This is a genomic window from Pseudofrankia coriaricola, assembly GCF_032027725.1.
Classification (GTDB): domain Bacteria; phylum Actinomycetota; class Actinomycetes; order Frankiales; family Frankiaceae; genus Pseudofrankia.
In genome coordinates this window covers 1-53336 of the sequence record NZ_JASNFO010000103.1, presented here as the reverse complement: position 1 = coordinate 53336, position 53336 = coordinate 1, and the positions used below count along the sequence as shown (strand labels likewise).

Genomic DNA, 53336 nt, shown 5'->3' with positions numbered 1-53336 from the left:
ACGGGGGCCTCCGGAGGTGCGAAGGAGGAGCATTTTCGCACCTCCTTTGGCCCTCCAGTGCTTCTGGGACGGGGGCCTCCGGAGGTGCGAAGGAGGAGCATTTTCGCACCTCCTTTGGCCCTCTAGCGACGCCCGGAGCGGCCTGGGCGGCCGGTTCCCCCCGGCCGCCCAGGCCCGCCGGCGCGTCCGGAAGACCTGCCGGAACCGCCAGCGCCGCCTGGACGGCCGGGACCAGCCGGGCGGCGCGCGGCCGTCGGGCGGCGGCCGTCACCGCGCTGGCCGGGGCCGGCGGGCCCGCCCGTGCCCTCGGACCGACGGGAGCCGTTGACGGCGGCGCCGACCATCACCGCGCAGGCGAGCGCGCCCGCGACATAGCCCCAGACGCGGTGGTCGAACAACGCGAACAGGGCTCCCATGCCAAAGATCACCAGGCCGAACAGCCCGACGGTGAGCAGGACGGCCAATGCCCGCTGCGCCTTCACCGGCGGCCGGCCGCCGCGGCGCCCAGGGCACCGCCGCCAGAAACGACACCGTCAGAAACGACACCGTCAGGGACGGTGCCAGCCGAGATCGCGCCGACGGAGGCGCGGCCGGCCCGGCGGAGTCCCGTCACCGGGCGTCCCGCCATGCGGCCCTCAGCCACGGCGGCGGGCGTGCGTGAGCACCACGCTGCCGCCGTCGTCGGAGGTGCGCCGGTCGTCCCACGCGACCAGCGGGGACAGCGGAGCCGCGGCGTTCCAGCCGGCCCGGCCGCCCTTGCTCGACAGCGTCAGGTAGAACCGCTCGGCGCGCTCGGAGCGGAACATGTGCGTCTGGCTGACGACGTCCAGGCCGGCGGCGTCCAGCAGCTTGGACAGCACGTCCGCCGGATAGGTGTGCTTGACGTGGTAGCGCTCCCGGTGACGCGCGAGCATCGCCGGCCAGCGTTCGGCCCTGGTCAGCGCGTCAGCGGACATCACGAGATCGCCGCCGGGGCGCAGCACTCGCGCCATCTCGGCGAGCGCGGCCGCGCCGTCGTCGAAGTGCTCGATCGCGCAGACGGACATGACGACGTCGAAGGAGCCGTCGGCGAACGGCAGCGCGAGCGCGTCGCCCTCGATCAGCCCCGGGTGGCGGCGTAGCCGTCCGCCGAAGTCCAGCTTGTGCCGCGCGAGGTCCAGGCAGACTGCGCGTGCGCCGCGGCGGATGGCCTGGCCGGCCCAGTAGCCATCCCCGCCGGCGACGTCGAGCAGGGTGCGCCCGCGCAGGTCGCCGGCCCAGCGCAGGAGGGTGGAGACCTCCCGGCGGCGCATCACGTGCACCTGGTGCCCGAAGTACGCCAAGGCGTCGTCGCGCAGCGAACTCATGCCTCCAGTCTGCCCTTCGCCCCCACCGGCGCACGTGCCGGGTCATTCCGGCGAGTCGGCGACCAGCCCCGCCCCTGCCTGTGGTGGTGCTTGTCGCGAGGCCGCGCGGCAGCCCGCGGCGGATCTCATCTTCCGCGCCAGCCTGTCCCCGGGGTCTCCACAGACTGGCGGTCGGTCGCCGCGGCGCCGAACGTCCAGATGGGCTTCAGGTCCCTGAACAGCCAGTCGGTCGAGAAGGCGGCGCCGACCGGGCTCGGCGGGATGGGCAGCGGCTCGCCGGCGGGGTGGCGCGAGCCCGGCGTGGCGACCCACAGGAAGGTCGGGGCGAGCGGCAGCGCGGCGCGCGCGAGCCACGCCCGCGCGGCCACCGGCAGCTGGCCCACCACCGTGCCCGGCAGGGGCAGGCCGCGCAGCGGGCCCGGCAGCGGCGGTAGGCGTGGCACGTCGGCCTCGGCGTGGAACGCCTCGGGCGCGAGCAGGACCGGCACCGTGTAGTCCCAGGCCCGCAGCCCGGCGGCCGCGAGCATCCGGCGCAGGCCGGCGCGCGTGCGGTAGCGCTCGTAGTAGTGCTCGCCGCGGCCGGTGGCCCGCAGGTACCTGTCGGCCAGCGCAGGGGGCAGCCAGGACAGCAGCGGCAGCCGGTGGTGTGGCTCCATGACGCCGAGCCGGTTGCCGAGGCCGAGGTACGCGACGCCGTCCGGCGCGAGGACGCGGCGCACCTCGGCGGCGAGCGCGTCGGCGTCGGCGACGTGCTCGTAGATGTGGTTCGCGACGACCACGTCGACGGCGCCGTCCGCCAGCGGCAGGGAGAGCCCGTCGGCCTGGACGAACCGGGCACGCCTGGCGAACCGCGCCCTGGCGCGGCGCAGGCCGGCGATGTCGATGTCGACGCCGGTCACCTCGGCACCGGCGGCGGCGAGCTCGTCGCAGATGAAGCCGGCGGAGCATCCCACGTCGAGCACGCGCAGCCCGGCGAACGCCCGCGGCGCGGCCTGGTCGCGACCGAGGAAGTGGGCAAGCACCGCGATCAGCTTGCGGGCCTTGCGGCGGCGGGTGAACTCGTCGAGCGAACGGGGCTCGATCTCGGAGTAGCGCAGCTGGCGCCCGCGCGCCTCGGTGCGACGTGCCCTGGTTCGGCGGGATCTCGTCTGACGTATCGGCGCAGTGCGTGTCGTCGCTCTCACAGTGCGTGAGAGTACGGACAGCTCTCTAACGCTTACCTATTGTGCTCAATGGCCTCGCCTGGTCCAGGCTCACCTGGCCCAGGCTCATCCGGTTCGGCCTCCCCCAGGCCGGCATCCTCCAGCCCGGCCTCGACCCGGGCCTCGCTCTCCGGGAACGTCTCGTCCAGGACGGCGCCGGCAAGCACGTCGAGGTACCGCTCCCAGCCACCGGCGGTGTCCGGCGGGCGCACCTTGGCCGCCAGCGCCGCGAGCACCCCGGGCTCGTAGAGGCGGCGCAGCGCCGCGGCCAGCGCCGCCGGGTCCTCCGGCGGGACCAGCAGGCCGTCCACCCCGTCGGCGACGGCCGCGGGCAGGGTGCCGACCGATGTCGCGACGACCGGCAGGCCATGCAGGTGCGCGAGGTCGACGTTCTGCGACGCGGTACCGGCGCGATAGGGCAGCACCAGCGCATCCGCGGCGTCGAACAGCGCGGGCACGTCGGCCGCGTCGACGTAGCCGGGACGCAGCTCGACCCGGTCGGCGAGCCCGAGCTCGGCGATGAGCGCCCTGGTCTCCTCCGTCCCGCCCCAGAACTCGCCCGCGACCGTGAGCGCGACGTCCGGTGGCCCCCCCGCCGCGAGGGCCCGCAGCAGCACATCCAGCCCCTTGTAGGGACGCACCAGCCCGAAGAACAGCACCCGCCGCCGCGGCGCCCGGCCACCGGCGGCCAGCGCGGCACCCGCGGCCCCGGCCGCGGCTTCGCTCCCGGCGGCATCCGCGGCCCCGGCGGCGCCCGGGCGCACCCGGCGGGTTGGCGCGGCCCACAGGTGGGGAGCCATCGCGGCGACGTGCACGGGTGCCCTGGTCAGCGCCGCGGCCCGGGTCGCCTCGGCGTCGGTATGGACCAGGACGGCGTCGGTTCGGCGCAGCACGGCCCTGACCAGCGGCTCGTCGACCGGCCGGCGCTCGTGCGGAAGCACGTTGTGGCAGAGCGCGAGCACGAACGGCCCGGCCGGGCCGGCCGGCTTGCCCGGCGGGCGCCCGGCTGAGCTGACACGGGTACCGGCGCGGTCGCCGGCCCGCGGCCGGGAGCGGCCCAGGCCGGCGAGGATGCCCAGATAGGCGGGAGCCTGGATAGGGGTGACCACGACGACGATGACCACGTCGGCGGTGGCCCGCAGCCGGCGGCCGAGCCGCACCCAGCCATCCGGCCGGCGCCACGACAACGGGTAGCCCGTGGCCGGGAACGGCTCCATCTCGGGCACGTCGACGCGCTGCTGACCAGGGTAGAGCCGAGCTGGGTACTGCTCGCTCCACGACTCGATCCACACATTGTGTCCGCGCACGGCCAGCCGGTGGGCGAGCTCCGTGGTGTGCTGCGCGATCCCGCCCTTGTACGGGTGGGTCGGCCCGACGATCGCGACGCGCGGCCGGCCGCTGGCGGCCGCGCCGCCCTCGGTCCCGGTGGCCGTCGACGGCTCAGGAGCTGCCACGGGAGCGGGCGACCAGGTCGCCGATCAGCGCGAGGACCGCGATCTGGAAGCCGACCAGGATCGCCAGCATCGTCGACGTCGTGACGTGGAAGTTGTACCGGATGACGTCGTAGATCAGCTTCACGAAGCCAAGACCCATGATCCACAGCGCCACCGGCATGAGGACCTTGATCGGGTCGAAGTACATGACCATCCGCAGGACCTGCAGGATGTAACGCCGCGCGTCCCGGAACGGGTGGAACTTCGACTTCCCGGACCGCTTCGCGTAGTCGATCGGGATGTAGTCCACCGGGTGCTGGTTGGACAGGAATGCCATCGTGATGGTGGTGACGCAGGAGAACCCGGGCGGCAGCAGCCGCAGGTAGGGCAGCGACACCTCACGGCGGAACGCGCGCAGGCCCGAGTTCAGGTCGGGAATCCTCATCCCGGACAGCCGCTGCGCGACCATGCGGATGAACCACTTCGCCGGCACCCGGGCCCACTTGTGGGTGCCCTCCTCGGTGAGCCGGGCTCCGACGACCTGGTCGACGTCCTGGTGGTCGTCGAGGTACTTGATGAACTCGGGGATCCGCTCGTTCGGGTAGGTCATGTCGGCGTCGGTCCACACGACGATCTGGCCGCGGGCATCCCGCGTGCCGATCCGGCGGGCGGTGCCGGAGCCGCCATTACGCCGGAACGGCATCAGCCGCATCCTCGGGTATTGGGACGCCACCTCGTAGAGCACCGCGAGCGTGTTGTCGGTCGACTTGTCGTCGATCACCAGCAGCTCGTAGCTGTAGCGGCTGGCGTCCATCGCTCTCGTGATCCGCTCGAGCTCCATGACGACGTGGTCCTGCTCGTTGTAACAGGGCAGCACGATCGTCACGTACGGCGCGTCTCGCTGGACCGAGAACTGTTCGTCGTCGCCGGGCGCGGTGAGCATGGACGCGTCCGATGGGTGGGGCTGGCGGATGGCGCTGACACTCACGTCGGTCTGACTCCCGGTCGCGTGCGGAACTGAGCGGCCTCGGCCACCGGACGCGAGCGGGCACTGTGACGCCGCCGGCGGCTTCTGCGCCCCCCAGGGTGACACGGTGTGGCGCACGCCCAGACAGTGGGCAGGCCGTGGACACGCTATGCGACGGGCGCCGTGTGCCCGCCATCGGGCGCTTAGTGCCCTCCCACGTGGTTTTGGGCCAAGGCACTTGGCGGTGGTACGGCTGGATCCAGGTCACCGAGGTGGCCGAGTTGGCACAGCGCTGACGCGCCGTCACCATGAGCGACCAGGCTGCGCTGGCGGCTCACCAGAACGACCACCCACTGCGCGGCGAGACACCCAAGGCCATGGGATGCGGCGGGCGCTGGGCGTCTACGCGGCTTCGGCCCCGGTGCGGGTGGCCATCGCGGCGGCGCCTAGTCTGGTTTGCCGTGGGTGCGTTCAGGAGCGATCTCCGCGAGTACGTCCAGCATGTCCGTGCCCTGCATACGGGCCGGGAGACGTCGGCGCTGGCGTTCGTCGCCGGGCTGCGCTACCCGCTGGCCTATGGCAAGCCGATCTGGACGGGCTCGCGCACGATCATCGAGGGCCACGAGCGTTTCGAGTTCAGCCCCGGCGGGGTGATGCGGGTCGGCCTGGGCTCGTTCGGCCTGTCCACCAAGCACGACTCGTCCGTTGTCCGGGTGCATCCGGAAGGACGGCTGCGCTGCGAGGGTGTCGTCTCGCTGCAGCGCGGCGTGCGGGTGGTCGTCGACTCCGGGCTGCTGCAGCTGGGCCACGGGGTGAACATCAACGGCTTCGCGAAGATCCTGGTCCGCGAGCGGGTGTCCATCGGCGAGCACTGCACGATCTCGTGGAACACCCAGATCATGGACAACGATTTCCACCCGATCATCATCGACGGCGTACAGCAGCCACAGAGCGCGCCGGTCGTGATCGAGGACCACGTCTGGATCGGCACCGGGGCGATCGTGCTGAAGGGCGTGACAATCGGCGAGGGCGCCGTCGTCGCCGCCGGAGCCGTGGTGACCCGGGACGTCCCGGCCAAGGCGATCGTCGCCGGCTCGCCCGCGAAGGTCATCGGCACCGCCGACACCTGGTCCTGAGGCCGTCCCGCGGCCGGACGCTCCGCGCCCGCGGACCTCCCAGCAGACCTCCCAGATCGCTCCGCGATCCGGCAGGGACCCCGGCTTCGCCGATCTGGGAGGTCGTGATCTGGGAGGTCCGCGGGCGCTGGGCGCCCTCCCATGTGGTTCCGGACCCTGGCATATGGCGGTGGTAAGCCTTTGAGCCCGAGCTAACGAGGTGGCTGAGTTGGTACTGCGCTGATGCGCAGTCACTCGTCGTGGCTGGGCTGCGTGCGTTGCTCGCCGGAACGAGATCGTGACCACCCAGTGGCTCGACGTCGAAGCTCATGGGATGTCTGAGAACGCCGCCGCGCGCCCATCGGTTCAGGTTCACCATGAGCGGTGCCGGCCGGCGTCCGTGACGGCCAGATCCTGGTCGATATCCTGGTCGATCGGGGCGAATTGGGCCGATCAGGTATATCCGTTGCTGGCGGTGCGCTGGTGAACCCCTACGATGACAGGCGTCCATCGCCCGGGGGGTCTTTCACTGTGCCCACTGTTGTGGAAGGCCGGCATCCGGCCGTCGCCGACGCCCGCCAGCTGCTGCCGCCTGAGGTGCGGTTCCGCCCGTGGCGGGTGCTGCGGTCCGTGCCGGCACCCGTCTGGCTGATCACGGCCGCGTTCGCCCTGCTGCTGGGCACCTGGTCGATGCTGGTGCCGCAGTACCACGCACCGGACGAGCCGCACCACGTCGATGCCGTGATGCGCCTGGCCGAGGGCAAGGGCTGGCCGCCCACCGGGCATGCCCTTGTCTCGCCCGAGACGGTCGGCTCGATCGCCGCCGCGCCCTACGGCACCCGGGACAAGCCACGCGAGCTCGCCGTCGGGCCGTTCACGGAGGCGGACGCCCCCGCGCGCACGGACCGGCCCGAGTGGGGCGAGCTGGCCAGGCCCGGCCAGCCGGCACCCGACGTGCAGCAGATGCTGCAGCACCCGCCGCTCTACTACCTGGCCGGCGCGGCGCTGGTGAAGCTGCCGCCGGGTGCGCCGCAGGACCTGCGGTTCGACCTCGTCATCGGCCTGCTGCGGCTGATGAGTGTGCTGATGGTCGCGCCGCTGCCGCTGCTGGCCTGGGCGGCCGCGGACCGGCTCACCGAAAGCCGCGTCGCCGGCCGGATCGCCGCGCTGGTGCCGCTGGCGGTTCCGATGCTCACCCACATCGGGTCGAGCGTGAACAACGACGCGCTGCTGGTGCTCACCGGGGCGCTTACGACCCTGGCGCTGTGTTACGTGCTGCGCGGCGACACCTCGTTGCGCACAGCCTGCTGGCTGGGCGCGTTCATCGGCGTCACGATGCTGTCGAAGTCGCTGGGCGTCGTGTTCGTCCCGATGGCGATCGTGGCCTACCTGCTGGCCTGGCTGCGCGCCCGCAAGGCCCTGGCCCGGGCCGGTACCCAGGCACCCGATGCCGGCGCGGCCGGACTCGGCGCCGCCACGGGCGGCCGGCGCGAGGGCGGCGACTCCGCCCCGTTCCTGCTCGCCGAGGCGGCGGCCGGGCCGGCGGTACCGGCCGGCGCCGCCCGCTTCCCCTGGCGGCCGCTGCTGGTCGGGTCGGCCGCGGCGCTCGCCTTCGGCGCCTGGTGGTTCGTCGTCAACGTCGTCCGCTACCACTCCTTCCAGCCGTCGACGCCCGGGTTCACACCCGGCAGCAAGCTGTCCGGCTGGGGCGAGTACGCCGACGTGCTGGTCAACGGCACGATCCTGCGCTGGTGGGGCGACTTCGGCTGGTTCGAGGCGCACGTACCGGAGCTGGCGGCCCGGATCGGCACCGCGGTGATCGCGGTGCTCGTCGCCGTCGGGATCGCCCAGGCACGCGGGGCGACCCGGCGGGTCGATCTGCTGCTGATGGTGTGGCCGACGGCGGGCCTGTTCGCCCTGATGACGCTGCAGTCCGGGCTGCACTTCCACCGGACCTACCACGTCAGCGGCATCTCCGGCCGGTACCTGTTCGCCGGGATCGCGGCGCTGGCCGTCGCGGTCGGCGCGGGCGCCGCCTCGACCGGCCGGTTCTCCCGGTTCGCCCCGCCACTGGTGCTCGCCGCGGCGCTCGCGATGCAGGGCATTGCCGGCCAGCTGCTGTTCCGCCGCTGGTGGGAAGGCCCGGGTGGCGGGCCCCGCACCGGCTTCTCCAACCTGCTGGCCTGGTCGCCGTGGCCGGAGCTCGCGGTCGAGATCGTGATCGGTCTGTGCGCGCTGACGCTGCTGGCGATCATCGTCTGGTCGGTGGTCTTCGCGATCCGCCCGGTACCGCGCGACCCGGGCGAGCGCGACGACCACGCGGGCCGAGGCGGCGCGCCCGCGCCGGCGCTCGCGGCGACCGGCGGCGTGGACGGCGCGACGGGCGGCTACGACTGGTTCGCCGACGGCCCGGGCGGTCGCACCGGTGCGCACCCAACCACTCCCGCCGGCTCGGCCGGCCCTGCTGGCTCTGCTGGCTCTGGCGGCTCCACCGGCCCGTTCGGCCTCGGTCCCGAACCGTCGAACGAGGCGGAGCAGACGATGTCCATCCCCCGCCGTCCCGGCGCCCATCGCCACCGTCGCCCCTGATCCCCGGGCAGGGCCGCAAACAGGAACTACTTACGGCAACTGGATTGTGGCGCCACGGCGTCGCGGGTGGGACCGCAGACTGAAGACCTGTCGGGGGAGGGCGACCGGCTCGGTCGGGGGTGGTCTGTGCGGCGCAACCAGCACCAGACGCTCGCCTTCCCGCCCATGGCCGCGAGCCTGCCCGCCCAGCAGGCGCTGACGGTCTCGCCCCACCAGGGACTCACTCTCCCTACGCATCCGACGCACCCGCTGGGCGCCGTCGCCGCCGACCCGCTTTCCGCCGACGATCCCGAGGAGCTGGGCAGTTACCAGCTGATCGGCCGGCTCGGCGAGGGCGGGATGGGCACCGTCTACCTCGGCGTCGGCCCGCTTCGCGACGGCCAGTCGATCCCCGGCGGCGCCTCCCCCGGCGGCGAGCCACCCGGTGGCGCCGCTCCTGGTGGCGGTCCGGCCGACGACGCGGCGACCGGCGGGGCGGCGAAGATCGGGCCGAACGGCATCGAGGGCGATCTGCGCCTGGTCGCGATCAAGATGATTCGGGCGGACCTGGCCCGGCTGCCCGAGTTCCGGGAGAGGTTCCTGCGTGAGGCGGACGTGGCGCGCCGGGTCGCCCGGTTCTGCACCGCGGAGGTGCTCGAGGTCGTCGACCCGCCGGACGGCCCGCCCTACCTGGTCACCGAGTACATCGACGGGCTGACGCTCACCCACGCCGTGCTCGCCGGCGGCCCGCTGCGCACCGGCGACCTGGAACGGCTGGCCGTCAGCGTCGCCGCCGCGCTGACCGCGATCCACGGGGCCGGGCTGGTACACCGCGACCTCAAACCGTCGAACGTGATCCTCTCCTCGCTCGGCCCGCGCGTCATCGACTTCGGCATCGCCAGGGCCACCGACGCGCACGGCGTGCTGAGCCACGACATCCAGCGGATCGGCACACCCGCGTTCATGGCCCCCGAACAGGCCAACGGCCGGCTGGTGACGGCCGCGGCGGACATCTTCGCCTGGGGCGGGCTGGTCACCTACGCCAGCACCGGCGTGCTGCCCTTCGGCGACGGGCCAACGCCGGTCCAGCTCTACCGGGTCGTCCACCTGGAGCCGAATCTGGAAGGCCTCGGCCCGGCGCTGCGCCCGATCGTCGAGCACGCGATGCGCAAGGACCCCGCGCAGCGCCCGACCGCCCAGGAGCTCTTCCTGCGCCTGGTCGGCATGGGCCCACCGACCCACCCCGACCCGGCGGTGAGCCGGGCGATCCGCTCAGGCGCGATCCCCGGCCAGCCGCCGGCCGCGGGCGCGGGCGCGGACACCGACGGGCCCACGGACACCGACCCGCCCCTGGCCGCAGGCGAGGCCGGTGCCACCGGCGCGCGTGGGCCCGCCGGGGACGCGGCGGGCGGGCCGGGTGGCGTCGGCGCACCCTCGGGCGGCGACGGCCCGGCCGGCGGCGAAGCCCTCGGCGGGTACGCCGGCCCGCCGGACCGGACCTGGCGAGACCGGCTGCGCCACGGCTCCCTGATGATCACCCCGTTGCTCGCGCTGATGCTGATCGCGGTCCTGATCCCGGTGGTGCTCGGACGGGCACCCGCGCCAAGCCCGACGCCGGCCGCGCTCGCCGCCGAGGTCGCCGCGTCCGCCGATGAGATCCGTTCCACCGACGCGGGCCTGGCCGACGCGCTGAGCCTCGCCGCCTTCCGGATCAACCCGGCCCCGACCGCCCGGGCGAGCCTGCGCACCTCGTTCGCCGGCGCCGCGGCGAGCCCGCTTTCCGGGCATACCGCGTCGGTGCTCGGCGTCGCCGTGAGCCTCGACGGCCGGCTCGCCGCCACCGCGTCCGCCGACGGCACCACCCGCCTCTGGGACCTCGCGGCCCTGACCGGCCAGGCTGGGGGGATGGCATCTCGGGGAACGCCGTCGAGGGAGGCGCCGTCGCCGGCGCGGCCCCCCGCGCCGCTCGCGGTGCTGAGCGGGCACGACGGCTGGGTCACCGCCGCCGCCTTCAGCCCGGACGGGACCCTCCTGGCCACCGCGGGCTACGACCGCACCGTGCTCCTGTGGGACGTGAGCAACCCGGCCAGCCCGGTGAAGATCGCGACGCTGACCGGCCACGAGGGCTATGTTCTGTCCGTCGCGTTCAGCGCGGACGGCGGGCTGCTGGCGACGTCCGGCCACGACGACACGGCCCGGATCTGGGACGTCCATGACCCGAGGCGCCCGACGGAGCTGAGCGTCCTGACCGGCCACACCGGCTGGGTGCGCCACGTTTCATTCAGCCCCGACGGCCGGCTGCTGGCGACGGCGAGCACCGATCACACGGCCCGCCTCTGGGAGCTCAGCGACCCCCGCCATCCCCGCGAGCTGGCCACCCTGTCCGGTCACACCGACTACGTCTGGGCTGTGGCCTTCAGCCCAGACGGCCGCCAGCTCGCCACCGGCGGCTATGACGGCACCGCGCGCCTGTGGGACGTCACCGACCCGAACCACCCGCGCCTCCTCGAGACGATCAAGGCGGATTCCCGCTGGGTGCTCGCGCTGGCCTTCAGCCCCGACGGCCGCATGCTCGCCACCGCCGGCCGCGACGACACGGTCCATCTCTGGGACCTCACCACAAGTGGCCCGCCCGCCGCCGTCGGCAGGCTTTCCGGCCACACCGACTGGATCCAGGATCTCGCCTTCACCCCTGACGGCCAGTCAGTCCTCACCGCGGCCTCGGACCACACGGCGCGGCTGACTCCGATCGACGACACCACGCTTCTGGCGACCGCCTGCCGCACCGGGTCCAACCGGCTGGATCCCGTCCAGTGGCAGCACTACATCCCCGCGGCCCCCTACCGCCCCGTCTGCTGACAACCACCCCACGGCCCAGCCGCGGCCAAACAGGTCAGGAGGGCCGGTCGGGCTTCTGGTTGCGTTCGGGGTTGTGGTTGCGGCCGGAGGCTCGGTGGCGGGGCTCGTGCCGATCGGCCGCGAATGTGCCGGCCATGCGGCGTCGTCGAGGGACGCCAGAGCGGTCGAACAGGGGCGGCTGGCCGGGTGCGCCGAGCTCGGCCGGTCGGCCCGGGTCTGACGGGTGGACCGCCGAGCCGGGTGGGATGGGCTGGCCGGCGGGGATCGGCCGGCCAGACTGGATCGGCGTCACCGGCGGGGCCGGGCTCGGCGGTGCCCCGCCGGCCAACGGGGGGAGAAGCGGCGACGGCACCCGCGGCGGGCCTGACACGCCGCCGGTCGAGGACGGGTCGGGCAAGGACAGAGGCGACGGAGGCAGCGGAGGCGCCGGGGTCAGCAGGACGGCGCCGGAACCCGCGCCCGGCGGGACCGACAGCGCGTGCGGCTCCCCTGGGGGTGCCACCGGCGGAGGCGGGGGCACGGACCGCGCGGCGCGGCCGCGGCGCGGCGGATCGGCGGAGGCCTGTCCCGGTGTCCACAGAGAGGGCTCCTGGTGACCTGGGCCGCCAGCGACGATGTCCGGTTCGCCGATGCGGTGGTGCGGCCGGTGGCGGCCGCGCAGACGTTCTTCGGTGTCCCTTCCGGCGTCCGTGCCCCGGCTCGCGGCCGTTTCGGCGGCCGGGTCGCCGGCAGCCGGCCCACTGGGTGAACCTGGCGGAAGAGCGGGCAGCGCATGGGACCCACGGTCCAGACCGCCGTCCCCGCCCGCGCCGAGGTCCCCGCCCAGCGAGCCGTCGGCGCCCGCGCCGGCGCCGGGCGGCAGGGCCAGCCTGCCGGCGGCGCCGGCCAGCTCAAGGGCACCGGCCGTGTCCGGGTCGGCGAGCTGGGCGAGGCGGCGCTGCTCCTCCTGGGCGAGCCGGGCCCTGGCCTGCTCGTAGCGGCTGGGGCCGCGGCGGAGCCTTGCCCGCAGCCGGGAGTCGGCGGAGCGGGCGGCGGCCACCAGCCGCGGTTCCTCCAGCCGGGCGCCCAGCGCCTCGGCGGCCATCGCCCGCTCGGCGGCGAGCTCCCGCTCGAGCTGGGCGATCCGGTCCGACTTCTCGATGTCGAGCGCGACCAGCCGCATGCGCTCGGCGTCGAGCTTCGCCCACTCCTGCTGATGCAGCCGGGCGGCGGCCATCCCCTCGTCGCGCGTCGCCACCACCCGCAGGTACAGCTCGAGCCGGTTGCGCTCCAACCGGGCCAGCAGCGGGTTGGCCACCCAGGGCGACAGGAGCTCGGCGACCCTGGTCGCGAACGGCGCGCGCCGGTCGACGACGACGCCGAGGCCGAGGACCGGCGCGACGGTGAAGAACCGAAGCTCGGGGTGGCCGGCGACGAACTCCTCGACGGCGGTGCGCACCCCGTTGCGCGGCCCGCCCTCGGCGAGCGCCCACGCGTAGGCGCCGCCGCCGCGCATCCCGCGGCCGAGGACGGCGTCCGGCGTGTCGAGCGTCACACCGGCGTCCCAGGAGTGGGGCTGAAGGTCGGCGTCGGTCAGCCGGTCGGGGGCCCGGTACTGGTCGCGCCGGCCGGTGGGCCAGCCGACGTCGTGGACGATGACCAGCGGGAACGAGTTCCGGCCGAACTCGTGGACGGCGTCGTCGACCGCGGCGAGCGTGGCGGTGACGGTGGCGTAGTTCGCGTCACCGTCGATCAGGTAGGCGTCGGTCGGGGTGTGCCCGTCGAGCCCGGCGGCGCCGTGGTCGCGAACCACGTCGATATCCAGGCCGCGGCCGGCGCTCGGTACGCGGCCCGGCTCGGGGTCGACGATGAGGAGCCGGCCGCCGCCGCCGGCGCGCAGCAGCTCGACGACCAGACCGGTCGTCGAGCCGTTCTCGGCGCCGAGGACGGTGACGCTGCGGACGCTGGCCGCGCCCAGCAGCGGCAGCCAGACCTCCCGCAGGTCGATGAGCGATCGCAGCAGCAGCGGCTGGCCGCCCGCGCGGTTCGCGGCGTTCGGGTCGTAGCCCTCGACCGCGCCGCGGCCCTCCTGGCCGTAGACGGCGAGCTCGGCCGATCCGGGCGCGGCCGCGGCGGCGGCCGCCAGGTCGGCGAAGCTCTCCCGCAGGGCACCCTCGCCAGCCCCGGCCGCACCGCCGGGGCTGGGGAGGCGCAGCGGACCGGTGTTCGCCGAGGCGGCGGAGCGAACGTAGGGGCGGGCGGTGTGCGAGACAGGCTGCTCGTCCCGCCCGTCGTGGCCCGCCAGCCCGGCCGGGGCAGTGCTCGGCGTGTCGTTCACCGCGGGCCTCCCAGCCGGCCGTCTCGACCTGTCCAGGCCTGCCGCCGGATCCCGCGAGGCGAGTCGCCCACCCGGGGTCTTCCAGCTGTCACCGCAGGCCTCCCAGCTGTCGCATCACCCGGCGGGCGGCCCGGCGCGGCAGCTGCGGCCCCGACGCCGGGCCTGCCGCGGCAGGCGCGGGAGCGGCCACTGGGTCCCCCCGGATCCCTATCCAACCAAAGGCGAACTCGACGTCAATTGCGTACGTGCCGCCCAACTCTGGCATGCCGGACAGATCCAGGTTGTAGACGAGTTGAGGGTCGTCGTCGAGGATTTCGACCAAGTTGGGCTGCAGTATTCTCAGCCCCACCAGACCGAGAACAATGCCGCGCCTACGGTCCACCAATCCGGTTTCGCCAGGCGTCCCAGCGGGGATACTGCGGCCCATCGCATCCGGAAGCGAACCCGGCCCGTCGAACGCGGTGATCGTGATCTGCCGGGGCTCGCCCGCGCCGACGATGTGGAAGGCGAGGGTGAGCCAGTCGAGCCGGAGCAGGCCCCGCCGGCCGGCGGGGTCGACCCGGACGCGACGGACACCGACGGCGTCGACGACCCGCAGCCGAACCAGCGACAGCCCGTCCCGGCCGGCATAGGGCACCGCGGTGGCCTTGGGGCCACGGGCGAAGTCCGCGCCGGTGTCGACGTACACCTCGACGGGGCCGGCCGCGGCCGGCGCCGACAGCTCCCGCGGGTCGATTCCCGCGGCGGCCGCGAGCTCGGTGACAACCGCGAGCGGCCGGTTCGCGACGGCGGCGACGGCCGCGGGCCAGGTCGCCTCGCGCAGCGGCAGCTCCGCCAGACCCGCCGGGCTCAGGTAGGGCATCCGCCTGATCAGCTCGGCGGGCAACAGACCCCGGCCGTCCTGCTCGGCGGGCTCCGCGCGCCCATGCCGGCCGGTCACCGGCCCCGCTCCCATGGCTCCAGGGACGCCGACCGTGGCGGACGACTCGGATCCGGCCCTTCCCAGCCCGGCCGCCGGCCGCTCCTGGCCGGACGCCACCCCACCGGCCTCAGCACCAGCCAGCGCCATTCCGGTCGGGCCAGTCGGGCCAGCCGCACCGGCCATACCGGCGAACGAGCCGTCCTCCGGCGCGGCACCCGGCGGCCGGCCGTCGACCACCAGGGCACTCGTCGCCTCGATGCCGACCGGCTCGTCGTCATCGCCGTCGTGTCGCCAGGAGCCGAAGGTGGCGGCCTCCGCCGTCGTCGGCCGGGCGACGAAGCGAGCCAGCATGCGTAGCAGCGCGAGCCGGGCGCTGTCGCCACCCAGCGACGGCAGCGCGCTGTCGGGGCTGTCCGGGCTCTCCGCGCGCCGGTAGCGCAACCACTCCTGCTGAAAGGCCCGGGCACCGTCCTGGGCGGCGGCCCGCTGCGCCAGCTGCGTGCGGCTGGTCCGGGCGAGTCCCAACAGCGGGGTGGACATCTCGTCGAACGAGGCGAGCCGGCCCGTATCCGCCATGGCGACCTGCTCGACGACCGCCGGGGCGCGCAGCAGCTGGCCGGCGAGGCGCGCTGGCTGGCCGCCGGAGACGAGGTAGCCCTCCATCCGGTGGCCAGCGAGCTGGTATTCGAGCGCGGCGGGACCGGTCGCCAGGTAGAGCCCCACGGGGATGACCTCGCGGCCGGTGGCGGTGAGCAGCCGGGCAAGCAGCGCCTGGGTGGTCCCATCCCAGCCAAGATCGACCATTACGGCCGGGCCGCGTTCGGGCAGCCGATCGTCCAGGTAGCGCAGGAACCGTTCACGCAGCCGCTCGGCGGCCAGCACGATCTCGCCGCGGACGCGGTCGTCGCGGCTGAGCGTCTCCAGCAACTCGTCGAGGATCTCGTCGAGCAGCCCGGCCGGCACGTCGAGCCGGCGGCCGGCGAGCGCGGAGATCCCCGGCGCGGCGGCGAGATCGACCCGCAGCCGGCGCAGCAGTGCCCCGACGGTGCCCACGGCGCCACCGGTGCCAGGGGCCGGACCGCCGGGGCCGGCGTGCGCGGGGCCGGTGCCGGCGTGCCTCAGGAAGGCACGCAGCTCCTCGGGTGAGGCCTCGAAGACGTTGGCCAGCGCACACACCTCGCGCGACGCCCACAGCGTCCGGGCCGCGACGCCGGCGTCGCGGCCGGGGCTTTCGAGCAGGCTCGCGACGAACCGGCCGGAGCGCATCAGGCAGAACGCCTCATCGGCGCCCAGCTCCCGGGTGCGCTCGACGACCCACTCGGCGAAGCCGGTGAAAACCGGGCCGAACACGGTCGCCCCGGTGTCCCAGAAGCGGCGCAGCGCCCGAGGGACGGCGGCGGCGTCGGCCCGGTGCAGGACGCGGGCGCGCAGCGCGGTCAGCCCGAAGTCGCCGTACTCGAGATCTACGGGGGCCGCGTCGTCCGGTTCGTCGAGCAGTCCCTCCATCGCGAGCGTCGCGCGCAGGTCGCGAGCGGGACCGCCCCTGCGCACGATCGTGACGCCCCGCCCACCGCGACCAGCATGCCCACCACGGCCATCACGCCCGCCCGAACCGCCCGAACCGCCCGCGGGCTGGCCCGCGGCGCGCCCGTCGCCGGTGCCCCGGCCCGGCGGGCCACCGGCCGGTTCTGAACCCGCGGCACCGGTGTGCTCGCCGGTCGGGTCGCCGGCCAGGTACAGCAGCCTGGACGTGGGGGCACCGGTCGCCGTGAGCACGTGGCCGAGCAGGCCCTCGGCCGTCCCGACGCCGATGTCGGCCGAGGTGAACGGGCCGGCGAACGGGATGCCCGCGAGCTCCGGGCGCGTCAGCAGGCGCTCCAGCTGCGCCGCTGACAGGCAGGTGTCGGCGACGAGGTAGACCGGCAGGCCCAGCTTGAGAGCGGCGAGCTCGACGAGCTCGGCGGCGGCGAGGTCGACCCGGTAGGCCGCCCGCAGAGCGGCGACCTCCGCCTCCACCAGGGGAGCGAGCTCACCGGCGCCGGGCAGCGCGGGCCGCAGCAGCGCCCAGATCTCGTCCAGCCGCGGCGCGGGGCCACCGCCGTCCCCGGCGGCGGCCACGCCCTCACGGGTGGCCAGCACCCGGCGCCTGGCCTGCCGCTCAGCCAGGATCCTCAGGTGGGCGAACTGGCCGGGGGTGATGCCGGCCGGCAGCCGGCCGGCGGCGGCGAGCCGCTCACCGAGCAGCAGGAACAGGTGCGCCGGCCGCGGCGCCAGCCGCCACAGCAGCGTCTCGAAGACGTCGACGACGAGTACGTCGGCCCCGCCCGAGTCGAGGTGCGACCACGCATCCCCCAGCCTCGCGTCGGTGAACACCGCGGTCACCCCCGTTCCAACGCCGTCGGCCGCGCGACGGCGGGGGAAACGGCGGGCGACATCCCGGGAAGTCCCGGATGTCCGCGCCACCGCGTGCGGTCGCCTCCGACAAGTCGCGAGGGAGGAGCCGGCCACCACACCGGAGGCGGAGTGGACTGCACCGTCGCGCCTCCTTCGGCCAGGGCTGCGCAAGGCGCCGACCGGTGCCGGAGCAGGCTGGCCGATACTATGAACCGCCTCCCGGGTGGCGGGCACCGGCGTCAACGGAGACGCGTGCGGTGGGGTGGCTGTGCGCCCACCGTGCTCATCTCCTGTGCGGCGATGGTGCCCGGTTCCTGCTGGATCGCGAAGCCGGGGCTCCTGCCGGATCGGCGACAGGGTCCCTGCCAGATCGGCGAAGCCGATCTGGCAGGTCAGCGATCTGTGAGGTCAGCGACTTGGGAGGTCTGCTGGGAGGGCGGCGAACCGGAAGGTCCGCCGGCTCGGCACGGGTGCCGACGCCACCGTCGCCGAATCCGGACCTCACCCGCCTCGGCGGGCCCAACCGGGACCATGGCACGATCGGGACAACAACCGGGGCCGCGCCAAGGCGCGCGGCGGTCCCGCGACGTCCCGGGGTCCGGCGTCGTACAGGGTCGAGAAGGAGCCGAGGAGTGCAGCTCGCAGGTGCTGGCCCCGCCGCCGGCCCGGGCGGCGCGACGGGAGCGTCCCCGATACCGCCGCCGGTGACGCCGACGACCGCGACGGCGTCACCCTCGCCGTCCGCGTCGCCGGCCCCCGACGAGTCGTCATCGTCGCCCATGTCCTCGCAGACGGCGCCCCAGCCAGCGGCGCCCCAGCCAGCGGCGCCCCCGCAGGCCGCGTCCCCGTCGGCGCAGGCCCCGTCGCCGTCCACCTCCCCGACGCCGCGTCCGGCGCCGGCGCGCAGGTCCGGTGCCGGGCCACGGCACGCGGCGAGGAACTCGCAGCAGACCCCCCGGCAGATCCCGGGTTCCGCCGGTCCGGACGGGACCTCGGGCTCCGCTGGTCCGGGCGGGGCCCCGGGGGCGCTGGCCAAGCGGTCGCGCGCCCAGAGCAGGGTCCGCTGGGAGCTGCTGCGCAACCTGATCCGCAAGGACATCAAGGTCAAGTACAAGGGCTCGACCCTCGGCTTCGCCTGGTCCCTCGCGAACCCGCTGCTGCTGCTCGTGGTGTACACGTTCGTCTTCCAGGTCGTGTTCAAGTCGGGTGTGCCGCGGTTCGGCATCTACTTCCTGTCCGGCCTGCTCGTCTGGAACGCGTTCGCGGGCAGCGTGTCGACAGCCTGCGGCAGCGTCGTCGGCAACGCCAACCTGGTGAAGAAGGTCCGTTTCCCGCTGCAGGTGCTGCCGCTGTCCGCGGTCGGCTTCGCCGCGGTGCACTTCGTGCTGCAGCTGCTGGTGCTGCTGGTGCTCACCCTGGCGCTCGGCTACCCGCTGATCGGTGGCGGGCTGCTGCTGCTCGTCCCGGCCGGCGCGGTCGCGCTGGTGTTCACCGTCGGGATGTCGATGCTGGTCTCGGCGCTGTCGGTGCGGTTCAAGGACGTGCCGCACCTCGTCGAGGTGGCCCTGATGGCCTGGATCTGGCTGAACCCGATGGTCTACGCGTTCGGGCTGATCCAGCAACGGCTCCACGAGTACACCTGGGTCTACGAGCTGAACCCGATGGCCGTGGTGGTCATGGCGTTCCAGCGGGCCATCTACGTCGACGCCACCGCCACCAAGCCCGACGGCAGCCAGCTGCAGGTCCTCGCCGACCCGGGGTACCTCTACTACCTTGAGCGCCTGGCCATGGCGGGGGCGATCTCCCTGGGCGTGCTGGTGCTCGGCATCTGGGTGTTCCGCAAGCTGCAGGCCGACTTCGCCGAGGACCTCTAGTGAGCCAGACCTCCCCGCCCCTCCCCGTCGGCGCGGCCGCGACGTCGGCGCCCGCCCGGCCGGCCGGCGGTGGCGCGACCGCCAGCGTCAGCGCCGGCGTGCTGCCGACCGGCGGCACGAGCGCGAGGGGCGGCGCCCCCGCGGCGGGGACCGGCCCGACCGTGATCCGCGCTACCGGCGTGAGCAAGAAGTTCGTCTCGTACCACAAGCGGGCGACGAGCCTGAAGGAGGCGTTCGTCCGCCGCGGCGGCCTGGCCGGCGAGGACTTCTGGGCGCTGCGCGACATCAACATCGAGATCGCCCGCGGCCAGACCGTGGGCCTCGCCGGCGCGAACGGCTCCGGCAAGTCGACGACGCTCAAGGTGCTCGCCGGCATCCTGCGCCCGACCAGCGGCAAGGTCGAGGTGCACGGCCGGATCGCCTCGCTGCTGGAGCTGGGCGCCGGGTTCAACGGCGAGCTGTCCGGCCGGGACAACGTCTACCTGAACGCCTCCCTGCTCGGCCTGTCCAAGCGGGAGATCGACAAGCTGTTCGACTCGATCGTCGACTTCGCCGAGCTGTCACACAAGATCGACGACGAGGTGAAGCACTACTCGTCCGGCCAGTACGTCCGGCTCGGCTTCGCCGTCGCCGTGCACGTCGACCCGGACATCCTGCTCGTCGACGAGGTGCTCGCCGTCGGCGACGAGGCGTTCCAGCGCAAGTGCCTCGCCAAGATCGACGAGTTCCGGAACCAGGGCCGCACGATCCTGTTCGTCACGCACTCGCTCGACCTCATCGAGAACATGTGCGACCGGGTCGTCGTGCTCGAGGCCGGCAAGGTGATCCACGACGGCGCGCCGGCGGTCGGCACGAAGCTGCTGCGCCAGCGGCTCGGCAGCTCGCCGACCGAGGGTGCCGGCGCCTACAGCACGGCGACGGTCCGGCCGGAGACCGTCGCCTTCGGCTCGTCCCCCGGCGCGGCGCCGCAGATCTCCTACGACCCCGGCGACCCGATGACACTGAGCGTCGGCATCGAGGTCACCGAGGGCGCGCCCGAACGAGTCCGCGCGCGCTGCGTCATCGTCGGCCAGAACGAGATCCCGATCTGGGTGATGGAGACCCCACCGGCGGGTATTCCGGTCAGCCAGGGCTTCACCATCGTCGACTTCACCATCGGCTCGCTACCAGCGCTGCTCGGCGCGTTCGCCGTGCGGGTGGAGGTCGCCGACGCGGCGACCGGCACGCCCATCACCTCACGTCGCTTCCACGAGCTGTTCGGGATCAACAGCTCGCACGCCGAGGGCCTGGTCCACGTCGACTACGAGGCAAGGCCGCGGGCATGAGCCACATCACCGACCTGACCAGCAGCGACCTGACGAGCAGCGACCTGACGAGCGCCAACCGGGCGAGCGTCGGCCTGGCGAGCCGCGGCCTGGCGAGCGCCGCTGTCGGGGCGGCGTCCGGCGTGGCGGCCGCGGGATCGCTGACCAAGGCCACGCCCGACACCCCGGGCGTCGACGGCATCTCCGACGCCCGGGACACGGGCGGCGCGGTGCCCGCCGCCGGGCACCCCGACGGCGGCGGGTCCGGCTCCGGCTGGGGCGAGCGGCCGCTGGCGACCATCGTCATCGTCAACTGGAACGGCGCCCACCTGCTGCCGCCGTGCCTGGACGCGGTCGCCAAGCAGATCACCGGCTTCGGGTTCCAGACCTGGGTCGTCGACAACGCGTCCAGCGACCACTCGCGGGCGATGCTCGCCGAGCGCTACCCCTGGGTGCGGGTGATCGAGTCGTCGAGGAACCTCGGCTTCGCGGGCGGCAACAATCTGGCGCTGCGCCAGGTGAACACCACCTACGCGGTACTGCTGAACAACGACGCCATCCCGGAGCCGGACTGGCTGGCCAACCTGCTGGCCCCGTTCGAGCAGCCCGGCGGGGACAAGCTGGGCGCGGTCACCGGCAAGGTGGTGTTCCTGCCGCGGTTCCTCCGGCTGCGCATGGAGACCTCGACCTTCTCACCCGGCCCGCACGACCCGCGCTCACTCGGCGCGCGGATCTCGTCGGTGACGGTCAACGGCCGCGACGTGCTGCGCGACGTCCTCTGGGAGAAGCTCACCTTCGGGGCCGAAGGGCCGCCGACCGCCCCGTTCTTCTGGACGCGCGGCAACGGCGAAATGCTCGTGCCCGTACCTGAAAGAGGGACGGTCACGCTCGGGCTCACCTGGGCGGCCGAGGCCGCGAAGACGGTCATGCTCAGCTGGGACGGGCACTCCGGCCCTGCCGACGGCGGCCCCGGCTGGGCGGCGGCCGACGGCGGTGCCGCCCGCTTCGCCGCGCTGCCGGTCACCGGCACCGAGCCGAACGCCGTCTCGGTGACGATCGACGACACCGCGCCGCGCGTCGACGTCATCAACAACGTCGGCGGGATCGTGCTGCGCGACGGCTACGGCGCCGACCGCGGCTACCAGGAGGTCGACACCGGCCAGTTCTCCAACCCGGAGGAGGTCTTCACGGCCTGCGGGAACGGGATGGCCATGCGCGCGGAGCTCGGCCATGACCTGGGCTGGTTCGACGACGACTTCTTCCTCTACTACGAGGACACGGATCTCTCCTGGCGGATCCGCTCCAGGGGGTACAGCATTCGTTACGTGCCCGGCGCCGTGCTGCGGCATGTGCACTCGGCGTCGAGCGTCGAATGGTCGCCGCTGTTCGTCTTCCATACCGACCGCAACCGGCTGCTCATGCTGACGAAGGACGCGACGCTGCCGCTCGCGGTGGCCGCGGTGGCGCGCTACCCGCTGACCACCGCGTCGATCGCGATACGGACGCTGCGCCAGGGGTGGCGGGCGCGCAGCCGGCCGGCGGTGCGGCCTACGCTGCTGCGGCTGAAGGTGATCGCGTCCTACCTGCGACTGTTCCCGATCATGGTCGGGCGGCGCAGGGAGATTGGGCGCACCGCAAGCGAACGGCGCAGCGCGCTGCAGGACTGGCTGGTGTCACGATGACGGACCATTCCGACGAGAACACCCACGGGGACAGCACCTTCGAGACAGATGGCCCCGAGAGCCCTGACGGCGACGCGGCCCGGCCCGGTGGCGACGGATTCGGTGCGCGGGTCGGGGCCGGCGGCTACCCGAGCGGCGGCTGGTCCGGCGAGGAGTGGTCGGCGCGGGGGCAGGACTCGTTCGGTTCGCCGCCCGCCCCGACGCCGATCAACTTCGACCCGCTCGACCCGCTGGGCCTGAGCCGGCTGGACTCGTTGGACGGGCCGGGCCGGGCCGACCCGTTGGACCTTCCGACCCGCTACGACGAGAGCGCGCGGCCGGCACCGCTCGGCCCGTCCTTCGACCAGTCCCTCGACTTCCTCGACCGAACCGCCACGCCCGACGACAAGGCCTACCCAGGACTGCGCGATCCGCTGGACCCGCCGGGCAGACTGGACCGGCCGGGCCGGCTGGACCCGCTGGCGGGGCTGGAGCCGCTGCCGCCGCTGGGCATTCCCACCCGGCCGGACGAGGGCACCAGGCCGACACCGTCGCGCTCGCGCCCGGACCGGCTGTCCTCCCTGGAGCACCTGTCGCTCCTGGAGCCCATGCCGCCTCGGGAACCCGTGTCGCAGCCCAAGCCGCGATCGGCTCGAGAGCCGCTGGCGTCGCCGGAGCCGGCTGGAACGGCGGAGCCGGCTGGAACGGCGGATCCATTCGGCTCGTCCGACCTGGAGCCGCTTACGGGTCATGGCGGCGGCGAGCCGCTGGAGGGGCAGGTCATCGACCGGGCCACCGGTCGTCCGGTCGGCATCCCCGCCCAGGACGCCCGTCTGGCCGGCGCGCCGTACTTCGGCTCTGGCCCGTTCGCCGGCGATGGCACCGATGCGGACCCGCGCACGCGCGGGGTCGACGCGCGGGACGGCCACGACCCCGACCGTGCCGGTGACCACGGCATCGCGTTCTCCGGCCTGTCTCCCGAGCTGGACGACGGCGCGGGCCAGGTTCTCGACGGCGCGGTCCTCGACGCGGACCAGGTGATCGACGTCGATCCGGTGCTCGATGTGGACCTGCGGGAGCCGCTCGACGAGCTGCCGCGCTGGGACCCGCTCTCCGATGACCTGCCGGAGGAGCTAGCCGTGGGCCTCACCACCGAGTCGACGACGGCCGACGACCTGCTGGCCCGCAGACCGCCGTGGCCGGACGGCCTTGACCCGGACGGCCTCGACCTCGACCGCGTCGACCCGGACAGCGTCGGCATCGACGGCCTCGGCTCGGGCAGCCTCGGCATCGACGGCGTCGACCCGGACAGCGTCGGTTTCGACGATGTTCGCCTGAACGATGTTCGCCTGAACGATGCTCGCCTGAACGGCATGACCGGGCCCATCGCGCCCACGTTCTCCGACCCGGACGCGGCCTCGACCGCGCGTTCGGGCCTGTTCGGCCTCATCTCCGACGTGCCCGGCATCTCCGACGTGCCCGGCCCGCGGCCCGTCGAGCACGTCCCGGTGGAGCACCTCCCGGTCGCCGACGGCCTGCCCCAGGACCCGGGAGCCATCGACCCGTTGGAGGGTCAGGGCGTCGAGCCGTTCCCGGCCGAGGCCGCGGCGGACCGCGTCGACGGGACGTCCGGCGACGACGCGCCCGAGATCCCGGCCGTCGGCGACGGCTACGCCTCCCCCTTCGGGGACGTCCTCGCCGACGTCACCGATCGCGCCGCGGCCCCGGACGGCGGGTTCGTCCCGGACCCCGGCCCCGTCTCCGATGGTGAGCCTGTCTTCGACGACGGCCGGATCTTCGACGACGACCTCGCGACCCGCTCCGCCGCGTTCGGCGGCCCGATGTTCGATGACGGCCGCGTCTTCGACAGCGGTGCGGTTCTCGACGACGGCCCAGTATTCCCCACGCCTGGCGGCTCGTTCGACGACATCCCGGCGTTCCCGGCCCCCGGCTCGTTCGACGAGCGGCTCGGCTTCGTCGGTGATCTGGGCGGCGGCTACGGTGAGGATCTCCCCGGCGACGCCCTCGGTCCCGTGCTCGACGACGCGCTTCCGGCCCCGGTCGGCAACGGCGCCTTCGAGCCCACCGACGACGGCATGGCCGACGCGGAGGCGCGCGGCCTCACCAGCTCCGAGGAGACCGCCGGCGCCGACAACGGCGGCGCCCTCTCGGACGTCGACATCCCCATGGATGAAGGCGTCTTCGAACTCGCCGACGAACTTCCCGCGGGCGAGCCGGAACCGGCGACGTGGAGCGGCACCGCCGAACCCGTCGAGACCGGCATCCCCATGGACGAAGGCGCCTTCGAACTCACCGACGAACTTCCCGCGGGCGAGCCGGAACCGGCGACGTGGAGCGGCACCGCCGAACCCGTCGAGACCGGCATCCCCATGGACGAAGGCGCCTTCGAACTCACCGACGAACTTCCCGCGGGCGAGCCGGAACCGGCGACGTGGAGCGGCACCGCCGAACCGGTCGAGACCACCGAACCCGTCGAGACCGTCCTGGCGGACGACAGGGACCACCCCGGCGAGGACGGCGAGGAACCGTCCAACCCACCGGGGCCGGTGCATCCGGACCAACCGACCGAGCGGGCGTTCATGCTGTACTCCGGCTTCTCCGGTGAGCGAAGGCACGTGGGTTTCCAGATCGGGACGCTGCCGGAGCCGGCGATCCCGGAGCGCGCGGTACCGAGCCTGGCCGCGCCGTCGCCCCTGGCCGCCGAGCCCGGCGTCCTGGCGCCCGTCTCCAGCGGTGGCGCCGTCCCGCTGCGGGCCCGGTTCGCCGGCAGGCCCGCGGCGGCTGATGGGTCTGTGACGGCTGATGGGTCTGTGACGGCTGATGGGTCTGTGACGGCTGATGAGCCAGTGACGGCTGACGGGCCCGTGGAGGAGTCCCGCCACGGCCGCGCCGGCGGGTTGGCGGCCGACGACGAGCTGGCCGACGCCTACCAGGTGGCCCAGGACGAGGACGTCCCGACGACGCCGGCACAGACGGCCGAGGCCGAGGGCACGAGCGCCGCCACCGCGACGCCGGGCACCCCCGCCACCGCGACGGCGGGCGAGGCCCCGGCAACCTGGCCGCTGAGCATCCCGGCGGGCCGGCCGGTGAGGGCCGCCGTCTACAACCGGTTCTGGCACTCGATGGGCGGCGGCGAGCGCCACAACGGCATGATCGCCCAGGTGATGGCCGCCGACGGCGTCGAGGTCGACATCCTCGGTCACTCGGACGTCAATCTCGCCGACCTCGGCGCGCACCTCGGTCTGGACCTGTCGGGCTGCCGCTACGTCCGGATCCCGGACCGCGGCGAGGAGGACCTGTCGGTCCGGTCCGGTGAGTACGACCTGTTCGTCAACGGCTCCTACATGAGCCGGGTGCCGACCCGGTCGCGCAAGGCCGCCTACCTGTGCTTCTTCCCGACACCGTTCGACCACGACATGGCGGCGTGGCGCAAGGCGGCGGTGCGCTCCGCCGGGCCGCTGCTGCGCGGGGTGCGCCCGGCGGTCGACTTCGGCCTTGGCTGGTATCCGCCGGAGGGCGGCCGGGTGCGCCAGTGGCGCTGGTCGTCCGGGAACGCGGTGCTCGCGATCTCCCCCGGCACCCAGCGGGCGCTGCGCGCCGACTTCGGCCGGCCGGGCGCTCCGACCGGCACCTCGCTGCGGATCGTCGGTGCCAGCGGCGAGACACTCGCCAAGATCGACGTCGGCGCGGAGTTCGTCGCGCACGAGATCCCGCTGCCCGAGTCGCCGACCGGCACCGAGATCACCCTGATCTGCGAGCCGTTCACCCCGGGCCCGGCCGACGTGCGCGAGCTCGGCGTGGCCATCAGCCGGCCGCGGGTGGCCGACGCGGACGAAGGCCCGCGCGCCAAGGTGGCGCTGCGCTTCCCCTGGCTGCTGCGTGACCCGCACGACCTGGCCTGGATCGACCGCTACGACGCGGTGATGGCCAACTCCGACTACACCCGCGGCTGGATCCGGCGGATGTGGCGGCAGGAGGCCGACGTCCTCTACCCGCCGATCCAGGTCGACCGGCTGCACCCGGCGGCCAGGCGGGAGAAGACCATCATCACCGTCGGGCGGTTCTTCTCGCCCGGGCTCGGGCACGCCAAGCGCCAGCTGGAGATGGTCCAGTGGTTCGGCGAACTGCACGCCAGCGGGGCGCTGCCCGGCTGGACGATGCACGTCGTCGGCGGCATGGAGGACTCGCAGAAGCCGTACGTCGAGCAGATCAAGAAGGCCGCGGCCGGCCTGCCTGTCGAGGTGCACCCGAACGCGGCGCGCTCCGACGTCGAGCGGCTGCTGTCCACGGCTTCGGTGTTCTGGTCGGCGACCGGGTGGGGCGAGGACGAGCGGCGCCGGCCATGGACGGCTGAGCACTTCGGGATGACGACGGTCGAGGCGATGGCGGGCGGCTGCGTGCCGGTCGTCATCGACCGCGCCGGCCAGCGCGAGATCGTCCGGCACAGCATCGACGGCTTCCGCTGGACGGAGCCCGACCAGCTGATGTCGTTCACCCGCCGGCTCGCCACCGAGGAGGACCTGCGCGCACGGCTGGCCACCGAGGCGGTCGGCCAGGCCCAGCACTTCTCCGACGCGGCGTTCGCCGAGCGCTGGCGCACGATCGCCGCGCGCCACCACCTGTACGAAGGCTGACGCGCGCTGAAGACGGACGGCCGGGCGCCCTTCCGGCGCCAGAACAGGGGCATCCACGGCGGGTGGGCCCGTATCCCGGGCGCTCCGGTGCGAGGAACTCACCTGCCAGCCGTGCGAACGACCGCACATCTGACGACCATGCGCCTAGGGGGCCAAAGGGTGTGCGAAAATGATCTTCCTTCGCACACCCGGCGGCCGCTGTCCCCAGGATCACTAGCGGCCCTAGCGGCCGCGCACCTGGCGGCCGGCCGTGGAGCGGGCCTCGGGGCGGACGACCGGTGAGCGTGGACCAGCCGCCGCTGCGGGTGGTGCTCGACGGCACCCCGCTGCTGGGCCGGCGGACCGGTGTCGGGCGCTATGTCGAGAGCCTGCTGGCCGGGCTCGCCGACCTGGTAGGCGACGAGACCCTTGGCCTGACAGCCGGGACGATCGCCCTCGGCCGAGGCGCCGCGGGCCTCGCCAGCCGTGGCGGCTCCGGCCGGCCTGGCGGCGCGGTGGCGCCCAGCACCGGAGCGGGCCGAGGCACGAGCGAGCGGCGCTCAGCCGGCGAGGCCACCGAACCGGCCGAGCCGACGCTGGCCACCCGCGCGGCAAACGGTCGCTCCCCTGGCAGGGCGGCCCGCTCCCCCTCGACGCGGCCGCTGGAGCTCGCCGCGACGGCGTTCACCTGGCGGGGCCTCGCCGGCCTCACCGAGGCTCTGCCGCCGGGCATCACCCCCGCGGCGCGTCGGGTGCCGGCCCGGCTCCTGCAGGAGATCTGGGCGAGCGGCGAGCGGCTGCCCGTCGAGCTGCTCACCGGGCGGGCCGACGTCGTCCACGGCACGAACTTCGTGTTGCCGCCGCTGCGCGCCGCGCGCGGCGTGCTGACCATCCATGACCTGTCCTACCTGCGCACCCCGGACACGGTCAGCGCCGCCTCCGCCCGCTACACCTCGCTGGTCCCGCGCGGGCTGCGGCGGGCGGCGGTGGTGATCACCCCGAGCCAGGCGGTCGCCGAGGAGGTGATCGCGGCCTACCGGATCGACCGCGACCGGGTCATCGCCACTCCCCTCGGCGTGGACGACGCCTGGTTCGGCGCGGCGCCTCCCAAGCCCGGCTGGCTCGAGGAGCGCGGCCTCCCCGAGCGCTACCTGCTGTTCGTCGGCACCGCCGAGCCGCGCAAGAACCTGCGGACGCTGCTGTCCGCGCTGCGCGGCCTGCACGGCACCTACCCGGACATTCCACCGCTGGTGCTGGCCGGCCCGCCGGGCTGGGGGGCGGCGCTCGACACCGCGGGGCTGCCCGCCGGGGCGGTCGTCAGCGCCGGCTACCTCGACGAGGCCGACCTGCGCACGGCCGTCGCCGGGGCGGTCGCGCTGTGCTTCCCGTCCCGCTACGAGGGTTTCGGCCTGCCGCCGCTGGAGGCGCTCGCCGCCGGGACACCGGTCATCGCCTCGGACATCCCGGCGATACGCGAGGTGACCGGCCCGGTCGTCGGCGTCGCGGTCCGTCTCGTCCCGCCCGCGGACGCCGACCGGCTGGCCGACGCCCTGCTCGACGTGATCGACGGCGGCCACCGCGGCCTGGCCGACGGCTCGGCCCACGCCACCGGCGCCACCCCGGCCGGCACGGCGGACCCGCGCCGCGCTGGCCGTGAACACGCCCGCACCTTCACCTGGCGGCGCACCGCCGCGCTGACCGCCGACGTCTACCGCCGCGCCGCCGACTCCTGAGCCGCCCGGCGAGCTGGCCGCCTGAGCCGCCCGACCGGTTAGTCGCCGGGTCGGGCGGTGGACTCGGTGGCGGCGGCCAGGACCTCCGGGCCGCCGACGGCGGCCTCCGTGGGCAGGACGGACGACGCGGATACGGACGACTCAGATACGGACGACTCAGGTACGGATGACGCGGGCGTGGTCGGCCTGTCGACGTGGACGTCGACGTGGACATAGCGGCCGCCGCGCAGGAGGGACGCGGCGGCGGCGATCAGGGTCATGACGATCGCCATCGCGAAGACGATCGTCAGGCCGTGGTGGAACGGACTGGTGATCAGAGAGGGGAAGAACTCCTTGCCGGTCAGCGTCTGGGCATCGCCTGGCGGCAGACTGGCCAGCGTGTCCTGGCCGACTAGATGCTCGATGGGGTTGTAGCCGAGGAACGCGGCGAACAGGCTGCCGACCGGGGGCAGTGAGCCGACCTGGCCCGCCACGTCCGCGGGCACGCCGTGCGAGGCGAGACCGCCCGTCAGGGTCCGGGGCAGCACCGAGGCCAGGCCCACGATCATCAGCGAGAAGAACACGCCGATGGACAGCACGCTGCCCGAGTTCATGAACGTCGACCGCATGCCGGACGCGCTGCCGCGCAGGTCGGCCGGTACCGAGTTCATGATCGCTGTCGTGTTGGGCGCGGCGAACAGGCCGGAGCCGATACCGTTCAGCAGCAACAGGAGCGCGAACGTCGTGTAGTGGAAGTTCGTCGGGATCAGCAGCAGGCCGCCGAACGAGCACGCGCAGAGCAGCAGGCCGCCGGTGGAGAAGACCCGGGCACCGAACCGGTCGGACAGCGCCCCGGACACCGGTCCCGCCGCCAGGAATCCAACCGTCAGCGGCAGCATGTAGATGCCGGCCCACAGCGGCGTCTGTTCGTAGTCGTAACCGTGTAGCGGCAGCCAGATCCCCTGCAGCCAGATGATCAGCATGAACTGCAGGCCGCCGCGAGAGATCGCCGTCAGCAGCAGGGCGATGTTGCCCGCGGCAAAGGACCGGATCCGGAACAGCTGCAGCCGGAACATCGGGTGCTCGACCTTGGTCTCGATGACGGCGAACGTGCCGAGCACGGCCACCCCGCCGATCAGCGCGGCGAGCACCTTCGGGTTGGTCCAGCCCATCGTGTGTCCGCCGTAGGGCTGGATGCCGTAGGTGACGGCGGCGAGCAGCGCGGTCAGGCCGACGGCGAACGTCACGTTACCCAACCAGTCGATCTTCGCGGCGGAGCGGCGGCCGTTGTCCCGCAGGCTGATGTAGGCCCAGATCGTGCCGACCAGGCCGATCGGCACGTTCACCCAGAAGATCGCGCGCCAGTTCCACTCGGACAGCACGCCACCCAGGACGAGGCCGATGAAGGAACCGGCGAGCGCGGCGACCTGGTTGATGCCGAGTGCCATGCCACGCCGGTTGGCGGGGAACGCGTCGGTGATGATCGCGGCCGAGTTGGCCATCAGCATCGCGCCGCCGATCCCCTGAATGATCCGCACCACGATCAGCCAGATGGCGGCCTTCGCGCCGGTCCACGGGGTGAGGGCCAGGGCCGCCGAGGCGACGGTGAAGACGGCGAAGCCGGCGTTGTAGATCCGCACCCGGCCGTACATGTCGCCGAGCCGCCCGAGCGAGACGACCAGCACCGCCACCGCCACCATGTAGCCCATCAGCATCCAGAGCAGGTAGCTGATGTTCCCTGGCTGCAGGGGGTCGAGCCCGATCCCCCGGAAGATCGCGGGCAGCGAGATGATCACGATAGAGGCGTCGATCGAGGCCATCAGCACGCCTACCGTCGTGTTCGACAGCGCGATCTTGCCGTAGTGCCGCCCACGGTCGGCCGACACGGCGTCACCGGCCCCGGCGGAGTCGGCTCCGGCAGAGTTGGCGCCAGACGCGGCCGGACTGGGTGGCGAGGGCGGCCTCGGGGTCATCGTCGGTGCTGCTCCCGTCCGGGCCGGCATCCGGCGCCGTCGGAGATGAGCCCGCGGACGCACGCCACCGAGCAGGCCCGACAAGTCGGCGGCACATACTTGCTTAACACAAGCTAACGATCGACATCTCAGCACATCCCAAAATCTGACGTTCACGTAACTGATCGACTCCCGAGACGTCACGACCAAGGTCACGCGGCGTCCGGGGGCGAGCACAGACCCGGCGATCCCGGCGACGTGCCGAGCCTGGCCAGCGCGCGCCGACGTGGGTTGGTGTGTGCCGGCGCGCGCCGGCGTGGGCCGGCGCACAGGCTCGGGCCGGCGTGGGCGGGCGCGCCGGCTTGGGCAGACTTCGACGGACAAGCTTCGACGCGTGACGATCGGCTGGCTACGCAAAGTCGGGAAGAATCTTCCCGGACGGGTGTCGATCCGTCCAAGAGCCGTTCGTCGGATCCGTGAGCGGTCCGAGAGGCGGGCCGCGAGACGACAGGGGACATGCGATGGCGCAGTACCTGATCCTGATCTACGAGGACGAGGCTGGCTATGTCGCCGGCGGCCAGGCCGCCACCGACCGGGCGATGCGCGAGCACACGGCGTTCGGGGAGAAGAACGGGCCGTCCCTGCGTGGCGGCAACGCCCTGCAGCCGGTCGGCACGGCGACGTCGGTCCGCTCCGACAGCGCCGGCGGGTTCACCGTCACTGACGGCCCGTTCGCCGAGACGAAGGAGGCCCTCGGCGGCTACTACCTCGTCGAGGCCGCCAATCTCGACGAGGCGATCGCGATCGCGAAGGAGGTCCCGGCGCCGTTCGGCGGCGTCGAGGTCCGCCCGATCATGACCTTCGAGTAGGCCCGACCACCCGATGCGCACCGCCGAAGTGGCCGCCGCGGTCGCCGACGCGCACCGGCGCGAGTGGGCGTTCGTTCTCGCGGCGACGGTGCGCGTCACCCGTGACCTCGACGTCGCCGAGGAGTGCGTCCAGGAGGCCTACGCCCGCGCGCTGACGGCCTGGGCGGACGAGGGGATCCCCGCGCGGCCGGGCGGCTGGCTGACGACGGTCGCCCGGCGGCGGGCCATCGACCTGCTCCGCCGGGACGCGGCCCTGCGCCGCAGCCTGCCCCTGCTCATCGAGGACGAGGCCGCGCCGGGCCCGGAGGACGAGGTCACCTCGCCCTCCGGGCCGCGCCCCGGTTCCCGGCCCCGGATGCCGGCACTGGACTTGGCGGACCTGCCGGTGGTCGAGGGCGCGGCCGACGATCGACTTCGGCTGATCTTCACCTGCTGCCACCCGGCGCTGGCGCCCGAGGCGCGGGTGGCGCTGACCCTGCGGCTGCTGTGCGGGCTGACGACGGCCGAGGTGGCGCGGGCGTTCCTCGTGAGCGAGCCGACGATGGCCGCCCGGATCACCCGGGCCAAGAAGAAGATCACAGCGGCCCGGATCCCGTACCGGGTGCCGCCGCCCACCGAACTGCCCGATCGGGTCGACGCGGTGCTCACCGTCGTCCACCTGCTCTTCACGACCGGTCACACCGCGCCCGCCGGCGCCGACCTGGTCCGCCGCGACCTCGTCGAGCGGGCGCTGGACCTCGCCAGGATGCTGCGCCTGCTGCTACCCGACGACCCGGACGTCGCCGGCCTGCTCGCCCTCATCCTGCTCACCGACGCCCGGGCGGCCGGCCGGGTCGGCCCCGACGGGCGGCTGCTGCTGCTCGCCGAGCAGGACCGGGCCCAGTGGGACCGGGCCGCGATCGACGAGGGCATCGCTTTGGTCCGCGAGGGGCTACGCCGACGCGGGCCCGGGCACGGCCCGGGGCGGCTGCCCGGCCGGTACCCGCTGATGGCCGCGATCGCGGCGGTGCATTCCGGCTCGCCCAGCTGGGCCGACACCGACTGGCGCGAGATCGTCGGCCTCTACGGCCTGCTGGCCGCGCGCTGGCCGTCGCCGGTCGTGGCCCTCAACCGGGCGGTCGCGGTCGGTTTCGCGAACGGGCCGGCCGCCGGCCTCGCCGCGCTGGATGACCTCGCCGCCGAGCCCCAGCTCGCCGGTTACGGCTATCTCCCCGCCGCCCGTGCCGACTTCCTGCGCCAGCTCGGCCGCCCGGGCGAAGCCCGCCTCGCCTACGAGGAGGCCCTCACCATCACCGACAACTCCGTCGAACGCGACTTCCTCACCACCCGCCTCCGCCAGCTCGACCAGCCCTGAGGCCCGGGCGCCGGAGCCGGGGACCGGGGCCGCAGGCCGCAGGCCAGGGAGCAGGGCCAGAGGCCAGGCGGTAGGGACCGGGGAAACCGAAGGCAGCCATGGGACATGGCGGTCCGCGGGCGGCGCAGCGGTCACAGTTGGTCACGGCGACGAGGGGCAGGCCGTCAGCCGGCCGAGGCCAGCTCCCGAGGGGCGGCGGCCAGGACGAGCAGCTCGTCGACGGACCACTGGTCGTAGGCATGCTCGCCGTACTTGGCGGCGAGCACCTTGCCGTCGGGCGCGATCAGGAAGTCGCCGGGCAGGCCGAGGCGGCCGTGCGGCTGGCGCCGCGCCGGCGGCCGGTCCCGGCCCCGCAGGACCGCCCAGGTACTGCGGGCGACCCCGCCGATGACCGCGCCCCACGCCCGCGGGTCGAGCAGCGCGCGGGCAGCCGACTCGACGCCGAACTCCACGTAGAGCCGTCTGTCCGGATCTGCGATCAGCGTCAAAGGCAGCTCGTCGGCATAGCGGGCGAGCTCGGCCGCCGGCGAGTGGAAGACGACGACCTCCCGCACCCCTGCGCCTTCGATCTCGGCGACCCGACGGGCGACAGAGCGAAGGTGCAGGTTGCAGATGGGACAGCCGGCAAACCGCCGGAACTGCAGGTGAACGAGCCGTCCAGCCGGATCGGGGACCGGTATCGGCGGGCCGGCGACAGGCACGAGCTCGCGGACGGCGACCACGTCACCGGGCCGCACCGGGTTTCGCGGGGTATACATCAGGATCTCACTCCCACCGTAGGCGTACAAGGTACGCCTACCAGCGTAGGCGTACCTTGTACGCTGTCAACCCACTGAAGCCGCACCCCCAGCTGACCGCTCCTCCGAGCGGGACGTCTCGCCGGCCGCCACGGGTCGCCGGCCCGGCGACCCGCTGGCCCGCCGACCCGCTGACCCGAGGACCCACCGACCCGCTGGCCCGGCGACCGCCGGCCCGGCCCGACTACCCGATGGACGATCCCGATGCCGCGCCGCCCCTCGCTCACCCACCTGCAGCTGGCGTCGGCGGCCCTCGACGTCGTCGACCGGGACGGCCTCGCCGGACTGACCATGCGAGCGGTCGCCGCCCAGCTCGGTGTGAGCACGATGGGGCTCTACCGATACGTCCAGGACCGGGACGAGCTGGAAGAACTGGTCGTCGAGACCGTGCTCGGCGAGATCGACACGGATCCGCCTGGGCCGGGCGATGCCGCGTCCTGGCGGGAGCAGCTCACGGTGATGGCCAGAAGGCTGCGCGACACGGTGGGCACCCACCCGTCGACGGTCCCGCTGGCGCTCACCCGCCGGTACCGTTCGACGGCGATCATGCGCTGGTCGGAGACAGTGCTCGCCATCCTGGCCGGCGCCGGCATCGACGGCGAGCGGCGCGTGATCGCGTTGCGCAGCCTCCTGGCCTACGCGATCGGCGCCATCCAGCTCGAGCACCTCGGCGGCCCATCCGGCCTCGATGCCCTGGCCACCGTCCCCAGCTCCGCCGTTTCGTCCGAGTTCCCGTTTCTGGCGGACAGCGCCGCCGCGGCGGCCGGCGTCACCCGCGACGACGAGTTCGTCGGCGGCGTGGCCCTCCTCCTGGACGGCCTAACTCCCTGAAGCGGATGTGCGCGGTCGATGATCGCGGCGATCTCCTCCTCGGGGCTTCTCCGCGATGGTCTAACTCACTGAAGCGGATTTCCCGGCCGCCGGCCCGAAGGTGACCTAGGAACTCCGCGTGTTAGGGCATTTGACCTGCCGATATTTGGGCCGGTCTCAGCGTGAACAGTTCCGGTCTCACCTTCCCGGCGTTTTTAAGGACTTGGCCTCTTGATATTTGGTGCCACTTTCATGATCTGGTGGAATCTTAGAAGCTGGGGCTCCGAGGATCCCACCAGATCATGAACGGCCCCGCGTTCAGCGCCAAGGTGCACGACGAGGCGCGGCCATCCGGCCGCTCGTCCCGCCCATACCAGGGCAAAGCGAAATGCACCTAGTCAGGATTCTTCGCGATCTTCGCGCGGACCGTTGACCTGCGGTGATGCTGGTCGATCTTGGCCTAGCCAAGCGGCATTGAGGCGAAGCGAGAACATGCCGGAGCCCTGAAGGTGGCCTGACAGGACACACACTTGAAGAGCCGTTTGCGGCAGCCGGGGCCTCAGGAGCCGAGGCTGGCCCCTACCTCGAGGTCGACGAGGATCCCGGTCTGCACCGTGCCGACCTGTCCTGGCTGTAGGGCGGTCCGAAACCGCTTCGGCGACGTGGTCACGTCCTCGTAGGACGGTGGTTCGCCGGTCGGCTGCCAGTTTCTCGGCCCGACCTCAATCATGCGGCACGTCTGGACTCGAATGCCGCGGATGGTCCCGTGGGTCTCCGGGAACGACTCCGGAACACCAGCGTGGTGGTCCTCGCCGATGTAGCCGGTAAGCCGGACCGGGCCCGCCGTTGGCTGACGGGCCACCCAGAAGAGCGACAGGCCGTCGGCGACGTCGGGCGCTCCCAGCCACGTGCCGTGGCGGGGGTTGTCTGCCGGCATCGACGCCGTTTGGGCGCCCAGGTGCGCGGCAACCAGGTCCAGCTCGACCAGTCCGGCCCCGTCGGAGCCGTCCCGCTCCGACTGTGCCGTGAACACGAGCTGCCATCTCACGTGGTCTCCCACCGAGGGCGGATCCATGCAGCATTCGATCTGCCAACTCTCGACGTGCACAGGCAGGCGCATGTCCACATCGTCCCGGGCCGATGGCCGCGGCATCCGAGATATCACCTCGACGACACGACCGATCTTCGGCGCGCCCGACTCAGTCCGGCGTACCAGGGATCTGCCGGCTTGGAGACTGCCGTCGCGGGCCGGTGCCGGTTGGCTTTCCCGCCGCGGTCAAATGTCGCCGGTTCGACGCCTGATGCCGAGACTTGCCGCGACGGTCATGACCCGCGACGCTTCGAACCTGTTCTCCCCCTACGGAGGACGACCCGGCGACCGACCTTGGAGAGGCGGGAAAGATGACAACTGAGGCCGGTAGCCCAGCGGTGCCCACAGGCCCGTTAGTGATCCTGGGGACAACGGCCGCCGGGTGTGCGAAAGAAGATCATTTTCGCACACCCTTTGGCCCTCTAGCTGGCAAGGCCGCGATCGTGACCGGCGGCGGGCAGGGAGTCGGCCGCGGCATCGCGCTCGCGCTGGCTGGTGCCGGGGCGCGGGTGGTCGTCTGCGGCCGTACCGAGCCGACGCTCGACGCCGTCCGCAAGGAGATCGAGGCGCGCGGCGGCACGGCCCTGACCATCCGCTGCGACGTCACCGTGCCCGCCGACCTCATCCGGCTCGTGGAGCTGACCGTCGCCGCGTTCGGGACTGTCGACATCCTCGTCAACAGCGCCATGACCGTGCCATTCGGGAAGCTGCTGGACATCAGCGAGGAGACGATCGCGGCCGGCTGGGAGTCGGGCCCGCTCGCCGCGCTCCGCCTGATGCGCTTGTGCCATCCCTACCTGCGGGGCGGTGGCTCGGTCGTCAACGTCTCCTCCGGCGCCTCGATCGCCCCGATCACCCACGACCGCGCCGTCTACGCGGCAACGAAGGCCGCGCTGAACTCGATCTCGCGCGGCGCCGCTGTCGAATGGGGCCCCGACGGCATCCGCGTCAACACGATCATGCCGTTCGCGCTTTCCCCAGCACTCGAGCGTTTCGCCGCCGACGAGCCCGCGGCCATGGCCGACGTCCTCGCCACCATCCCGCTACGCCGCACCGGCGACCCCGAATCCGACATCGGCCAGGCCGCGGTCTTTCTGGCCAGCCCAGCCGCCGCCTACATCACGGGCGCGATCCTCCCGGTAGACGGCGGCGCCGCCTACGTCCGCTGACAACAGGTCAGGAGCTTGGAGTCGGGTCGGCGGTGGGTGGGGCGTTGGCCACGACCGGTCGGGGCATCGGCCGGTGGGCGAAGGTCGGACGGCGGTTGACCCGCGGACGTGGGACGGGCCAGGTGGGGACGGCCGCGGTGGCGAGAGACCACAACGCGGTTGTGAGGAGGGCCAGGCCGGCTAGCGCGACGAGGCATAGCGTCCACAGCGTGAACGTGGGCGCGTGGGCTCCGCTCACGACCAGCGCCGACCGGAGGCGGCCGACCGTGTCGTACTGGTGCAGCGCCGGGAGCTTGAACGCGAGCTCCCGTCCCGTCATGACACAGGTCATGAGGGCGAGCGCGGCGACCGTGACGACGGTGGGCAGGCCGCGGCGCGCGCCTGGCAGCGCGGCGAGCGCGGCCGCGAGGAGCAGCGTCGCGACCGGTACGGCTGGCAGGAGGTAACGGGCGAACCACGCACCACCGGCAGCGACGTAGCCGACCAGCGTGGCGGCCGCGACCGCGACATGCAGCATGATCAGCACCCATGCGAACGCGCCCGGCGCCCGGCGACGGCACACGCCGAGAAAGCCCGCCGTGGCGTCTCGCGTCCCACGCAGGTCGGGCTCGGGCGCCAGATCAGGCACGGGCGCCGGATCGGAGGCGCCGTCGTCCGGCGCCTCGCGGGCGGGCGGCAGGGCGATCGGGCCGGCCGACGGCAGTGCCCTCCGAGCCGCGAGCAGCCGCGCGCCGCGCGCCCACAGGACCGCGCACCGGCGGGCGGTCCAACGCAGCGCCGCCAGCGTGAGGCCCGCGACGAGCACCAGCAGGACCAGCTTCGGCCCGTCCGTCAGGTCACGGCCGTCGGTGAGCAGGCGCGGGCGGCCGTAGAAGCCCCGGTAGATGGCCCAGGCGAAAGCGCGTGAGTGCAGGATCTCGCCGGCCGTCATCGGCTTTTCCGATATCGGGAACATTTTGGCGATCAGGCCGCTCGCCGTGAGATCGCCGTAAAGCTGGATGTTTCTCCAGTAGAACCAGCCGATTCCCGCGCATACGACCGCCGCGCCACCCGCCACGGTGGCGATCCCGAATCCAAGTCGGCGCCACCTCCCGCCGGAGTGGAGTGCGACGGCGATTCCGGCGACCGGCAGGAGAAGCCCCGCCTCGAGCAGGCCGCTCGCCCGGGTCGCCGCCGCCGCGAGCACCACGGCCGCCAGGCAGAGCAGGCGCATCGCGGACGGCCCGCGCCGTAGCAGCGCGACCGTGGCCGCTAGGCCCGCGACGATCGTCGCGAGGGATAGCCCGTCGTTGTAGAGCTGGCCGCAGGAGTTGACGAACATTCCGACCGTGCCCATGACCGCCGCCGTGCCGACGGCCAGGTCCGGGCGCGCGGGTACTAGCTCGCGCACCAGCCAGGCGATCGCGGCGAGCGCCGCGATTCCGAAGACGACGTTCAGAAGCCTGGCCGCGCGGAAACCGGCGATCGGGTGGCCGCTGTGAATGCCGGCCTCGAGTGGGACCGACTGGATGGCGTAGAACAACGGCGGATGATTGGCCGTGTAGGTCAGCTGGGTGTTGCTGTGAACTCCCCGTGGCCCGTGGGCGCAGGCGGGCATTCCACCGGCGGACGCCATCTCGACGGCTACCGACAGCGGGCGGCCATTCCCGGCACTACCGGCCGTTGGCCGAGGGGCGGTGCCGGTGCCGGTGCCGCCGGCCGTCGGCCGGCCCGGCTGGGGCGCGCCGGTCTCGGCAGCCACCGGTATCGCCAAAGGCGGGCTGGACGTCGGGGGCCGGCCGGTCTCGCCCGCGCGAGGCCCTTCCCTCGTTCCGGCGCCGGGGACGGTGGCTGATCCCCGTCCGGACCCACCCTCGTGGGCCAACCGTGCGCGGGCCGCTTCGAGGCCGGCCCTGGCTTGTTCGGGGGTGACGACGCAGTCGGCGGGGATGCCCGGCATTCCGGGGAGGAGGGAGCGGACCGGGGTGTCGATCACCGGCAGGCTGCCGCTGCCGACCTCCAGGGCGTAGGAGGTGTGCTGGGCCTCGTCGGCGCTGGTGAAAGGCGGAATGGCGAGTGCTGTCAGTGTGGCAAGCGCGGCGAAGACCAGGCTCGCCCCGGAGACCCCGACCACCACCCACCGCCGCGTCGCCGAGCGACCGGCACCCCGGTCATTACCCGAACCGGGGTCATCACCCGAACCGACGCGCCTACTGACACGCGTACCGACAACCGCTACCGCGCGACGCCACCGGGCGGCGATGTGGACACGGAGGGCGCCCCTGGCGCCGATGCCATGCGTCTTCTCGCTGTCGCCGATCTCGCGGTGGTCGATCTCGCGGTGGTCGCAGGCGTGCCCCGACCGCCGCTCCCCTGCCGTCCCCACCTGGCATCCCGATTATCGCGGGCGGCCGGGCCTTCGTCGGCCAATGCGCCCGGAGAAGACGTTAGCGGGCCCACTCCGACGACCACGCACGCACCCGGTGGAGCCAGGCGATTTACGTCAAACCGTTCTGCTCTAGAGCAATCCGGCTCTCAGGTCTGGGCGGCCGAACCGTGGGGCGTGGAGTAGGGGCGGCGCGACGGGTCGGCGGCGCCGGGCTCGGCAGCCGCCGGCAGCGGGGCGAGGTCCGCGATGGCGGAGAAGTCGTCTTCGCTCTGGCCGCGGCGGGCGGCCTCGGCGGTGAGGCCGAGCACCGCCTGGGCGAGGCCGAGCTGGCGCGGGGTGGCGCGGACGGCCAGCCTGACGTCCTTCGCGAGGGCCTCGACGGTGAACGCGGGCGGGGTGAAGTTCCCGGACTCGATCATCGCCCGCTTGTAGCCGAGGACTCCGCCCAGGAACCCGCCGGCGAGCTCGTCGAGCACGACCTCGCGGTCGAGGCCCAGGTCGACGCCGAGCGCGACGGTCTCGGCGACGGCGGCCATCGCCTCGGCGAGGGTGAGGTTGACGACGAGCTTCAGCGCGCTGCCCGCGCCCACCTCGCCCACCCGGACGATCCGCTCCGGATCCCCGAACAGCTCCAGGGTCGGCCGGGCGGCGGCGAGGTCGGCCTCGCTCGCGCCGACGAGGATCTTCAGCTTGCCCTCGCGGGCCGGCCCGAGCGTGCCGACGACCGGCGCGTCCACGTATCGCAGCCCGGCGGCGGCGGCGGCCCGGCCCAGCTCGCGAGCCGACTCCGGCCCGACCGTCGTCGCGTTGATCACCAACAGCCCGGCGGGCGCGGCGACATGAACCGACTCCATCACCTCACCGGCCGACTCCGGCCCGAACAGCATCAGGACGACCACGTCGGCGTCCGCGACGGCGTCCGCGACGGAACCGGCCTCGCGGGCACCGGCCGTGACCAGCTCGGCAGCCCGGCCGGGCGTCCGGTTCCAGACGGTGAGCTCATGCCCGCCGGTCAGCGCCCGGGCCGCCATCAGCTGGCCCATCTTGCCCATTCCGAGAAATGCCACCCGCACGTTCGGCCTCCCATCGTCGCCGTGCGACTTCCGCCACGAACGATGGCCTACCCGGCTCAACCGGCCTCGCCCGCCAAGCAGCACGGATCCAGTCACGGCGCGGTCACCAGCGGTGTTGTCGCCACGACCGCCCGCGACGCACCTCTCATCCCACCAGAGCGCCCGGCCGGACTCGAACTCCAACGCCAGAAGGCATACCCGGACCGGGATCACCCGTCGCTCCCAGCCCCGCCAGGCCGCCTTGATCACGTCCAGCGTATGCACAAATCCGGCAAAGCACGACAGGGAACGCCGACATCCATGCCTGGCGGCCGATCCCCGGGGGGGCGGCGGGGCGGCCCCCCCCCCCCCCCCCCCCCCCCCCCCCCCCCCCCCCCCCCCCCCCCCCCCCCCACGGCCTGGGTCTGCCCGGAGGGATCCGACGGGCCAGCAGGACTGGACGGTTCGGGACGACCGGGCACGGGAATCGCGACGGCCGGCGCGGGGACGGCCTTCGCCGTGGCCGGCACGGCGACGCCATCGGCGTCGGCAATGTCGCCGGCCGCGGCAATGTCGCCGGCCGCGGCAATGTCGCCGGCCGCGGCAATGTCGCCGGCCGCGGCAATGTCGCCGGCGGCGGCGAGGCCGGTGCCGATGGCGGCCGGCGTCGTGGTCTGGGCCGGCGCGCCGCGCAGGGCGCGCGCGAGGCTCGCGGCGCCGAGGACGGCGCCGGCGCCGAGGACGCCGAGGACGGACGAGAGATAGCGGTAGTCGAAGCCGGCGGTCAGCGCGCTGATCGCGAGCACCGACAGGCCGCCGGCGCCCGCGAGCCAGTACATCGGAGGAGGGCCGGGCCTGCGGCGGCGCCGGGCCACCGGGACGGCGAGCAGCCCGGCGAGCAGCCCGGCGCCGACCAGGGGCATCGGCACGTAGCCGAGCCGCGAGTAGTCGGCGAGCCGCTCCGCGAGCCCCGTCCGCAGGGTCGTCACGACGTAGTAGCCGTCGGCCGAACTCGGGTCGCTTTCCGGCAGGACGTTGGTGAGCGTGTCCGGCAGCTCCCAGGTGTCGGCGCGGGACGTCCTGGCGTTCTCGTGCCGCGTCGGGGAGAAGTAGCCCACCAGATAGTCGCCCGACGTCCGCAGCATCATCCACGGCTGCGCGCGGACGATGTCGTCCGCGAACTCGCCGGCGAGCTCCTCTCGGCCCTTGGGGATGCGCGCGTGGCCCTGGCGTAGCGGCGACTTCGCCGGCCACAGGTAGGTGTCGGGCTGGGTGCGCCGCGCCACGGGCCGCGTGTCACACAGGGTCCGCAGCACGGGACGGTCCTCGGGCAGCGCGGCGCAGTCGGCGAACGGCGCGACCCGGCCGTACAGGAAGTACCCGGAGTGCGCCGAGACGTTGAAGTGCTTGCCCTCCGAGAGGCTCCACCCGCTGTACGCGCACACCGGCGCCGCCGCCGCACCGACGAACGAGAGAGCCACGGCGAGTACCCGCATGATCCCGCGGACCCTCTCCGTGCCCTGCTCGCGGCGGGCCCGGACGGCGGCGGCCGTCGCGGTCACGACCAGGACGGCGAACGCGACGGCGAGCGGTCCGTAGCCGACGGTCCGGACGGTGAGGCTCGCGCCGAGCAGCAGCCCGGCGAGCGCCGCGGCCCACACCCGCGGCCGGCCGGGCATCGCGAGCAGCAGCAGCCCGAGGCCCGTGAGCACGCTGAACAGCGTCTCCGCGAGGACGAACTGGCCGAGGTCGAGCACCCAGGGCGACAGCAGCATGGGCACGGCACACAGCGAGGCCACCCACGTCCGCCGGGTCACCCGGACGGCCACTGCGTACAGCACGATGCCGACGGCGAACGTCAGCGCGTGCTGGATGATCACTAGCCGGGTGAGGTGGGCCTCGCCGTCGACCAGCCGCAGGAACATCGGGTAGCCGGACGGCCGCCAGTCCTCGGGCCACAGGCCATGCCATGCCTGATCCAGGTAGGCGCCCGAGTCGCCCAGGTACATCAGCGCCGGCTGGTAGGTGACCACGACCAGCACCCTGGCGACGAGCGCCACCAGCGCGACCACACCGAACAAAGCGTGCCGCCGCGCCCACGCGCCCAGTCGCCGCCGCGCTCCTGGCCGCCACACCGCCGACCGCCAAGCCGCCGACCGCCAAGCCGCCGACCGTCGAAACGCCGCGGGGCTCGGGGCGCCATCCGTGCCATCCACGCCAGTCGTGTCGATCGTGTCGGTCGGCTCTGGGCCGGGAGGGGTCGTTGAATCCACGACCGGCTGTGTCGTCACGGTCGTGACCGGCTGGTCAAGCGGCGTCGCCATCGTCGTCAGTGTCCCAGCCGATCCCGCCGTGACGGCTCCGCCCTCCCCGGTGTCTCCCCGTGTCTGCACCCCTCGCACGGCATGACCTGCGCGTCAGGCGCCGCCGGGCAGCCTTCGCTCCCGGCCTCCCGCCCTCCCGCCTCATCGCCCCTTCGCCGTCGCCTCCCCCTCGGAGCGTCACCCCTCGGAGCGTCACTCCGTCGGAGCGCCGTTCCGGCGTCGTCACGTCATGCCGCCCGCACGCCGCTGGCGGAAGTCGCCTCGTGGAGGTGACCCAGATCTCTGCAGGCTCGGAATTTTTGCGTTGACTGCAAACTTGTAGGAGAGGCAAAGTTGTAGTGCACGCACGATCGACCGGCCCGGCACCGCGTCCAGCCCCGACGCGGACCCTGATCCCGCCGCCGCGGCCGGCGACCGTGCAGGGCGCGGAAACGCGAAACGAGAACCGCGAACGACGGACCCCCAAGGCCCGGAGGCGCACCCTTTGGAGACACGCAGATGAATTCGCCACGCAGCGCCGCCCGGGCCATGACCACCCGGCTCACCCGGACGAAGGACGCAGCTCGAACCTCGACGCTCGCACCCGCCGGCCCAGCGGGAACTCCAGGAACCGGCGGTACCCGGGCCTCGAACCTCACCGGCGGCACAGCGGCCGGCGCCGCCGGCGATGGCCGCCGGATCTGGCTGATCGTCGCCGCTCTCGGCACCGGCCTGCTGCTGGCCTCGCTCGACCAGACGATCGTGTCGACGGCGCTGCCGACGATCGTCGGTGACCTGGGCGGCGCCTCGCACCTGTCCTGGGTGGTGACCGCCTACCTGCTGGCCTCGACGGTCTCGACACCGATCTGGGGCAAGCTCGGCGACCTCTACGGCCGCAAGCGCTTCTTCCAGGCAGCCATCGTGATCTTCGTGGCCGCGTCCATGCTCGCGGGCCTCAGCCAGTCGATGACAGAGGTCATCGCGTTCCGCGCGCTGCAGGGCCTGGGCGGCGGTGGCCTTGTCGTCGGCGCGATGACGATCATCAGCGACCTGGTCTCGCCCCGGGAGCGGGGCCGCTACCAGGGCGTGTTCAGCGCGCTGTTCGCCGTCTCGTCGGTGCTCGGCCCGCTGCTGGGCGGCCTGTTCGTCGATCACCTGTCCTGGCACTGGATCTTCTACATCAACGTTCCGGTCGGCGTGGCCGCGTTCGCCGTCGTCACCGCGGTGCTGCCCGCGATCCGCAACCGGGCCAAGACCTCGATCGACTACCTGGGAGCCGCCGTCCTCGCGGCCGCCACGACCTGCCTGGTCCTGTTCACCAGCCTCGGAGGCTCCTCGATCGCGTGGAGCTCAGTGACGAGCATCGGCCTCGGGGCCGGCGGTGTGGCGCTGCTGGGCCTGTTTGCGCTGGTCGAGCGGCGGGCGGCCGAGCCGATCCTGCCGCCCCGGCTGTTCACGCTGAAGGTGTTCAACATCGCGAGCCTGATGAGCTTCGTGGTCGGCTTCGCGATGTTCGGCTCGATCATCTTCCTGCCGCTGTTCCTGCAGGTCGTCAAGGGCATCGACCCGACCGTGTCCGGCCTGCAGATGCTGCCGATGAGCCTCGGCCTGATGATCGCCTCAATGACGACCGGGCGGCTGATCTCCGCCTTCGGCCGGTACAAGGTCTTCCCGATCATCGGCACCGGCCTGATGACGGTCGGCGTGGCGCTGTTCTCGCTGCTGACCCCGGACGTCTCGACCCTGCGGCTGAGCCTGTCGATGTTCGTCTTCGGCGTCGGGATGGGCATGGTCATGCCGGTCCTCACCCTGTCGGTGCAGAACGCGGTCGACCCGCGGGACCTGGGCGCGGCGACGTCGGGCGCGACGTTCTTCCGCTCGATCGGTGGCTCGTTCGGCACCGCCGTGTTCGGCACGATCTTCGCGAACGTGCTGGCCGGCAAGCTGGCGCACCTGGTCGGCGGCGCCCCGCTGCCGGGCGGGGTCACCGGCTCGAACGTGAGCCCCAAGCTCATCGCCGGCCTGCCCGAGGCTCTGCGCACCGGCTTCATCCAGACCTACACCGACTCGCTGCAGGTCGTCTTCCTGGTCGCTGTGCCGATCGCGTTCCTCGGGTTCCTGACCGCCTGGCTGCTCCCCGAGCTGCGCATGCGCCGCAGCAGCGGTCTCGACGCCCGCACTGAGGCCACCGCGGCGGCCGACGCTGGGCTGGTCGGCACGGCCGACGCCGCGCTGGTCGGCGCGACGGCCGGCCAGGCCGCCACGGCGGGGCACGCCCGGCCGCGGACCACGACCGGTGGAACGGTCGTCCCGGCTCCGCGCCTGGCCGACCTCGGCCTGCGCACGGCCAGCGGCGACGAGCCGGAGCTGACCATCCCGGACACGGTTCCGGCGGACCTGATGCTCTCCGGTGACCTGGCCAGGCGCGGCCGCTCGCCCAGGCACGACGGTTGAGCGAGGCGCCTGGCCACGGGTCCTGCCCGGACACCCGAAAGGGTTGCCGGGCAGGCCCCCTGGCACGCGGGTTGTGCGTGGCGCCTGGCCACGGGTCCTGCCCGGACACCCGAAAGGGTTGCCGGGCAGGCCCCGTGGCCAGGCCGACCGGGCCCAGCGGCCCGCGATCAAATCTTTTCACTGGCTGCAAACTTGTATTGACGGCAAACTTGTAGAGTACGCAAGATACGGTGCGGACGATCGACCACCGGCGCCGGCGGCGACCGGCCGAGAACGACCGGTCGCGCGGCGGCCGGAGCGACGAACGAACGCCGACGAGCACCACGAAGCGAGCGGGCGCGAGGGAGGAGGAACGGGCGATGGGAGTGAGTGCCGGTGTGGCCGAGCCCACCGAGCTCGGGCTGCGCGAGCGCAAGAAGCGCCAGACCCGCGACGCGATCCGGGAGGCCGCCGTCCGCCTCGTCGCCGACCGTGGCCTCGAGCGCGTGACCGTCGACGAGATCGCCCAGGCGGCGAACGTCTCCCCGCGCACGTTCTTCAACTACTTCCGGTCCAAGGAAGACGCCCTCGCCGGGATCGACGAGGACGAGATCGAGGAGACGTGCGCCGCGTTGCGCGCCCGGCCGGCCGACGAACCGCCGCTGCGTGCGCTCGCCGCGATCCTGACCGCCCGGCTCGAGCGCAGGATGCTCGACCCGCGGATGCACCAGGCACGGGTGCAGATGCACCAGAGCCACCCGCAGTTGTTCGGCGCGCACGCCGCCACCTGGCGCATCTTCGAGCGGCGCCTCGCCGAGGTCATCGGCGAGCGCACCGGCCTGTCGGCCGACGAGGACCCGTACCCGGCGACCGTCGTCGCCGTGGCGATGGCCGTCGTCCGGTCGACGATCTCCCACTGGCAAGGAACCCAGAACCCGTCCGCGGCGGCGCTGTCGGCGAACCTGCGGGCGGGATTCGACAGCGTCGCCCGCGGCCTCGCGCCGCCCGCGTCCGGGCAGCCGGCCGCGTCCGGGCAGCCGGCCGCGTCCGGGCAGCCGCGCGCGGCCCCAAACCCGCCGCCGGCCACGCCGCCGCTCGTGACGCCGGCCGACGCCACGCCCGCCTGAACCCATCGAGCCCGGCCCGACTGAGCACGGACCGACTGAGGACGGACCGCGCCGCGCCCGGCGCGCGAACCCCGCCGACCATGCCCCGCCCAGCCGCCGAGGGAGAACGTGATGGCGTCACCCAGCACAGCGAGCCGGTCCCCGGAGCCCACCCCTCCCGCCTCGCCACCGGCGGCGGACGTCCTGGACAAGCCGGGAGGACACCGGGTCGGCCTGATCCTCCTCGCCCTTGGCGTGGGCATGCTGCTCGCCGCGCTCGACCAGACGATCGTGTCGACAGCGCTGCCGACGATCGTCGGCGACCTCGGCGGCGCGGAGCACCTGTCCTGGATCGTCACCGCGTACCTGTTGGCCTCGACGGTGTCCACGCCGCTGTGGGGCAAGCTCGGCGACCTCTACGGCCGCAAGATCTTCTTCCAGGCGGCGATCGTCATCTTCCTGGTGGCATCGGCGGTCGCGGGGCTCAGCCAGTCCATGGGCCAGCTCATCGCGTTCCGCGCGCTGCAGGGCCTGGGCGGCGGCGGCCTCATCATCGGCGCTCAGACGATCATCGGTGACGTGCTGTCGCCGCGGGAACGGGGCCGCTACCAGGGCGTGTTCAGCGGCCTGTTCGGCTTCGCGTCGGTGGTCGGCCCGCTGCTCGGCGGCCTGTTCGTCGACCATCTGAACTGGCGGTGGGTCTTCTACATCAACCTGCCGCTCGGCGCGATCGCGCTGATCATCGTCGCCTCGGCGCTGCCGTCGACCCGCAACCGGGTGAAGCGATCGATCGACTACGTCGGCACGCTCGCACTTGGCGGTGCCGCCACCTGCCTGGTGCTGTTCACCAGCCTCGGTGGCACAACGCTGGCCTGGAGTTCCCCGGCCAGCATCAGCCTGGTCGTCGGCGGCGTGGTGCTGCTGGTCGCGTTCGGCTTCATCGAGCAGCGCGTGGTTGAGCCCGTGCTGCCGCCGAGGCTGTTCGCCAACCGGGTCTTCAACGTCTCCAACCTCATGGGCTTCGTGTGCGGTTTCGCGATGTTCGGGGCCATCACCTTCCTGCCGCTGTTCCTGCAGGTGGTCCAGGGCATCGAGCCGACGATGTCCGGCCTGCACCTGATACCGGTCATGGGCGGCATGCTCGTGTCGTCGACCCTCACAGGGCGGCTGGTGAGCAGGACGGGCCAATACAGGGTTTACCCGATCGTCGGCAGCGCGCTGATGGCGATCGCGATCGTGATGCTCGCCGCGCGGATCACCCCGGGTATCGGCTCGGCGGAGCTGGTCATCTACATGCTGCTGCTGGGTCTTGGGCTGGGCGGCGTCATGCCAGTGCTGGTCGTGTCGGTGCAGAACGCCGTCGAGTTCCGTGACCTCGGGGCGGCCACGTCTGGTTCGGCGTTCTTCCGATCGATCGGCGGCTCGTTCGGCACGGCCATCCTCGGCGCGATCTTCGCGAACCAGCTGACCAGCAAGTTGGCGACATCGCTCCACGGCGCCGCGCTGCCGCAGAACTTCAGCCCATCGGAGGTGAGCCCGAAGCTGGTCTCGGGCCTTCCGCCCGCGGTTCGCCAGGGCTTCGAGGGCGCGTACACCGACGCGATCCAGGTCGCGTTCTGGGTTGCCGCTCCGGTCGCGGCGATCGCCCTTGTCCTCAGCTGCTTCCTGCCCCAACTGAGCATGCGCTCGAGCAGGCATGTCGCGGAGACCACCCCGGCGGCGCTAGGCGCCGGGGTGGAAGCCCCGGTCAGCGGCGCCGCCTCGCTGAGCGAGGCCGCCGCGGCGGACGGCGACGTCACCGCGGGCGCTACCTCCAGCGACGGCGCTGCCAGCACGGCGGGCGCGAGGTCGACCACCGGGTAGAACACAGAAAGTGATCGCGCGCACACGGCTGAACGGGCCGCTGGCGGCCGATCACGGGAGCCCTGGCCGATCCCCTGGGTGCCCGGCGACCACGCCCGAGGCACCAGGCCGCCGGGGTCTCACCGGAAACCCGATCCGTGGCACGTCAGCCAGCCCATAGACAGGCTGAGTTGACACACTTCGCGGCACCGCCATTGATGTGTGTTGGATGAGCAGGCCTATAGGCCGGCCTAAATGACACAGTTCGACATCCAGCACCCGCTCGGGCGTCCCGGCCGCAAGGGACGAGACCTCGGAGCCGCCGCGGCACGCCCCACCCCGACAGCGGCGGGGCGTGCGGGCGGAACCACAGCCGCGACCCCGCGCACCATGGTCGGGGTTATCGAGAACCCGCCACCGCATCCGCCGCGTCCGCGCCAACGACCCCGCCGGGCTCAGGGCTGGTGGCGCCCGCGGCGGATGGCTTCGCGTGGTCGTCTCCGGCCAGCCCCGCCGGCAGGTCGCGCAAGGACGAGCGGGAGACGACGACGAGCGCCGCCACGACCAGCGCGCCGGTGGCCGCGAGGATCGTCCAGGTGACGCCCACAGGGAACGGAGCCCAGCGGGCGATCGCGGCTGCGGCGTCCGGGATCCGCGCCGGGGTGAAGGCGACGCCGCGGCCGAGCCAGTAGTAGCTGCAGATGGCCAGCAGCGCGAACGCCTGCATGAGCACCGCGCCGACGAGCAGGATCACCGGAGTCCAGCACGCGCGCCGGCCGAGCAGCCGGGCAAGACCCGCCACGGCGACCACGGCGATGCCGACGACGCCGAGATAGAGGTAGCGGCCTTGGACGGCGATGCCGCGGGTGTAGCGCTCGTAGTCGGCCCAGCTGCGCTGGCCGACCGTCACATAGGCGAACACGGCCGGCAGCAGCAGGACTGCCGGAACCGCGGGCGTGCGCAGCCGGCCCAGCCAGCGCCGCCCGGCTGGCGCCGCCGCCATGTCGGCCGCGGCCCGCGCCGGGATCGGCGGAACGGACGACTCCGCGGGCCCGCGTCCACGCCCGCGTGGACCGGCGAGGCCGGTCGCGAGCCCGACGAGGCCGACCGCGACGACGACGACGGTCGCGGAGACGATCGCGATCGGCGTCAGCTGCGGCGGTTCGAACATGCCCAGCCCGGCCCAGAACCGGTTGAACATGGTCTGGACGAAGTACCACAGCCAGGTCCAGAACGAGTCGGGCAGCAGCAACGGCTCCCGGCGGGGCGGGTCTACCCCCCAGCCGTTCGGCTGGACCGCCCCGTAGAGCACGTAGTTGCGCACCCACCACCAGCCGCCGCCGGCGAGCCCCACGCCGAGCGCGATGGCCGCCGGCCGCCACGGCAGCGAGGCGAGCGCCGCGCGCAGGCGGGCACGGCGCGGCTCGGTGCCGGCCGGCCTCGCGTCGCGGTCGCGCAGCCAGCCGACCAGGTAGGCGGCGGCGACCATGAGCGGCAGCAGCAGGGCCGTTCCTTTGGACAGCAGGGCCACCGTGAGCCACAGCCCGGCCCAGACCGCCGTGCGCGCCCGCCGGTCGCCTCGCAGCACCCCTGCGAGGACAAACGTCAGGGCGCTCGCGGACAGCATGAGGATGCCGTCGTTGTTGAACGACGAGCCGACCCGGGTGAGGCCGGGAACCGCCAGCGGCAGCACCGCGGCGCCCCGCGCCACCATCTCGGCGAGGCCGAGGCGGCGTGCCGTCGCCCAGGCCAGCAACGGCAGCGGCGCGACCAGCAGGATGTTGAGCAGCCGCAGGACATAGACCTGTTCGTCGTAGGCCCAGTCGTCCGAGCCTGGCAGCGCGGACAGCAGCCCGGCACCGACGGCGTAGACCAGCGGCGGGTGCTGCACCATCTGGTTCGACAGCCGGCCGTCGGTGACGGGGTCCGGCCCACCGAGCTCGTCGAACGAGCCACGCTCAGGGCGTGGCGTCGGGGTGATCTCGGCGAACGACGGCGAGCCGCGTCGCTTGCCGCCGGACTGGAACATGTCGGCGTAGTCGCCTCGGTCGAAGTCGTCCGAGGTCGCCGCGACCCCCTTGGAGATCGTCTTGTCACCCGGGCCGGGCCAGCCGGCGCCGTGCTGGAGCCCATAGACCATGTCGACGTGCTGCGCCTCGTCGTAGCCGGCCCACGTCGGGTAGATCACCGAGTAGGTAGCAAGCAGCGCGACGTGCAGCGCGGTGATCAGCAGCACGGCCGCCGGCACCCGCCGGGCCAGCGCCCCGGCGGCCCCGGCCGCTTTCCCGGGGGCCCGCCGCGGGCGCCGCACGCGCCGCGGGTGGTCCGGCGCGCCGGCGGCGGCTGGTCCGCCGGATGGGTCGGGCGCGGTCGGCTGGGAGGGAATCCCCATGCCGCCCGCCTCGGGCGGGGGGGACGCGGTGTCGGTGCGCTCGCTGATCTTTGGCTCCGTGGTTGCTTCGTCGCGGGCGCGTCGCGCCCTCCTCCGGCCATGCCGGCCGCCAGGCCGGCTCCGCCGGGTCTCCGCGGCCCATTCGTGGCCGAACGGCCCCTCATGTGGGCCGTGGTCCGTTGCGATTCGGCCCGATATGGCCCGCGACCCGCCCGTCAAGCCTAGACGACCGGTTCCGGCGCCCCGGCGGCCCGGGAGGCCACGCCGCCGGGCACCACGGTGCCCATGCCGTGCCGCCCGCATGCCGTGCCGCCCGCATGCCGTGCCGCCCCGCGCCGCGCGCCGTGCTGCCCAGGTCTATGCGATGCCCAGGCGCGATGGTGTTGCCTGGGTGTGGGCCGCGCCACGGTGCCCGGCCGTGCCGGGTGCTTGGTGCTCACCGCCGGACGCCGCACGGCGCGGGCGCCCCACGCGGCCAGGCGCCGTGGGAGTCCCACCACGCCACCGCACAAACCTGTGCAATACCTGTGAATCCACCCGGGCCTCCCGCAGGTGGCGGGCAGGCACGCGCCGATGTCACCGGCACACCCGCCCTGAGCCGTGGCGGCCGGCGTCGGAACCCGCCCGGGAAGGCACGGCGGGTGCCTACCTGACGTGGGTGCCGGGTTGTTCGACGGTCTGCCAGACTGCGAACCGTGCGCGTACTCGTGATCGGTTCTGGTGGCCAGGTCGGCTCCGACCTGTGCCGGCTGCTTGCCGCTGATCCCCGGCTGCCGGCCTCCGCTGGGCTGACCCGGGCGGAGTGTGACATCACCGACCCGGCCAGGGTCCGGGCGGTAATCCGCGACCAGGCCAGACCGGCGAAGATCCAGGGCGGGCTCACCGTCGTGAACACCGCAGCCTGGACCGACGTCGACGGCGCGGAGACCGACGAGGCGGGTGCCTACGCCGCCAACGCCGCCGGGCCCGCGCACCTGGCCGCCGCCTGCGCGGACGCCGACGCGACGCTCATCCACCTCTCTACCGACTACGTCTTCGACGGCACGGCCGACAAGCCGTACGAGGTGGACGACCAGACCAGCCCGGTCTCCGCCTACGGGCGGACCAAGCTGGCCGGCGAGCAGGCCGTGCTCGCGCTGTGCCCGTCGGCATACGTGATCCGTACGGCCTGGGTATACGGCGCGGTAGGGAAGAACTTCGTCAAGGCGATGGCGCGGCTAGCCCGTGAGCGCGACTGCCTCACGGTCGTGGACGACCAGCGCGGCTCACCCACCTGGTCAGCCGACCTCGCCGCCGGGATCGTCGAGCTGGCGCTCTCCGGCGCCTCACCCGGGCTCTACCACTACACGAGTGCCGGCGACACCACCTGGTTCCACTTCGCGCAGGCGATCATGGAGGAGCTCGGCCCCGACGCGGTCAAGGTCGCCCCGACGACCACAGCGGCGTTCCCGCGCCCCGCGCCCCGGCCCGCCTACTCGGTACTGTCCGCCCGCCGCTGGACCGACGCCGGCCTCACCCCGCCCCGCCCCTGGCGCGACGCGCTTCACGCCGCCTTCGCCGCCCATCCGCGGGAGCTGCGCGGCTGACCACAATGCCTGGGAGCCGGCGGTTCTTCTTGATTAAGCCAGGCGAGGGGTCCCCGCCGATCCGCCTACCGGCGCCGACCGAGCAGCAGGTATGGAATTCGTCGATGCGACGCATTGGGGGATCGGTGGGGTAGCTGTGCCCCGGGGGTAACGTGAAGCCGTGACCGCGCAGATCAGCCCGTCTCCACCACCGGGGACCAACCCCGGGCCTGAGGGCCGTCCCACCCTGGTGGCGGTCGCCTGGCCCTACGCCAACGGCGCACCGCACCTGGGGCATATCGCCGGCGCCTACCTGCCGGCCGATATCTTCGCGCGGTTCCAGCGGATGGTGGGCAACCGCGTGCTGATGGTGTCCGGGTCGGATACCCACGGCACGCCGATCACGGTACGCGCCGAGGAGGAGGGCATCACTCCTCAGGAGGTCGTCGACCGCTATCACCCGGTGTTCCTGGATATCTGGGAGCGGCTCGGCATCTCCTTCGACCTGTTCACCTCCACCCGGACGGACAACCACACCCGAGTCACCCAGGATGTGTTCACCCGGCTGCGCGACGCCGGCTACATCTCCATCCAGGAGACGACGCAGTTCTACGACCCCCAGGCACAGCGGTTCCTGCCCGACCGTTATGTGCTGGGCACCTGCCCGTACTGCGCGTACCCGAACGCGCGCGGCGACCAGTGCGAGAACTGCGGCCGCACCCTCGACCCGGACCAGCTCATCGACCCGCGCAGCAAGATGACCGGCGCGGTGCCCGAGCAGCGCCGGACGTCGCACTTCTTCCTGCGGCTGTCGGCGCTGTCCGACGAGCTGCTGGCGTGGCTGCAGAGCCGGCAGGGCTGGCGCCGGCACGTGATCAACTGGTCGGTCCAGTTCGTCAAGGACGGCCTGCACGACCGGGCGATCACTCGCGACCTCGACTGGGGTGTGCCGCTGCCGACCGACGAGCTCGGGCCGGGCAAGCGGATCTACGTCTGGTTCGAGGCGGTCATCGGCTACCTGTCGGCGAGCAAGGAGTGGGCGGCGACGATCGCCGGCGACCCGGAGGCGTGGCGCGCCTGGTGGGAGAACCCGGACGCGGCGGCGTACTACTTCGTCGGCAAGGACAACATCCCGTTCCACACTGTGATCTGGCCGGCGATGCTGCTTGGCTACGGCGGCCTGAACCTGCCGACCGACGTACCAGCGAATCAGTACGTCACCTTCGGCGGGGCGAAGGCGTCGAAGTCGGCCGGGATCGGGCGGACGGTCCCGGACTACCTCGACGTCCTCCAGCCGGATGCGCTGCGGTACGCGGTCTCGACCGTGCTGCCCGAGCAGAACGACACCGAGGTCTCCGACGCGGACATCATCCGCCGGGTCAACGACGAACTGATCGCCAACTGGGGCAACCTCGTCAACCGGGTGATGGCTCAGATCAACAAGTTCTTCGACGGGGTGCTGCCGGACGTCCCCGCCCCGGCGGAGCTGGGCGGCCAGCACGCCGAGCTGCTGGCGAAGGTCGACGAGGGCCTGGCCCGGGTCGCCGAGCTGCTGGAGAAGGTCGAGCTGCGGGCCGCGCTGCGGGCCGCGATGGAGATCTCCGGCGAGGTGAACCAGTACCTCTACCGTGAGGAGCCCTGGAAGACCATCAAGGTCGACCGGGAGGCCGCCGCGGCCAGCCTCGCCACGTCGGTGCAGGCGATCGCCGGTATCGCCGTCGCGCTCGCTCCCTTCCTGCCGTTCAGCTCCGAGCGTCTGGCGGCCGTGCTGGGCGTCGATCTGGGTGTCTGGCGGCGCCAGCCGGTCCCGGCCGGCCGCCGCCTTGAGTGGTCGGGCGCCCTGTTCACCAAGCTGGACCCCAAGGCCCTGGACGTGCCAGCGGCCTGAGCTCCCGATTCGCGAGAACGGCGTGGGGGGGGGCGCCC

31 protein-coding genes are annotated in these 53336 nt (G+C 73.2%); 17 read left to right on the top strand and 14 right to left on the bottom strand.

Annotated elements, in window-relative coordinates; all coding sequences use genetic code 11:
- Positions 1–122: 122 nt before the first annotated feature.
- The 5 genes from QOZ89_RS39730 to QOZ89_RS39710 form a co-directional block, all read right to left on the bottom strand.
- On the bottom strand, positions 123–482 hold the full coding sequence (locus QOZ89_RS39730) for a hypothetical protein (protein WP_083419660.1): 360 nt from the start codon (positions 480–482) through the stop codon (positions 123–125).
- A 153-nt stretch (positions 483–635) separates the two neighbouring features.
- Positions 636–1346, bottom strand: coding sequence for a class I SAM-dependent methyltransferase (locus QOZ89_RS39725; protein WP_071052693.1), 711 nt, complete (start codon positions 1344–1346; stop codon positions 636–638).
- A 125-nt stretch (positions 1347–1471) separates the two neighbouring features.
- Entirely contained in the window at positions 1472–2530 is a 1059-nt protein-coding gene (locus tag QOZ89_RS39720; protein WP_083419661.1) for a class I SAM-dependent methyltransferase, read from the bottom strand.
- A 32-nt stretch (positions 2531–2562) separates the two neighbouring features.
- Complete coding sequence (locus QOZ89_RS39715; protein ID WP_312629236.1) at positions 2563–3927, bottom strand: glycosyltransferase; 1365 nt, start codon at positions 3925–3927, stop codon at positions 2563–2565.
- A 61-nt stretch (positions 3928–3988) separates the two neighbouring features.
- Complete coding sequence (locus tag QOZ89_RS39710; protein ID WP_071052694.1) at positions 3989–4924, bottom strand: glycosyltransferase family 2 protein; 936 nt, start codon at positions 4922–4924, stop codon at positions 3989–3991.
- A gap of 485 nt (positions 4925–5409) precedes the next feature.
- Here QOZ89_RS39710 and QOZ89_RS39705 point away from each other — a divergent pair, with 485 nt between their 5' ends.
- The 3 genes from QOZ89_RS39705 to QOZ89_RS39695 all read left to right on the top strand — a co-directional run bounded on the left by QOZ89_RS39705 (position 5410) and on the right by QOZ89_RS39695 (position 11490).
- Complete coding sequence (locus QOZ89_RS39705) at positions 5410–6084, top strand: acyltransferase (protein ID WP_071052695.1); 675 nt, start codon at positions 5410–5412, stop codon at positions 6082–6084.
- A 510-nt stretch (positions 6085–6594) separates the two neighbouring features.
- Positions 6595–8652, top strand: coding sequence for an ArnT family glycosyltransferase (locus tag QOZ89_RS39700; RefSeq protein WP_312629224.1), 2058 nt, complete (start codon positions 6595–6597; stop codon positions 8650–8652).
- 165 nt (positions 8653–8817) lie between these two features.
- Complete coding sequence (locus QOZ89_RS39695; RefSeq protein WP_397428936.1) at positions 8818–11490, top strand: WD40 repeat domain-containing serine/threonine protein kinase; 2673 nt, start codon at positions 8818–8820, stop codon at positions 11488–11490.
- A gap of 34 nt (positions 11491–11524) precedes the next feature.
- On the opposite strand, the gene QOZ89_RS39690 is transcribed toward QOZ89_RS39695, so the two are convergent.
- Entirely contained in the window at positions 11525–13807 is a 2283-nt protein-coding gene (locus QOZ89_RS39690; RefSeq protein WP_071052696.1) for a hypothetical protein, read from the bottom strand.
- Positions 13808–13895: 88 nt separating this feature from the next.
- Positions 13896–17102: a haloacid dehalogenase gene (locus tag QOZ89_RS39685; RefSeq protein WP_312629234.1), complete on the bottom strand. Its 3207-nt coding sequence runs from the start codon at positions 17100–17102 to the stop codon at positions 13896–13898.
- 653 nt (positions 17103–17755) lie between these two features.
- On the opposite strand from QOZ89_RS39685, the gene QOZ89_RS39680 reads away from it, so the two are divergent.
- From QOZ89_RS39680 to QOZ89_RS39660, 5 genes are all read left to right on the top strand, one after another.
- Positions 17756–18997: an ABC transporter permease gene (locus tag QOZ89_RS39680; RefSeq protein WP_083419665.1), complete on the top strand. Its 1242-nt coding sequence runs from the start codon at positions 17756–17758 to the stop codon at positions 18995–18997.
- On the top strand, positions 18997–20322 hold the full coding sequence (locus tag QOZ89_RS39675) for an ABC transporter ATP-binding protein (protein ID WP_312629220.1): 1326 nt from the start codon (positions 18997–18999) through the stop codon (positions 20320–20322). The genes QOZ89_RS39680 and QOZ89_RS39675 overlap by 1 nt, the downstream gene beginning before the upstream one ends.
- Complete coding sequence (locus QOZ89_RS39670) at positions 20319–21983, top strand: glycosyltransferase family 2 protein (protein WP_312629218.1); 1665 nt, start codon at positions 20319–20321, stop codon at positions 21981–21983. Before QOZ89_RS39675 ends, QOZ89_RS39670 begins: the two co-directional genes overlap by 4 nt.
- A gap of 3122 nt (positions 21984–25105) precedes the next feature.
- Entirely contained in the window at positions 25106–26617 is a 1512-nt protein-coding gene (locus QOZ89_RS39665) for a glycosyltransferase (protein WP_241842245.1), read from the top strand.
- 278 nt (positions 26618–26895) lie between these two features.
- The gene (locus QOZ89_RS39660) at positions 26896–28329 is read left to right on the top strand and encodes a glycosyltransferase family 4 protein (RefSeq protein ID WP_241842237.1); all 1434 of its coding nucleotides are present in this window, start codon (positions 26896–26898) and stop codon (positions 28327–28329) included.
- A 38-nt stretch (positions 28330–28367) separates the two neighbouring features.
- Here QOZ89_RS39660 and QOZ89_RS39655 read toward each other — a convergent pair whose 3' ends face one another.
- Positions 28368–30281, bottom strand: coding sequence for an MFS transporter (locus QOZ89_RS39655; RefSeq protein ID WP_312629216.1), 1914 nt, complete (start codon positions 30279–30281; stop codon positions 28368–28370).
- Positions 30282–30781: 500 nt separating this feature from the next.
- On the opposite strand from QOZ89_RS39655, the gene QOZ89_RS39650 reads away from it, so the two are divergent.
- Positions 30782–31129, top strand: a complete 348-nt coding sequence (locus tag QOZ89_RS39650) for a YciI family protein (protein ID WP_071052697.1) — start codon at positions 30782–30784, stop codon at positions 31127–31129.
- A 13-nt stretch (positions 31130–31142) separates the two neighbouring features.
- Positions 31143–32483, top strand: coding sequence for an RNA polymerase sigma factor (locus tag QOZ89_RS39645; RefSeq protein ID WP_312629214.1), 1341 nt, complete (start codon positions 31143–31145; stop codon positions 32481–32483).
- A 164-nt stretch (positions 32484–32647) separates the two neighbouring features.
- Here the strand turns inward: QOZ89_RS39645 and QOZ89_RS39640 are convergent, their stop codons facing one another.
- On the bottom strand, positions 32648–33241 hold the full coding sequence (locus QOZ89_RS39640) for a peroxiredoxin-like family protein (protein WP_071052699.1): 594 nt from the start codon (positions 33239–33241) through the stop codon (positions 32648–32650).
- A gap of 243 nt (positions 33242–33484) precedes the next feature.
- Between QOZ89_RS39640 and QOZ89_RS39635 the strand changes: the two genes are divergently transcribed.
- Positions 33485–34111 carry a TetR/AcrR family transcriptional regulator gene (locus QOZ89_RS39635; protein WP_071052700.1) on the top strand — a complete coding sequence of 209 codons (627 nt, stop codon included), beginning with the start codon at positions 33485–33487 and terminating at the stop codon, positions 34109–34111.
- Positions 34112–34649: 538 nt separating this feature from the next.
- On the opposite strand, the gene QOZ89_RS39630 is transcribed toward QOZ89_RS39635, so the two are convergent.
- Positions 34650–35210: a DUF6578 domain-containing protein gene (locus tag QOZ89_RS39630; RefSeq protein WP_312629211.1), complete on the bottom strand. Its 561-nt coding sequence runs from the start codon at positions 35208–35210 to the stop codon at positions 34650–34652.
- A 413-nt stretch (positions 35211–35623) separates the two neighbouring features.
- Between QOZ89_RS39630 and QOZ89_RS39625 the strand changes: the two genes are divergently transcribed.
- Complete coding sequence (locus QOZ89_RS39625) at positions 35624–36349, top strand: SDR family NAD(P)-dependent oxidoreductase (protein WP_312629209.1); 726 nt, start codon at positions 35624–35626, stop codon at positions 36347–36349.
- Between the two features lie 7 nt (positions 36350–36356).
- On the opposite strand, the gene QOZ89_RS39620 is transcribed toward QOZ89_RS39625, so the two are convergent.
- The 3 genes from QOZ89_RS39620 to QOZ89_RS39610 form a co-directional block, all read right to left on the bottom strand.
- Entirely contained in the window at positions 36357–38714 is a 2358-nt protein-coding gene (locus tag QOZ89_RS39620) for a hypothetical protein (protein ID WP_312629207.1), read from the bottom strand.
- A 149-nt stretch (positions 38715–38863) separates the two neighbouring features.
- Positions 38864–39790, bottom strand: coding sequence for an NAD(P)-dependent oxidoreductase (locus QOZ89_RS39615; protein ID WP_083419684.1), 927 nt, complete (start codon positions 39788–39790; stop codon positions 38864–38866).
- A 245-nt stretch (positions 39791–40035) separates the two neighbouring features.
- Entirely contained in the window at positions 40036–41850 is a 1815-nt protein-coding gene (locus QOZ89_RS39610; protein ID WP_312629205.1) for a hypothetical protein, read from the bottom strand.
- 741 nt (positions 41851–42591) lie between these two features.
- Here QOZ89_RS39610 and QOZ89_RS39605 point away from each other — a divergent pair.
- The 3 genes from QOZ89_RS39605 (at position 42592) to QOZ89_RS39595 (ending at position 47474) form a co-directional block, all read left to right on the top strand.
- Complete coding sequence (locus tag QOZ89_RS39605) at positions 42592–44526, top strand: MDR family MFS transporter (RefSeq protein WP_312622851.1); 1935 nt, start codon at positions 42592–42594, stop codon at positions 44524–44526.
- A 359-nt stretch (positions 44527–44885) separates the two neighbouring features.
- Entirely contained in the window at positions 44886–45632 is a 747-nt protein-coding gene (locus QOZ89_RS39600; protein WP_312622852.1) for a TetR/AcrR family transcriptional regulator, read from the top strand.
- 111 nt (positions 45633–45743) lie between these two features.
- Positions 45744–47474: an MDR family MFS transporter gene (locus QOZ89_RS39595; RefSeq protein WP_312622853.1), complete on the top strand. Its 1731-nt coding sequence runs from the start codon at positions 45744–45746 to the stop codon at positions 47472–47474.
- A 379-nt stretch (positions 47475–47853) separates the two neighbouring features.
- Here the strand turns inward: QOZ89_RS39595 and QOZ89_RS39590 are convergent, their stop codons facing one another.
- Complete coding sequence (locus QOZ89_RS39590; RefSeq protein ID WP_116271768.1) at positions 47854–49845, bottom strand: ArnT family glycosyltransferase; 1992 nt, start codon at positions 49843–49845, stop codon at positions 47854–47856.
- A 707-nt stretch (positions 49846–50552) separates the two neighbouring features.
- On the opposite strand from QOZ89_RS39590, the gene rfbD reads away from it, so the two are divergent.
- Both rfbD and metG read left to right on the top strand, forming a co-directional pair.
- Positions 50553–51431, top strand: coding sequence for a dTDP-4-dehydrorhamnose reductase (gene rfbD, locus QOZ89_RS39585; protein WP_071052703.1), 879 nt, complete (start codon positions 50553–50555; stop codon positions 51429–51431).
- 160 nt (positions 51432–51591) lie between these two features.
- Positions 51592–53298, top strand: coding sequence for a methionine--tRNA ligase (metG, locus tag QOZ89_RS39580; RefSeq protein WP_312622854.1), 1707 nt, complete (start codon positions 51592–51594; stop codon positions 53296–53298).
- The last annotated feature ends 38 nt before the right edge of the window (positions 53299–53336 follow it).

Bases quoted from the DNA above. Each gene is read 5' to 3' on its own strand.
- QOZ89_RS39725 (WP_071052693.1), bottom strand. From the start codon at position 1,346: ATGAGTTCGCTGCGCGACGACGCCTTGGCGTACTTCGGGCACCAGGTG.
- QOZ89_RS39710 (WP_071052694.1), bottom strand. From the start codon at position 4,924: ATGCTCACCGCGCCCGGCGACGACGAACAGTTCTCGGTCCAGCGAGAC.
- QOZ89_RS39695 (WP_397428936.1), top strand. From the start codon at position 8,818: ATGGCCGCGAGCCTGCCCGCCCAGCAGGCGCTGACGGTCTCGCCCCAC.
- QOZ89_RS39670 (WP_312629218.1), top strand. From the start codon at position 20,319: ATGAGCCACATCACCGACCTGACCAGCAGCGACCTGACGAGCAGCGAC.
- QOZ89_RS39665 (WP_241842245.1), top strand. From the start codon at position 25,106: ATGGGCGGCGGCGAGCGCCACAACGGCATGATCGCCCAGGTGATGGCC.
- QOZ89_RS39655 (WP_312629216.1), bottom strand. From the start codon at position 30,281: ATGACCCCGAGGCCGCCCTCGCCACCCAGTCCGGCCGCGTCTGGCGCC.
- QOZ89_RS39650 (WP_071052697.1), top strand. From the start codon at position 30,782: ATGGCGCAGTACCTGATCCTGATCTACGAGGACGAGGCTGGCTATGTC.
- QOZ89_RS39645 (WP_312629214.1), top strand. From the start codon at position 31,143: ATGCGCACCGCCGAAGTGGCCGCCGCGGTCGCCGACGCGCACCGGCGC.
- QOZ89_RS39640 (WP_071052699.1), bottom strand. From the start codon at position 33,241: ATGTATACCCCGCGAAACCCGGTGCGGCCCGGTGACGTGGTCGCCGTC.
- QOZ89_RS39635 (WP_071052700.1), top strand. From the start codon at position 33,485: ATGCCGCGCCGCCCCTCGCTCACCCACCTGCAGCTGGCGTCGGCGGCC.
- QOZ89_RS39630 (WP_312629211.1), bottom strand. From the start codon at position 35,210: ATGCGCCTGCCTGTGCACGTCGAGAGTTGGCAGATCGAATGCTGCATG.
- QOZ89_RS39605 (WP_312622851.1), top strand. From the start codon at position 42,592: ATGAATTCGCCACGCAGCGCCGCCCGGGCCATGACCACCCGGCTCACC.
- QOZ89_RS39600 (WP_312622852.1), top strand. From the start codon at position 44,886: ATGGGAGTGAGTGCCGGTGTGGCCGAGCCCACCGAGCTCGGGCTGCGC.
- QOZ89_RS39595 (WP_312622853.1), top strand. From the start codon at position 45,744: ATGGCGTCACCCAGCACAGCGAGCCGGTCCCCGGAGCCCACCCCTCCC.
- QOZ89_RS39590 (WP_116271768.1), bottom strand. From the start codon at position 49,845: ATGGGGATTCCCTCCCAGCCGACCGCGCCCGACCCATCCGGCGGACCA.